A 50,523-nucleotide genomic window follows, 5' to 3' on the forward strand; every position below is an offset into this window, starting at 1 on the left:
CACTAACTCAAGACTATTCTGTGTCTCCACAACCGTCTCAGCTAGCGCCCACAACAAATTGCTTGATTAACTTGTTAAAGATCTTCTCGCCCGGGCATTCATCCCGATGAGGCGCGCCATTCTACAGCCTTGATTCTCAATGTCAATCTGTTTTTTTAACTCCCTGTTTGGCGCTGACAATCTGATGGAAAAATTCGCTCTCATATTGTCGTCTCATCCTTGAGTTCTGCTTACCCGAAGCCCTTGTTTCTCACCCCTTTCGGGTGGGCTCCGCTGCAGAAGTGGGGCGCATTATACGTCCCTCCTGATCCTTTGCAACACCTTTTTGGAAAAAAGTTTAAATTGGATGAAATCACCTGATTCAAACCATCAGGAAGAACTCATTTCAGAATCTGCGGGTAACTTATAAGTGAAGCAAATCCCGGCTGGATTTCAACCCAAATCCACTTCAATTAATGATACTTTCTCCTCTGCCAGTCCTCGAGCAGACTCGGTGCTTTCTGAACGAACCAAAACCACCCCCATTCTTCTTTTACCCGAGACTTCAGGTTTACCGAATAACCTGAGCTCAACTCCCGGACTACTAACCACCTTATCTAAAGCAGAAAAGGAAATGCTTCTAGACTCACCTTCTACTAATAACGCAGCAGAAGCAGATGGGCCATAGAGTTGAATATTGGGCACGGGCAACCCAAGAAGCGCTTTTACGTGCAGGCAAAACTCAGACTGATCCTGAGAAATGAGAGTTACCAACCCAGTATCATGTGGCCGGGGAGATACTTCGCTAAAATAAACATCATCGCCTTTAACAAATAACTCAACCCCAAACAGACCGAAACCACCCAACGCACCGGTCACGGCTTCTGCGATTTCTCTGGCTCGTGTCATTGCCAGCGTAGACATCGCCTGAGGCTGCCAGCTTGTACGATAGTCTCCATCAATTTGCTGATGCCCTATAGGCTCACAAAACGAAACCCCACCACTATGCCTGACCGTCAACAGAGTGATTTCATAATCAAAATCGACAAATCCTTCGATAATGACTTTACCTTGGCCCGCTCTGCCGCCTTCCTGTGCATATGTCCATGCGATTCCAATATCGTCGTCAGATTTAACGACACTCTGCCCTTTACCTGAAGAGCTCATAATTGGCTTTACCACACAAGGAAAACCAATCTCTGCAACAGCGCTGGAGTATTCCGCCTCAGTCAGGGCAAAACGGTATGGCGATGTTTTTAGACCAAGCTCTTCAGCAGCCAGTCGCCGAATTCCCTCCCGATTCATCGTCAGGTTTGCAGCTTTTGCCGATGGGACAACATTAAACCCTTCCTCTTCCAAAGAAATCAGCTCGCTTGTCGCAATAGCCTCGATCTCAGGAATGATAAAATGAGGACGCTCTTCTTCCACCACGCGCCTTAACTGCTTTGGATCCAGCATATTAATGACATGTGACCGGTGAGCTATCTGCATGGCGGGAGCATTCGGGTATCGGTCTACAGCAATCACCTCAACTCCCAGGCGTTGCAATTCGATTGCTACTTCTTTACCCAACTCTCCGCTACCCAATAACATCGCCCTGGTAGCAGATTCAGTCAACGGCGTACCAATTGAAACCATACTTTTGATTCCTATTCTTGATTCCTAAACCAGATACTTTTCTTCTCGTTGAGCAACCAGGATCAACACCCGGCGTTTATCCTCATCACTTAAACCTGACCAGGCTGCGATTTCCGCTGCACTTCTATGACAGCCGACACATATATCCTCTTCATCCAACGCGCAGATGTTGACGCATGGAGATTTAACCGCTTCACTCATCTGATTGCTCCTTTAAAGAGGCAGAATATCGACGAGCATTTTCCACATAGTGGAGAGCACCAGACTCCAGCGCCTTCCTTTCCTGTTCATTCAACGACCTTTTTACCTTTCCGGGAGAGCCTACAACCAGGGAACCATCAGGAATCACTGCATTTTCGGGAATCAGTGCATTGGCACCGATAATGCAATACCTGCCAATTCGGGCATTGTTGAGTATCACAGCATTGATTCCAATCAGGCTATAGTCCCCGACTTCACATCCATGCAAGATCGCATGATGGCCGACGGTTACACCTTTACCGATCTTCAGTTTTATACCTGGATCTGTATGCAAAACTGCCTGATCCTGAATATTGGATTGAGGACCGATCAATATGACGTCATTATCTGCCCGGACAACAGCACCAAACCAAACACTAGCCTGATCCTCAAGAACGACTTCACCAATGAGAGTGGCGGTGTCAGCAATAAAGTGCCCGGCGCCATTGAGGCTAATTTTTTTATTCCCTAACGAATAAAGCACGCTTCATTCTCCAGAATGTCTAAAGTTATCCAGAACGGAAAAACAAGGATTATTCAGTCAGATCTTTACTAAAGACGACTCGATAGAAGTCCACGAGGATAATGGCTGACATCCCCCAAATCTCATAGCCTTCATAAAACCAGCAAGGAACTGTGCGAGAGTGGCCTCTATATGTCAGATGGTCGAGCCTGTCAGGTCGACTATTCAGAAAGTAGCTGACAGGAACCTTAAAGACACTATCCAGCTCAGCTGGATCAGGCACCAGTCTGACCTCAGGATCCACCAGCCCCACGTATGGTGTCACCCTGATCTCATAACGGGAAATCACCTGACTTAGAGAGCCCAATACTTCCACTTGAGATGAACGGATTCCTACTTCTTCTTCGGTTTCCCTTAATGCGGTCATCAACAGGTCCGAATCATGGTCTTCTCTCATTCCACCGGGGAATGCCACCTGCCCACTATGAGTCTTGAGTTGATCCGATCTGCGGGTCAGGATGATCTGAGGCTCATCTTCTCTGGTCACGGGAACAAGCACTGCAGCGTCTTTGAAGTCAACACTCAGGGTTGTTGGTTCATGCCGCTCAATTCGAGAAATAATCCGCTCTAGCACTGAAATGAATTACAACCATCGATAAGTTAAAAGTTGACGCACAATAACACACCTGCCATTTTTTAGGCACCCGTCGCTGTGCAACCATTTATACAGCGTTATACTGTCCAATCACCTACTCAATCAGTCGAATTTATATGAAGTTTTGCAGCCAGTGCGGCAACCCCGTAGAACAGCGCGTCCCTGATGGTGATAACAGACATCGCCATGTCTGCCCCACTTGCGACACCATTCACTACATCAACCCTAAAATTGTCGCAGGAACCATCCCCGTTTACGAAGACAAAATCCTCCTCTGCCGCAGAGCGATTGAACCAAGACTTGGCTACTGGACATTGCCGGCCGGATTCATGGAAATGAACGAAACCACTTCTCAAGCTGCTATTCGGGAAACCTGGGAGGAAGCCGAGGCCAGGGTCAACCTGGAAGGTTTATACACGATGATCGATGTACCTCACATCGGACAAGTTCACATTTTTTATCGAGCCACAGTCATAAATGGAGAATTCGGCATCGGACCTGAGAGCCTTGAGACAAAATTATTCAGGGAAGAAGACATTCCATGGGAGGAAATCGCTTTTCCGACAGTCAAATACACACTCGAGCATTACCTTGAAGATCGGCAATCAAGGTCCTTCCCTGTGCATGTGAAAGACATTACTTACGAGAGAATTAAATCCTGACCCGGTATAAACCGACACAGGACTTTCAGACCACACCAGCCCGCACATTACGCCTAATTAAAAGTCTTCCACTTTTAACACATGATATGCGGGCTCTTCATATGGGTGCGACGCCTTAAGAGCAGCAATCACCGCTTCTATATAAGGTCTGTCCACAACCAACTCCACCCTAAATTCATCCACCTTCTCGATATTACCAAGACTCCCGATGAACGGCGTGCTATTCGTCCCCGGCCTGAATTGCCCCAAACCTTTCACTTGCCATGCACAGCAGTCATAGTCACCTATACGACCTCCTCCCGCCTCAAATATTGCTGTTTTTACTTGTTCAACATGGCTCTCAGGTACATAAAAGCAAAGGTGATACATGTATAAGTCTCCTTTTCGGTGTTTTTTTATCCACAATTTTCCGCATTTGTCACACAAACACAACAAAACTGAAACTTCTCCACAGAATCTGTGGATATCTCTGGGGATAAAGTTTGGGAAAGTGCTGGAATGCCTTGTTTTTACTAGGTTGCGCTCAGATTGGCGAGTAATTAGGCAAAATTTAAAGTCTTTATTTTTCAATAAGTTAAATAAGTCAACAGGTAAAACGGTAGATTCAATACTGAAAATTGACACAGTATTGACACACTAAAAACTAATGTGAATAACCATCATTCGGCGTCCAAAGAATGACGGATTTTAGAGCCATTTTTCACCCCAAATATGTACAAACCGTCATAATGTCGTCTATTTATTAGACAAACCATCATGCTGGGCACGGCATCGTTAACATTTCGTTACATTAATTTACATTATATTAAGCTGGAATGGTGATGTTTTATCCCAATACCAAAAGACAGACAGGGGCAGAACCAAAAACAGATAAGAAGAGAAAAGAGGAGAAAGGCCCTGCTTGAACAAGCAGGGCACGAAGAGTTATGGAGTCAAATCAATCCAGCCAGACACGGGCATTACGGAATATCCGCATCCAGGCTCCATCTTCAGCCCAGTCATCAGGCCGCCAGGAGTTCGAAACTGCCCGGAATACGCGTTCCGGATGTGGCATCATAGCCGTTACGCGGCCATCATCATTACAAATCCCGGCAATCCCCATAGGTGATCCGTTTGGATTGAATGGATAGCCACTGGCAAGATTTCCATAGTTATCGACAAATCTCAGCGCCACTCGGGCATTCTTCGCCAATTCTTCCCCATCATTGCCGGTAAACTCAGCACGACCTTCGCCATGTGCCACAGCAATTGGCATTCTTGACCCTGCCATTCCCTGCAGAATGACTGACGGTGAATCCATGACCTCAACCATTACTTGGCGTGCTTCGTATTGTTCTGACAGGTTACGGACAAAGCGCGGCCAATGAGCTGTTCCTGGAATCAGATCTTTCAGTGTGGACAACATCTGGCAACCATTACAGACACCCAGCGCCAAGGTATCCTTGCGATGGAAAAATGCCTCAAACTGATCTCTGGCACGAGCATTGAACAAAATAGACTTTGCCCAGCCTTCGCCTGCACCAAGTACATCCCCAAAGGAGAATCCACCACAGGCGGCCAAAGCTTTAAATTGATCAAGTGCAATTCGACCAGACAGGACATCACTCATATGGACATCCACCGAGGTGAATCCGGCACGATTGAAGGCTGCAGCCATTTCAGTCTGACTGTTGACGCCCTGTTCGCGCAGAATCGCAACTTTCGGCTTGGCTCCAACATTCAGGAATGGCGCAGTAATATCTTCGGAGACATCATAGGTCAGTGCCGCCGACAATCCGGGATCTGAGTCATCCTTAATCGCTGCATATTCTTCAGCAGCACAGTCACTATTGTCCCTTAGGCTCTGAATGCGATAGCTGGTTTCAGTCCATTTCTGCTGCAGGTCTGCTCTGGAATATCCCAGTACCTGTTGTCCCTGGTAACTCAACTCAATACGCTGCTCAGTCGTCGGACTTCCCACGATAACCAGGTCTTCAGCCAGTCCTGCATCAATGATAGCTTTCTGGACATAGTCCAAATCCTTTTCAGCCACCTGGATGACCGCACCCAGTTCCTCATTAAACAGCTCCCGGGCGAAATGGCTTGGATCCTTAATCCACTGATCAAGAGCGATCTGCAAACCGCAACGCCCGGCAAAAGCCATTTCCACCAGAGTGGCGAATAACCCGCCATCAGAGCGATCATGGTAAGCCTTGATCTTGCCTTCACGGTTGAGCTTCTGGATACAATCAAAGAAAGCGGCCAGCTCTTTCGGGTTATCCAGGTCTGGAGCAACTGCGCCGATCTGGCGATACACCTGAGCCAATGCTGAGCCACCCAGACGATTTTTACCGGCTCCCAGATCAATCAGGATCAACTTGGATGGTTCATCCAATCTTAATTGTGGCGTCAAAGTCCGGCGAACATCTTCAACCGGTGCAACCCCTGTGATAATCAGAGACAAAGGCGCAGTGACAGATTTCTGCTGCTCGCCTTCTTCCCAGACTGTCTTCATGGACATGGAATCTTTTCCGACAGGAATCGTAATTCCCAACTCGGGACACAGCTCCATACCAATTGCCTTTACGGTGTCGAACAGCGCCTCATCCTCACCCGGATGCCCGGCAGCGGCCATCCAGTTAGCGGAAAGGCTGATCTGTCCCAATCTGGAAATTGGAGCTGCAGCGATATTGGTAATCACCTCACCAACAGCCATTCGACCGGACGCCGGTGCGTCAATCAGGGCAATCGGAGTACGCTCTCCCATTGCCATGGCTTCGCCGGCATAAGTGTCATAGCTGGCAGTAGTGACGGCGACATCAGACACCGGCACCTGCCAGGGACCTACCATCTGGTCCCTTGATACCATACCGGTTACTGAACGGTCACCAATCGTTATCAGGAAGCCTTTACTGGCCACACTTGGCAACCGCATAACGCGTTCTACAGCGTCTTCCAGATCAATGTTGGAAGATTCAAATATCGGTTTGGCAAAACTCTGACGCTCAATCGCCCTGTGCATCTTGGGTGGTTTGCCAAACAGGACTGACATAGGAAGATCTACGGGATTGTTCGCAAAATATTCGTCTGCCAGCACCAGTTTTTCTTCCTCTGTTGCGCTACCAACCACTGCATAAGGGCAGCGTTCACGACGACAGATCTGATCAAAAAGCTCGAGGTCTTCTACTGCAACCGAGAGGACATAACGCTCCTGGGACTCGTTACACCAGATTTCCAGCGGGGACATCCCAGGCTCATCGTTGGGAATGTCACGCAGCTCAAACTGACCGCCACGACCACCGTCCTTGACCAATTCAGGCAGTGCGTTGGACAAGCCACCGGCACCAACATCGTGGATAAAAAGAATGGGGTTGTTGGAACCCATCTGCCAGCAGACATCGATGACCTCCTGACAGCGGCGCTCCATCTCCGGGTTGTCCCGCTGCACAGAAGCAAAATCCAGATCTTCATGGCTGGAACCGCTATCCATTGAGGAAGCAGCACCGCCACCCAATCCGATCAGCATCGCCGGGCCACCCAGTACGATGAGTTTCGAACCAACAGCGATTTCGCCCTTTTCTACGTGATCCGCCCGGATATTCCCAAGGCCGCCCGCAATCATGATCGGCTTGTGGTAGCCCCGCATTTCTCGGCCGTTGACACCAGGGACTTCTTCTTCAAATGTCCGGAAATAACCACACAGGTTTGGACGACCGAATTCGTTATTGAAAGCAGCGCCTCCAATGGGAGCTTCAAGCATGATCTGCAGAGGGGAAACGATTCTCTCGGGCTTGCCATAGTCCCCTTCCCATGGTTGACGATAGTCAGGGATATTCAGGTTGGAAACGGTAAACCCGACCAATCCGGCCTTTGGCTTGCCTCCTATCCCTGTCGCACCTTCATCTCGGATCTCTCCACCGGAACCGGTTGAAGCGCCTGCAAACGGGGAAATAGCCGTGGGGTGATTGTGGGTTTCAACTTTCATCAGGATATGAATATCCTCGACGTTGTACCCATAGACCTTGCTGTCAGGGTCTGGGAAGAAGCGCCCGCTCTGACTTCCCTGAATGACGGCAGCGTTGTCTCTGTATGCGGACAGTACAGTCTCTCCGCCAACGTCGTAGGTGTTCTTAATCATGCCAAACAATGATTTCGGCTGAAGCTCACCGTCAATTTCCCAGCTGGCATTGAAGATCTTGTGACGACAATGCTCAGAGTTAGCCTGCGCGAACATCATCAATTCCACATCATTAGGATCACGCCCTAATTGTGTGAATGCTTCCGTCAGGTAATCGATCTCGTCTTCCGCCAGCGCAAGTCCCATGTTGCGGTTAGCATCAACCAGGGCCTTGCGCCCTTTTTCCAACACCGGAACACTGTTGATCGGCTTTGGCTCAGCATGTCCAAATAACAACTCAGCTCCAGCAATTTCATGGAATATTGCCTGGGTCATGCGATCATGCAGCATCTCCGCCAGCTTTGCCCTTTGTTCAGATGACAATTGTTGGCTTCCACGCACATAGTAGGCGATTCCCCGCTCTATACGGCGAACTGCATGAAGCCCACAATTATGTGCGATGTCCGTCGCCTTGCTGGACCAGGGCGAGATAGTACCGGGTCTGGGAACAACCAGGAATAATGTTCCTTCTGGAGATTCGGTCTGTTCTGTTGGTCCGTAGGTCAGCAGCTTGTCCAACACTGTGCGTTGATTGGCAGACAAATTACCGTCCAACTCGACAAAATGCATGTACTCCGCATAAAGCGATTGGGTTTCAGGCACAACATCCTGCAAAGTGGCCAATAACTTCTTACGACGAAAAGGAGAAAGAGCGGGAGCACCACGAAGTTCAAACATAACGTTGACTATCTGCCTCTGAACTGGGGGAGAAAAAAAGAGGCGTAATGATAATAGAAAACCGCCTTCCGGGCCACTTCACCTGCCAAATTCATTGATTCGACCCGGTATCATTTTGTCGATTGATTTAAAAAGGGTTTTTACGTCTTTTGGACTAAATTTCCCGCATCCGCACATATAAATTTCCAGCATCCGCACATATAAAAAGCTACACCCCGGCAACGAACAGCCACCGACAGCCTATTAATTGAACCAATATTAAGGGTGTTACTTTCCAGGGCAAACCTGAGTAAAATGCGCCGCAAAAATGAACAACATGTCCGCTAATTTGACATTCTTTTGCAGCTAGGGACATTTCACAACTTGATTCCTGACTGAAAACCCAAGAGGATGAGCGCCATGGAATCGGTATTGCATAAAACCAGGGACATCCTCACAGACAAGGAAACATCTGCTTGCGAAATCTCATGATGCTGGTTGATTGGTCAAATCCCAAAAGGATATTGGTTCTTTTGGCGGCGGTGCTTATTGTCGCGCTGACCGGCTGCAGCCGTCCAACCGTGTTGGAACGCATCGAGCAGGAAGGTGTACTTCACGTCATCACTCGCAATGCTCCCACCACCTATTATGAAGACCGAGATGGAGCTGCGGGGTTCGAGTATGAACTCTCCCGGTTATTTGCTGAGCAAATTGGCGTGGAACTTCGACTTAGAGTTGCCACAGACCTCGACGAAGCCTATTCAGTTCTGGAACAGAATTATACCCACTTTGCCGCCCTTGGATTGAGTCAGCAAGCGGCACATGATCGGGCCAGCAATCTTAATTTCAGCTCAGACTATCTGACGTTTCAGCCGGTGGTATTGTTCGCCAACGGTAAGCCTAAGCCAAAAACCGTTGATGACCTTATTGGCCGGAGTATTGTTGTCCCCGCCTCCACGGCACAAGCGGCTTTTCTTGACCAATTGAAAGATGCAAGGCTGCCGAACCTGGTATGGGAAGAGGCTGATGGTATTGAAACACCTGACATGATGCGGATGGTCGACGAAGGTCAAGTCGATATTGCAATCGTAAACTCCGCGGAATATGCCATTCACAAGGCGATGTTCCCCAAAGTCCGCAACAGTTTTGCCCTTATGGAACCGCTTAAAGTGAGCTGGATATTCCCTCCTGGCAAAGACAACAGCCTGCTGGAACAGGCCAACCTGTTTCTGGAAAAAATTTCACAGGACGGCACTCTGACTTATCTCCAGGAAAAGTACTTCGGGCATGTCGACCAGTTGAATTATGTTGGCGCCAGAACGTTTATCAAACATATCCGCGACCGGCTTCCTAAGTTTGAGGATACATTCAAGGCCGCAGCAAACGACTTCGAACTGGATTGGCACCTTCTGGCCGCCATTGGCTATCAGGAGTCTCATTGGCGTCCTTACGCCACGTCACCGACAGGCGTTCGCGGATTGATGATGCTGACTCGAACAACTGCCAAGGAAATGGATATTCGCAATAGACTGGATCCGGAACAGAGCATTCTTGGTGGTGCAAAGTACTTCAGCCAGATTCACAAGCGCATGCCTGAGAGAATTCCCGAGCCCGATCGCACCTGGATGGCATTGGCTGCCTACAATGTGGGTATGGGACACCTGGAAGATGCCCGGATTATCACTGAAAACCAGGGCAAGGATCCGGATAAGTGGATTGATGTGAAAGACGCCTTACCGCTTCTACAGCAAAAGAAATGGTATAAAAAAACCCGCTTTGGATACGCCAGAGGCTGGGAACCAGTACATTATGTACAGAACATCCGCCGCTACTACGATGTTCTGGCCTGGATGAAACAACCTGGAATCAATGACGGCACTGTTGCCCAATCGGCAACATCAACGACAACCAGCGACGATTTCAGTGACACCACGCCGGATATGCCTCAGCCTTTCAGAGTGGCTCCTCCCATGCTTTGATCGCTACCTGATCACCTCCATGGCAGCTTTTATCGCATCAAAATCAAACCCTTTCTGTTGAAGAAACTTTTGGTATTTTTGAATCTCCAACGGACTCTCCGGTGGACTTCTGAACTTTTTCTGTAATGTCGTGACTGCCACATCAATCCAATCTATATTCAGCTCCTCAAGGGATGTTTGAATATCATGACGGCTCACCCCCTTCCCGGACAACTCGTAGGAAACCTTGCGAAGTCCATATCCCTGAGAAGCTCGCCTGCGAATGATCATTTCAGCATAGCGAACATCACACAGATACTTCCCCTCGATTAAATAAGCGATTACCTGATCCAGATGTTCTGCCGTGGCGCCACGCTGAGCCAGCTTTTCCCTGAGCTCCTGCTCGGAGTGCTCTCTTCGGGCCAATAATCGGAGAGCGGAGTTTCTAACGTCCTGAAGACTGATCTGTGCATCGGTCATGATGGTCTAACATTTTTCCTGCAAGCGTTCTTAGGTCGACCAGTATCCTACTGACTCAAATAATATTTATGAGTTTTCATATTCTGATCGGAGTAGCGGCAATCCCCTATACGGAGTAGACTATGCCGTCGTCAACAAAATGTAATCAAGATTTCCCGCCTGAAAACCGTTCCCAAGGTCATCTCGGGCAAGAAGGGATAGTATATTACAGCCTAGGATCTGTTGGCGTTAAGACGTAAAACGAGCTTCCAGGATCATTCACTTCATGCTTTTAAAAAAAATTTTTAAGCCCAAATGGCAGAGCAATAACCCGGACGTCAGAAAAGAAGCCATCACCCAACTGGATTGGGGAAAATCAGAAGATAAGGCGATTCTGGAACAACTAATCAAGCATGAAACAGACGATACTGTTCTCAAGGCAGCGCTGAAACGAGTACTTTCAGTGACGGACCTGATCGATCTGGCTCAATCCACAGATAAAGCCAGACAAGCCGCACATAATCGGGTTCTTGAAATTCTGGCGGAGACCTCCACTAATTTCGATAGCTTCCTGGGACAACATCTACAACGCATATCCCAGGATCTGGCTTTTGATCTCGCCACAGGCCTTAAGAGTTCAGACAATCTGCACCTCTTCCTGCAAAGCCTTCACCTGCACGCACCGGACACTGTTCTGGAGCTGGCAATCAACCATCCACTCAGCCTTATTCGACAAAAGGCGGCGGAACTGATCGTCGATCCAGAGAAATTATCGATACTGGTCAGCCGAACCAAGGGTAAAGACAAAGGGGTGTTTCAGAAGGCTAAGTCTCGACTGCAGGCATACAAGGACCAGGAGCAGGCAAAACTGGCCCATGAAAGAGAACTCCAATCCCTGTGTGACAGCCTGGAACAACACGCTGCGACCGAAGCGACCAAGTACTACACAGAAAAGCTGGAAGCGCTGATCCGTTCACTCGCTAAATTTGATCTCGGCCAGCATCAGGAACATCAGGACCGAATCGAGCGCGCACTGCAAACCTGTAAAAGTCGGGCTAATCAAATTGCAGAGCAGGAAGCTCGAGAACACCAAATTGTTGAAGAAGCCAGACTTCAAAGCGGCGAACGAGAGGAAACCTGTCAGGAACTGGAGAAAACCAGGGAAAAACTTAAGTCCACTCCCCTGACCCAGCAGTCAGAGCTTTCGGCTCTCGACGCCCTCATTAAGACTCAGGAGAACCGTTGGCTGGAGGCCACCCGTCATCAGAGAGTCGATAAAACAGAACAAAAGCGCTATCAGCATGTGATGACGGAAATCCGCCACTATCATATAGCCCTTCAGCGCCTGTTTTCTCATCAGAGTGAACTGTCAGATAAACTGGAGCAGGCAAGATCTGCGGCGGACGCGGATCCTGTAGAGAGGAAAACGCTGGTCAAGTCCCTGCGCCAGATGGTTACTGATATTGAGTGGCCCTCAGATTACAACCTTCATCCCCTATTGCAGGCAGTATCCGAAGCCGTCGGCGAAATCCAAACACTGCAAACCCGGCATATTGAGGATATTGGTAAGTTCAAAGATAAGGTCCGTAAAGACCTGGATGAACTTGAAAAAGCCATATCTCAGGGTGAAGTTAAAAAAGCACAGCGCCTGACCAAAGACGCCAACCGAGACCTGGAGCACCTCCCTGGAAAACAAAAACAGGACTTGCAGGCCAGGCTCAAAATGTTGCTGAGCCAACTGGATGAACTCAGGGACTGGCAGGGCTTTGCCACCAGACCAAAGCAGGAAGAGCTGTGCGAGCATATGGAACATCTCGCGGAGCAACATCTGGAACCGCATATCAAAGCCAACAAGATCAAGGAACTGCAGAAAGAGTGGCGTGATCTCGGGGGATCTTCGGATCAGCACCTCTGGCAGAGATTCAAACATGCATCGGACAATGCCTACGCCCCCTGTAAAGCCTATTTTTCAGAAGAGGAAAAGCTTAAGCAGGTGAACCTGGATAAGCGGGAGTCCATCTGCACCGAACTTGCCACCTTTATTGAAGCCATCGATTGGGACCAACCAGACTGGAAGCTGGTGGATAAAATCAATCGTAAGGCCCGTGAGGAATGGCGTCAGTACTACCCTGTGGATCATAAGAAAGGCAAACCGGTCCAAACCAGATTCAATGAGCTTCTCACAGAGCTGGATACCAAGCTGAATAAGGAAAAAGAGCGCAATCATAAGCTCAAGCAGGAAATCGTTTCACGCGCAGAAGCTTTGGTGTCTGAAGAAGACTTGAAACAGGCGACCCATCAAGCCAAGGATTTACAGAAAGAGTGGCAGCAGGTCGGCATTACTGACCACAAGACAGATCGCCAGCTGTGGGGGCAATTCAGAAAAGCCTGCGACGAGATTTTTGGCCGCATTGGTGAACAACGCAAGCAGCATCAGGAAGAAATCTCCCATAACCAGGATAAGGCCAATGAGTTGATCACTGCTGTTGAAGCTTTGGCTGCTTCGCCAGACAGCGGAACAGATACCGCCTTGTCCACGCTTATTGATCAATACCGCAGCTTGGGCTCTTTGGGAGATCAGACCAAATCTCTCGGACAACGTTTCCACAAAGCCATCGATACGGTAGAGAAAGGCCTACAGCAGTTGAGAATCAGCGGTTTTGTCGACTACTACAGCCAATTGCTTGAGTGCGCCAAATCCTTCGGCGCTGGCGGTACAATCGAATGGCCGGCCTCGATTGACGAGCTGGATCAGCATCACCACGAATTACTTGCCTCCCGGCAGAATGCGGAAAGCGGGAAGGAGAAAGCTTCTGCTGACACGCTGAAAGACATCGTTATCCTGGCAGAGATTTTGGCTGAAATCGATAGCCCGCAGGAAGACAAAGAACGCCGCATGGCGCTACAGGTTGAACGACTGACCGCAGGCTTACAGCAAAGCGCCAGTGACGCCTCTTCGCCAAGCAGCCGATTTGATGGTCTGATTCAACAATGGCTGACGGCAATACCGGATGAGCAGGCGGCATCTGATCTTAATGAGTTGACAGAACGCTTCAAGCGAACCTTGAACAACATTGCTCAGACAGTCGCCCGTTCCTGACCCCTCACCTATTCCATCATCCTCCCATCTTCAGGGAAGCCCCGGAACTCGGGGTTTCTCAATAGCGGGAAGCATCGCATATTACTGAGGTAATTTACTTGTCTCTGGAAGGATCCTTCATATAAGCGAGTGCGTCTTTTACGGCCTTAGTGACCTGCTTTTTCATATCCACATACTCATCAGAGGTCAGATAAAACGCCATATCCACTCCGTGCCTGAAATAACGTCCAGGCAAATGGTTCAGCGCCACACATACTGTATCCGTCAGGAAGTCATCATCCTTCTGATCTTCCCCTAGCTGAGTGGCCAACTCTTCCAAAACCAGCTTTTCATAATAATTGTAAACATTATCCAGTATGGACATAGAGACTCCTTAGCACGTGCCATAGCCATAAAAACCTATAAAGTATGCTTAAGAATAGTCCACCTCCCGGACAGCGCCATAACCTGATACCAGAACCGTTCCTCACATCATATGATCGTTTTCGCCAACCTGATTGGGGCTTCCTGTCATTTCTCCCTCCAATCCATTGAATTATCGTGAGCGTACTCTCATCGCTTAATACGAGCTGGAATCCCCCAAATATCGATGATTCACCCATATATCTATAACGACACATACAAATAACAATCAACCCGGTAGACCGACATGAGTAATGAAGCCTACATTTTTGACGCCGTCCGCACCCCCAGGGGAAAAGGTAAGAAGGACGGCTCCCTGCACGAAATCAAACCCGTCAACTTGCTGGCATCCACGCTGAAGGCGCTGCAACAGAGGAATGGCCTGGATACGGCAGAAGTGGACGATATTGTCATGGGTTGTGTCACCCCCATTGGTGATCAGGGCGCAGATATTGCGAAAACGGCCGCACTGGTAGCTGACTGGGACACCCGTGTCGCCGGGGTCACACTCAACAGGTTCTGTGCCTCAGGTCTTGAAGCCGTCAACCTGGCAGCCATGAAAATTCGTTCCGGCTGGGAAGATCTTGTCGTGGCCGGTGGTGTGGAGTCCATGTCCAGGGTTCCCATGGGCAGTGACGGCGGTGCCTGGGCCCTTGATCCCGCCACGAACCTACATACCGGGTTTATCCCACAAGGCATCAGCGCTGACCTGATCGCTACCATTGAGGGCTTTTCCCGTGAACAGCTGGACACATTTGCCCTTCACTCACAGCAAAAGGCAGCCGCCGCCAGACAGGAAGGCTTATTCTCCCGCTCAATCATCCCCGTCAGGGATCAGAACGGACTGACCATCCTGGATCATGACGAATTTATTCGCCCTGACACCTCTCTGGAAGGTCTTGGACAGCTGAAGCCTTCCTTCCAGATGATGGGTGACATGGGCTTTGACGTGGTCCCCCGGGAAAAATATCCCTTTGTAGAAACTATTCATCACATGCATACCCCAGGAAACTCTTCGGGCATTGTCGATGGTGCTGCGGCCCTTCTCATTGGCAGCGCCGAGAAGGGGAAAGCCCTTGGCTTGAAACCCCGGGCACGATTTGTGGCTACGGCGGTGACCAGCACAGACCCCACCATCATGCTCACAGGACCAGCACCCGCCACCCGCAAGGCACTACAGAAAGCCGGCTTGTCGGCAGAAGATATTGACTTGTATGAAGTCAATGAAGCCTTCGCAGCTGTCGTACTCAAGTTTCAGCGTGAACTGGGAATTCCCGATGAAAAAATCAACGTCAATGGCGGCGCGATAGCCCTGGGCCATCCTCTGGGAGCTACTGGGGCAATGATCCTTAACACTGTGCTGGATGAGCTTGAACGCAGGAATCTGCGCTATGGGCTGGCAACACTATGCGTAGGTGGAGGCATGGGAATAGCAACCATTATCGAGCGTCTCCCGGCCTGACCACTCAGGCGCCCCTATAGAACCGTTGACGCTGCGGATGGACTATCCGCAGCGTCATAACAAGAACAGTTTCAGTGAGAATGAACATGAGCGCGATTCATTACACAAAAGACCAGGACAACATTGTCACTCTGACCCTCGACATGCCGAATCAATCAGCCAATACCATGAACGCTGATTTTCGTGCTGCCTTTGCATCAGTTATATCCCGCCTGACAGAAGAAAAAGAGCAGATTACAGGGGTCATCATAACGTCCGCCAAAAAGACGTTTTTCGCCGGCGGAGATCTTCGGGAATTGATACAGGTCGGACCCGAAAACGCCGAAGCTTTCTTCAATATGCTAACCAGAGACATTACCCTTCCCCTGAGAAAGCTGGAGACGCTTGGGCGTCCTGTCGTCGCCGCGATCAATGGCACAGCGCTTGGCGGTGGATGGGAGTTGGTCCTGGCCTGCCACGCCCGGATGGCAATCTCTGACGACAAGATCCGCCTCGGCCTACCGGAAGTGACGCTGGGACTGCTGCCCGGAGGCGGAGGTACCACCAGACTGCCCAGATACCTGGGCATCGAAAAGGCATTGCCTTTCCTGCTGGAGGGAAAACAGATATCGCCCTCCAAAGCCAAGTCTCTGGGGCTCGTGAATGAGCTGGCCGGCACCAGCGACGAAATGCTGAGCGCGGCCAAAGCATGGATTAAGGAACATCCTGATGCGGCGCAGCCCTGGGACCAGAAGGGTTACAAGATTCCAGGAGGAACGCCGACCACGCCTAAAGTTGCTCAAATGCTGGCAATTGCCCCCGCCATGCTGAAAGCCAAGACCAAAGGATGCTACCCCGCTCCCGAGGCCATTATATCGGCTGTCGTCGAAGGTACCCAGGTCGACTTTGACACCGCGCAAAGAATAGAGAGTCGATATTTTACTCAACTGGTGACCAGCCAGATTGCCAAAAATATGATCGGAACCTTCTGGTTTCAACTAAATGACATTAAGGCAGGCCATTCACGCCCGGACATTCAATCAACAAAAGCTGTCACCAAGGTCGGAATTCTCGGTGCCGGCATGATGGGGTCGGGCATTGCTTACTCATGTGCCAACAGCGGCATAGATGTTGTGCTGAAAGACATCAGCCAGGAAGCGGCAGAAAAAGGAAAATCCTACAGCGAGGGCCTACTGAAGAAAAAGGTCAGCCGGGGACAAATCTCAGAGCAGCACAAAGAAGCGGTATTGGAGCGAATTCTTGCTACAGATAACCACCAGGATCTTGAAGGATGCGATCTAATTATTGAGGCCGTGTTTGAGGACAGTGAGCTGAAAGCAACCGTCACCCGTGAGTCAGAGCCCTTCCTGACGCCGGACGGAGTATTTGCATCAAACACGTCCACCATTCCCATCACACAGCTGGCGGCAGCATCGACAGCCCCTGATAAGTTCATCGGCCTGCACTTTTTCTCTCCAGTGGACAAAATGCAATTGGTCGAAATTATCGTTGGCCAGGAAACCTCAGAGGAAACGCTTGCACTGGCCTTCGATTTTGTACTTCAGATCAAGAAAACGCCAATCGTGGTGAACGACAGCCGTGGTTTCTTCACTTCCAGAGTGTTTGGTAAGTTTGTGAACGAAGGTATCGCCATGCTGGCGGAGGGCATTCATCCGGCCGCTATCGAAAACGCAGCAGAACTGGCAGGCATGCCCGTTGGGCCTTTAGCCGTCTCTGATGAAGTCAGTCTGAGCCTGATGAGCCACATCCGGGACCAGAGTAAAAAGGATCTAGAGGAATCTGGATTCCCCTGGGTACCGCATCCGGCAGAAGCTGTCATCGACCAGATGCTGGCAGAGTTCAAGCGACCCGGTAAAGCCAAGGGTGCCGGCTTCTATGACTATCCGGCCAATGGGAAAAAGAGTCTGTGGCCGGGGTTAATCGAACATTTCACCGATATCACCAAAACCAAAGCCGCATCATTACAGGAATTGAAAGATCGCCTATTGTTCGTACAGGCAATAGACACCGTCAAATGCCTGGAGGAAGGTGTACTGACATCCGTGAAAGACGCCAATATAGGCAGTATTTTTGGTATCGGGTTTGCTCCCTGGACAGGGGGCGCCATTCAGTTCATTAATCAGTATGGACTTAAATCCTTTGTCCAACGTGCCGAAGAACTGGCAGAACGATACGGAGACCGCTTTGCTCCTCCAAAATTGCTGATAGAGCACGCTGAGAGTAACCGAAAGTTTGAATGATTGAGTTTTTTTAACCTATATTCAAAGCGTTTTTTAAACTAAGTCCAAAGCGTTTTTAAGCTATCTCGAAAGCATAGGGCAAGTTGCTGAAAGGGGGCACTCTCTCCCTTTCAGCCTATTACGTCCTTGCCCCCTGCCTGAGTAAAATGCTTACTCACATTTAATTTCAATGTTTCTGCCCCCATATATTTTTTGGAAACCACGACTACATAGGGAAATCCCCTTGCAATTCAGGTATAAAAACTGTGTTCCAATCCCATTTCCTGCAAATCTTTACAAAGTTGTCAGAATCTAACTCTGGTTGGAACCCTTTGCTTGGCCTAGAATCAATAGGTATAACGTATAGGTGATGGATGTAGTCAGCAGTCGTCTAAATCTGATGAGAGTAAATCCCGGTTGAATGGCCGGCGAAAGAGCGTGATGTCAATGAGCCAAATCAGTACCGCAATATCCCCCCCTCAGAACGGATCCCTGAAGTTTCAATTAGTATTCCTGTTTTTGATAGGAGTCGCCCTGAGCACCGTCTCTGCGGCCAACCTCCCCTCCAAAACAGCCGATGGGACCCTCCAGCAGATCGCACTCACGGAGTTGCAGCCGACCCCCGAACAGGCAAAGGCCAGCCGTGATATTGCAAGACAGCTTCAATATGCCCATTACCGCAGTCTCAAGATTGATGGGTCACTGTCCTCTGTTGTGCTGGATAACTTTATCAAGTATCTGGACCCTCAAAGGGTTTACTTTACACAGGGCGATATCGACGGCTTCGAGCAATACCGCTATCGGTTGGACGGTGCCATTAAATCCGGCCAGCTGGAACCTGCCTTTGATATTTACAACCAGTTCCAAGAGCGTATTGCCGGTCGCCTGACCTACGTCATCGAGACACTGGACAAAGGCCTCGACAAACTGGATTTCAGCAAAGACGAAACCCTGCAGATCGATCGAGAAAAGGCCAAATGGCCTGCTGATGAAAAAGAGCTGGATGTGCTTTGGCACAAACGGATCAAAAATGCGGTGCTCAATCAAAGGCTTTCCGGTAAGACTGACGAAGACATCGCCAAAAGCCTGAGAAAGCGCTATGAAAGCCAGCTGAACCGAATCAGCCAGGCACGCTCAGAAGATGCCTTCCAGGCTTATATGAATGTGGTCACCAACGTCTATGACCCGCATACCCAGTATTTTTCGCCCCGCAATTCTGAGAATTTCAATATCAACATGTCCTTGTCTCTGGAGGGCATTGGTGCCGTATTGCAGTCGGATAACGAATTCACCAAAGTGGTACGTCTGGTTCCGGCAGGTCCGGCAGACAAACATGGCATTTTGCAGCCCGCTGACCGTATTGTCGGTGTCGGCCAGGGAGCTGACGGAGACATCGTGGATGTCATCGGCTGGAGACTGGAAGAAGTCGTCGACCTCATTCGGGGCCCCAAGAAGACCGTCGTACGTCTTGAAGTGATTCCCGCTCAAGCTTCCAACGACAACGAAACCCGTGTGATCAATATTGTCCGTGACCGTGTGGATCTGGAAGATCAGTCTGCCCAAAAGAAAATTCTGAAGGTGAATAGAGGCGGCCAGGACTACACCATCGGAATCATTGATATCCCAACCTTTTACGCCAACTTCCAGGCCATGCAGGCCGGCGACCCTAACTACCGCAGCACTACCCGTGATGTATATCGGTTACTGAGTGAACTGAAGAAAGAGAACATCGACGGTCTCGTCATCGATCTGCGCAACAATGGTGGCGGTGCCCTGCAGGAAGCCATCCAGCTGACGGGTCTGTTTATTCAGGAAGGTCCTACCGTACAGGTCAGGACAGCGGACAACCGTGTCAGGGTCTATGACGACCCCGATGACAGCACCGCCTACTCCGGACCATTGGCGGTTCTGGTAAACCGTATGAGCGCATCGGCCTCTGAGATTTTTGCTGCGGCGATCCAGGATTACGGTCGCGGTGTCATCATCGGTGACCAGACATTTGGCAAGGGTACCGTCCAATCCGTCAGAGGACTGAGCCACGGCCAGCTAAAAATCACCGAAGCGAAGTTTTACCGGGTATCCGGTGGAAGCACTCAGCACAAAGGCGTTATTCCCGATATTCTGCTGCCATCAGCGATCGATAAGAAGGAAGTCGGCGAAGATGCTCTTCCTGAAGCACTTCCCTGGGACCAGATCGATCCTGTGGCTCACCGTAATTACGGCGAGGTGGCTCCGCTGGTGGAAGCCCTGAACCAACATCATCAGGAACGCATGGACAAAAATGTCGAATATCAGGCTCTGCTGAAAGAAATCGAGTTCCTGAAAACGTCCAAAATGCAGACAGAAATTTCGCTGAATATTGAGACCCGTAAAAAAGAACTCGATGCGATCCGTAAGGAAGAGCTCGATTACGTAAATCTCAGGAGGAAGGCACGTAGTGAAAAAACTTTTGCCTCCTACGACGAATATGAAAAGTTCCAGGAAGAACAGGCAGCCTTGCCGGAGACAAATAAGGAATTGGATTTCGTTGTCAAAGAGTCAGGAGAAATTCTTGTTGATGTACTGACAAATGAACCAAAAGTTGCAACAACCGAGGGCTAAACTTCTCACAAGTCAGTAGATCAGCAGTCGAGCACTGGAACTCGCAATTATGGCATCAGATCACCGGACATCAGGTTCAACGCCGGCAGAAACAGGAAAAAGCAGTAAAAAGCCGAACACTCAGAAGGGTGTTAAAAGCAAGGCAGGCGGTTCCAGGCAGCCAAAAAGTTCAGCCAAATCCCAAAACCAACCGTCATCCAAGGATGACGGTTGGTTCCAACGTATTTCAGAGATTACCAACTCAGCTTTCAGAATAGCTCGCAAGACCACAGATGGGTCTTTACGCGTGGGGAAAACCATCCTACGCAATCAGGACCAGCTGAAAGTGATGGTGGCAGCAGGACAGTCACTCAAAGACCTTCGAGAGGTTGCCGGGTTGACCATCCATGAACTGAGCGATGCCATTAATCTGAAAGACAAAAGCTTTTGGGAAGCCGTGGAAAACGGCACCGCCACCATTTCCTTCGAGTTGATTCTGAGGCTGGCCGCCTTGCTCGCCCGCAACGATCCGGTTCCATTCATTCTCAAGTATACCAGAACCTATAATCCGGAATTGTGGCGTCTGCTTAACGACTGGGGCTTGGGCAGGCTCCCGCTACAGTACGAGCGTGAGCGCGAGTTTATTAATATCTACCGACGCCACGATGCCGCCAGACAGCTATCTGACGAGGGCTTTGCCAAAGTATTGGGGTTTACCCAGAACGCCTTTGAAATGGCGATGCATTTTATTGCTGAAAATGAGGATATCCCGGTTTCCTCAAAGGAATCCTCAAGTCGAAGGCAGGCAAAGGAAATGGAGGGAAATGCCCCTGATGGGCAGCAAAGGGAAAGCAGGGATAGCGATGCCCGACAGGAAAACAGTGACGGGGGCGAACCAGTCAAAGCGTCAGCTCAGTCCCTCAAATCCTGACGGGAAACCACCAAGGGTAACCCGCTTCTTTTACTTCCACGAATTCAATTAATGTAGTTTGCTTCCGGAGCATAGAAACTGCTTCCCAGAGTCTGGAACTCCAGCAGATACGGAGGCTCTACGCCGTCAGGTACGGCAAAGTCCAGCTGCGCTTCGGGATCGGTGATCTCAGAGTGCAACAATTTGCCTTTGAAATCCGCATTACTGGGATCCACCGCATAGACATTCACCATCACCCCGTCACCTGGCTCTGCTTTCGCCTGGTCATTGGATTCCAGAGATGCACCGCTTCGATGGCTAAGCATCAGGCTGGACGAAATGATCAAACCGATACCGCCCAAAATTACAATAAATAAAGATGCCATAACTCTTATATTTTCCTTTACCCATTTCTTCTGGTCGTTCATGGTGTTTCTTCTCGCCAACCGGCATTCTTATATGGGAAGACTTTGTCGCAATTTCAGCCCTGATAATGTATTCCTGTTGTTGAAGAAATGGGATCCGGCGTTTAACCTAAACGAAAGTTTAGTTGAGGGATAAAACGCCTCATCCATTGAGCCGGTCTTTGACCTCAGTTATCCTTGGTTTTTCAATAAAATCAATATGTAATAGAACCCAGCAGCAGAGTGTGGCAGAGAGATGACATAGGCTCTCTTCATTATCTGTACGGCAAGCCATTTTTTTGCAATCGCTGACGGAAAGCAGCGGATAGACAAACAGCGACGGTAAATTGTGAAAGACAGCAACCTGAAAGCCCTGCTAGTAGACGATCACCCAATCGTAACGGAAGCCATAACCACGGCCCTTCTGGCCCTCAATATTTTTTCTGAAGCGACTGCAGTACGCAGCCTCGCGGAAGCGACGGAGTTTCTGGAGAGTAGTCCCTCTGTCGATCTGGTGATGCTCGATCTTCACCTTGAAGACACTCAGGGTGTCGAAGGCATGAGCACTTTGCGTGAAAAGTATCCGGATCTTCCCATTGTCATATTCTCAGGCGAAGAAGATCCTGCCATCATCGCCCAGTCCTTTGAATATGGTGTGAGGGGGTTTATACCCAAAAGCTCGAATGTGGACATTATTGTCAACGCGATTCGAATGGTAATGGCCGGAAGCAGCTATATTCCGCCAAACGCCATCCGGTTACTTGGTTTTGACCTTCCCCCGACAACGGTCAAACCCACTCCCCCACCTATGGAGAAACCGACATTCACACCCAGGCAGGAAGAAGTGTTGCATTGCCTGCTGAAAGGCATGCCCAACAAGGTTATTGCGGATCGGTTGGATATGGCGGAAGGTACGGTAAAAACTCATCTTGCCACGGTATTCAGAGTTCTCGGTGCCAAAAGCCGGGCTCAGGTTATTCTGAAAGCCCGGCAACTGGGAATGATCTAGCCTCACTCTGATTCACGGCCGGACATGGGTTCCAGCAGTGAATCAGTCCTGATCTGAGGGTTCAGGCTGTGCTATACGCGCAGAACGACCCGCCGTCATCATCCAGTAGATCAACCAGTCAAGGGATATTGGTTTACGAGCGTAGATAAACGGGCTGCTGTCCAATGTCTGCAGCCGTTCAGGATCAGAGTTCCCAGTCATCAACAATATTCGTTTGGCTCCGATGAGAGGCATCAATTCTTCGGCCAGGTCCAGGCCACTTTCGTCATGACTTAACATATCATCCAGAATGACCAAATCAGGCAGGTTCTCAAATCGACCTTTTTTCTCCATGAAATCCTGCCGGGATTCAAACATTTCAGCAGGACAATTCCATGCCTGGAACTGATGCCTAAGTGCATCACGCACCAAAGGTTCGTCTTCAAATATCCAAACTGACAATCCCGATACCATTTCCGTTGATATTTGCGGTTGTTTTTCTTCCTTCACCGGCTTGATTAGCAGTGAGGCCGGACATTCAAAACTGAACTTTGTTCCCTGGTTCACTTTTGACGACATGTTCAGTTTCAATCCGAGCAGCTGGTTGATATGTTTGGTGATCGCCAGACCCAGACCCACACCCTTGGTTCTCAACCGATTGCTGTTATTCAGTTGAACAAAGTCATCGAATACCCTTTTCTGATCAGCTTCAGCAATTCCACATCCGGTATCCGCCACTTCAAAGTAAGCCTTGTCGTCACGAAATATGATATTCAGGCTCACTCCACCTTCATCGGTGAAATTGGTGGCATTGGTCAGCAGGTTTCTAACCACCCTCTGTAACAGATCCCGATCCGTCTGAACCGCCACTGATGGATACTTCAGGGTCCAGGATATACCACGATTCGCACATATCACCGCAAACTCTTCATCGATGGGTGACAGAATCGATTCCAGCGAATAGCTTTCGATCTTGGGATCGATCTGACCGGAATCAAACTTGGAAAGATCCAGCAGATTATCAAACAGGCTCCTCAGTGCAGCGATGGAGGATTTCTGTTTTTCAAATATCAGCTTTGCAGAATCGGGTAATGGCTGCAGCCCGAGAGTGTCGGTCAATATGGATAGCGCAAACAAGGGCTGTCTGAGGTCGTGGCTGGCTGCCGCCATGAAGAAAGAGCGGGTCTGGTTAGCCTTCTGGGCAACGGTCAGGGCTTCTTCGGTTTTGGCTCTTTCGGCTTCGACCTGTTGCAGTAATCGTACATTCTCAAAACGCATCTTGAATGTGTCTTTCAGGCTGGCTTCTGAGCGCTTTACCAGATTCAGCATCATGAAAGACAGAAGAACGATTGAGGCAGAAATAATACTGCCCTGCCCCTCTTTCACCACCCAGAATATGAACGGTGGAATCATCAGCATGGGGAGTGAGTATTTGAACGATTTATAGTCATAGGAGAGATTGATCATACACCCCATGCCGTGAAGCAACTGGGCCGCAGTGATAATATAGGCAGCATCTGTTGGAATCTCCCCCCAGCAAAGGGCTACCCCCAGCCCAACGCCCAATTGGGTCATCACACTACAAATCCTCAGATTTCTGTCTGCCGCCTTGATTTCTCCATTGCCTCGACGCTCAAAGTTCTTCATTATTCGAGCGCTTATCAGGTAACGCCATCCTACCGTCAGCAGGATACCGCTTACCCAGAACAGCACGATGTGCACCGGGATATATTGCTCAAGCGCAAACAACATAATAAGAGCAATGAGGAACATGCTGAACAACGACGACCTGGTCTGCAGCGCTCTGATCTTGACAGACTCCCGCAACCAGGCGTTTTCAATCGAATGTGAGAAATGATTTTGCATAATGTGGTTGTTCAACTTAATGTTAGTCCCTATTGCCGACAGGCAGTCATTATCCCAGATCAGGCCTTCAATTTTGGTATCGGCATATTCGCCCGATGAATAACTCGTCCAAATGGACAAGGCCTTATAAAAACTAAAACGTAATACCTTGCCGGAAACTCATAAATCGATAAACGGACTGTCGCCAGTGAACAACCGGTCGACAGGCGGTTTTGTCGTTACCCTGTGGTTTCGACAAATCCATTAGGCATGGCAGAAAATCAACCGGGTACTGGCCTTTAAGAAGAACCATTCACATGGCAGCCAGTGAAAACAAGGAAACCACCATGGAGTTATCTGACACTCAGATAAGTACTCCCGTAGAGTCATTAATTACCGGTCATAAATCCGGAGACATCATACACCAAGTCGACGTCCTCATCATCGGTTCAGGATATGGCGGATCCGTCGCCGCTTTCAGGCTTGCCCATCCGAATCGATCCGTGCTGGTACTGGAACGCGGGCAAGAATATCACCCTGGAGATTTTCCAAATGACCTGGGAAATATTCCTTCCCACATCAGACTACAATCCAATAACCGCAACGAACTGATTGGATATCCTGACGCACTCTTTGACATTAGACAGGGAGAAGGTCTGGACATTCTGGTGGGAAACGGCCTGGGAGGAACCTCCCTGATCAATGCCAACGTTGCGAAAAAGCCTGACTCTGCCTTATTCAAGCAGCCTCGATGGCCGGAAACGTTCAGGAAGGATCCTGAGATACTCGACGAAGCATTTGAACAAGTCAGTCATTGGTTAAGCGTTAAACCTGCACCAACAAATGTCTTCTATCAGCAAAAACAGGAAGACATTCAGAAATACCAGGCACTCAAGACTCTGGGCAAGGCACTGGAAAACAACTGCCAGGTCAATCTGTCGCCGGCGGATCTATGTGTAACCTTCTCTGATGAAGCCCAACACCACTCCAACTCACCTAACGCCACAGCTGATGGATTGATTCGCAATAACGCCGGTCTTCATCAGCCTCCTTGTACCCACTGCGGCAATTGTGTGACCGGCTGCAATGTGGGCGCCAAAAACACTTTGATGACCAACCTGATTCCCCTGGCCAGGACTCGCGGAGCTCAATTCTGTACCGGCGCAACCTGTCTCAGTATTCAACCCAGTGGGGACGACTCACATCGCTGGAAAGTTGAAATCGGCCGAACTTCCACGGCAAAACATCACTATCATCAGGAAACCTTTTACATTGCGGCAAATCGGGTCATTCTATCCGCTGGTACACTGGGTAGTACGGAAATCCTTCAGCGGTCCCAAAAGGCCGGCTATCTCGCGCTATCGGATCAATTGGGCAAACACTTCTCCACCAATGGCGATGGCATTGCCTTTAGCTTTGGTCGTGCACATGAAGTCAATGGAATAGGTTCCCCTGACTATGCCGAAAATCAGCGGATAGGGCCAACGATTAATGGCGTCCTGCAGGTATGGTCCAATCCGGACACTCTTCCTATTACTATTGAAGATGGCGCGATTCCGTACAGCATGAGCAAAGTCTTCGGTGAAATTTTGACAACCTCTGCGCAGCTGCATCGGATCGGAAGCCGGGAAGTTCCCGAATTCTACCGCCGACATCGCGAGCAGGATATCCTGTCTTCGTCCTCTCTGGTGAAAGACCACTCTCAACTGCTACTGATCATGGGCGATGATGGTGCCAAGGGTGAGCTAAAGTTTTCACCAATGGAAAACTCCGCGGACGATCGCCAAGAGCCAGAGCTAAGCCAGTGGCATATCTACCCTTCCTGGCCTGAGGCTGCACTGAACCCCGCCTCGGTCAACGCGGACCATTATCTGAGAGAACTGAGCTTTCAGGCCGGATTTGACGGTGGACAGTATGTCCCGAATCCTTTCTGGCAGATCATGCCCCTCTCAGCGAGCTCAGTGATGAGTGGAAAAATTCCGTCAGGACGGGCTATATCCGTTCATCCTCTGGGAGGATGCGGCATGGCGGATAATATATCAGATGGCGTTGTTAACGCTGACGGACAGGTTTACCGGGCAGACGGGAAACCCACCGAGATATATGAAGGACTCTACGTCATGGATGGTGCAATGCTGCCAACAGCAATTGGCGTCAATCCATTCCTCACCATATCTGCGCTGAGTTGGCGGGCTGCCACCGGGATTCTGCAAGAGGCAGGCTGGGAAGAGTCCTCCACCAGTCAGGCGAACAAAGCTTTTGATACTCTGAAGTTTCCCGTCCCAGTTAAGGCTGAAGAACAATCACCCACCATACTGCAATTCCGGGAACAGCTTGTCGGTCATTTTGATTCGGATTCAGACATCCCGGCGTGGCTGATTCAACAATTTGGGCCGGAAATAAATATTCTGCCCGACCGGATTACCCAGTATCAGGGTCTCATCTTGAACCTTCGTTTTGATGTCAATGTTAACCAGTGGCTGGAAAATCCCGGGGATTTTGAACTGCCCGTCGAAGCCGAATTACATGCCAACCGTATTCCAGCGGATGACATCAGCTTGATGCAAAGAGTCCTTGTTGATCAACAGCTGTGTGACTCAACCACACTGCTGACTCGACTTTCCGGAAAAGTAAAATTGCTGGAGCGACATGATATCAATCCGGTTAAAAAGACGTTCAGGGCGCTTAATGCCCTGGCGGCCTATCATGTCCGGCGCAAAAGCTTTTTTGACTATTTTGGCGACTATAGAGAAAGATCCGGCAGCCTAGGAAAGACATCCGGCAACGAGCGCCTTTCCCTGAAAGAATTGAATCAGCAGGCAAAAGGGTTCATCAACGTTGCGCTAATGCACACCGATTACCGGTACATGTCCTATGTGATGGAAAACAAGGACAGAAGTCTCATCCTTTCCGGTCAGAAAGAACTAGCCTGGAGGTTGATGGGGAAATCCCTTTGGAACACCCTGCTTGAGCTTCCCATCAGTCTCAGTTCCCCCGGCAAACGAGGTAGGTTATCCGGTCAGCTCAGAGTGAACAGTGTCTCGATGCTTGAAGATATGTTGCCTCAGGTAAAGAGCATGCAGAATGGTCCGGAAATGTTCATGGACCTGGTTTCCCTTGGCGGTCTTGTTACCCGATCGATTCTTCAAACACATTTCTGGAGTTTCGGATCGCCGACATATCCCTTATCAAAGTTGCCCGTCGACACTATGCCCCAGGCACTTAGACTCGAAAATGGCGAAGAAATAGCGCCAACAGTCACTACCGTCGACGTTCAGATCAGCCGCACAAACCCTTCGTGTTTTCCCATGCGCCTCTGCTGCTATCGTCAAAACGCAGACAGCATGAGACCGGCCCCTGCAATACTTTTGGTCCACGGGCTCGCCCAAGGCAGCAGAATTTTTACGACCAATACCCTGTCCAATAATATGGCCGCCTATTTCTACCAGCACGGATACCACGTCTGGACGGTAGACTATCGCCTGAGTAATGCACTGCCTTCGAAGGTTCCCCAAGGAGACTGGGCCATCGATGAAATTGCTGCATTGGATATGACGGCGGCAGTGAATCACATTTATCAGCAAACAGAACAACCCATACACATTTTTGCCCACTGCGTCGGCGCGACGGCTGTTGCCATGAGTATGCTAAAAGGGAATCTCGATAAAGAACGGGTGAAAAGCGTGACATTTAACGCCATACATCCGTGGGTGATTCCGTCCGCAGCAAACAGAACCAAAGCGAAAATAGGCACAGCCGTCAAATATTGGTTCGATGACCAGTTTCTTGATCCCCTTCCCTGCCAGGAAGACAGTGTCGCCAGACAGCTCCTGGACCGTCTGGCGTTCACCGTTGCCAGACTCGACGAAGAAGCGAGCGATATCCACTCCCCTCAGGGAGGAGATGATCAGGACCAGGCCATCTGTGATCGTATGACCTTCTTCTACGGCCGCATGTGGCGACATTCCAACCTGGCCTGCCACACCCACGATGACTTCAGCAATATTGTGGGGGCAGCTCCCGGAGACGTATATCGCCACCTGTTCTATTTCGCCAGCCGCTATCAAATCACAGACAAACGTGGCGCTAATGTTTACCTGAAAGGCGATAACCTCAAGAAGTTTTCCGGCATTAAAACCCTGTTTATCCATGGTGAAGACAGTCAGGTATTCAACCCTTACTCGGCAACCATTTCTGCCGTACGGTTCAGTGAGGCGAATCCGGAGACAGATATTCGCCTAAAACGAATTCCAGGCTATGGGCATATGGACATTGTTTTCGCCAATAAAGCGGATAGAGATGTCTTCCCGGTAATTCGCAGTTTTATGGAACGAAATTCCAGTACGGAAAGCCTGCAATCAGATCAGGTTGAGTTTGACCCGCTGTTGCTGAGCCCTTTTCATCGTTGGCTGAGTCCACCAACCGTCACTGTCGGACCTATTCTGCGTGGTGCCCGAAAATCAGGCCAGGCCATCAGCATTCGCTTATGGGCGGAAACCAATGATATTGATCAGGCAACGCTTCCAGGTCTTTCGGTAGTCTGTGAACACGGAGAGCGGGAATTCCCTCACTTCCAGGAAAGAAGTACGGCCCATCTGGCCTACATATTTGATATCGAAAACTACAACGACATGGATTTTCAGCTAACAACCATGGGCAACCAGGATAAAGGTCCCGAAACCGTTGCCCGCCTGAACCTCCATACTGACTGGCGCTGGCTTGAGCGCATGAGACAACCAGATGCCACCCGGAATTCCTTTAATTTTCTGGTAGGTTCCTGCCGATATCCGGGTACACCATTTGAACGCGAGATCTCTGACCGGATTTTTGACGTGATGTACCGCCAGCTTTCAGCGGCGGATGGACCCGACAAGATATTCTTCATTGGTGATCAGATTTACGCCGATGCCACAGCCAATCTGCTACCGGCAGAGCCCGCGTCTGAATATTACACCGGCCGCTATCGTAGTGCGCTGTCGAGTCCCAATATCAGAAAACTGCTTGGCGCAATTCCGACACACTTTGCGATTGATGACCACGAGTTCAGCGACAATTGGTCGGGACATTGGCCAGACAGCATGCCTGATCAGAAACTGGCCTTTGAGGATGCCCGCTCTGCCGCCCTTTATTTCCTTGGGGATTACCGGCAGGTAGACAGCAGTTCATCAGAGGATAATCTCCAACAGTCGCTGGTTAATCATCGACCAACACTCTGGTATCCGCTGCAGACAGGCGATGAATCCGTTTGCCCCGTGTTTATTACCGATACCCGCAGCGAGCGCCAGTTTCGCCAGATCGGCAGCGAAAGAACCGCACACATGATCAGTGAAGACAGACAACTTCCTGAGCTGATTAACTGGCTGATAGAAAGTCAGGCGAGCTATCCGGCCCATCCCAAATTTATCTTCTCCGGGAGTGTGATGGCTCCTCTTAGTAAAAAGCTGTGCACCTTCCCCGAATTGTGGCTCGACCAGGATGACTGGCTGGGATATCCCGCCACTCTCGCCAGAGTGATCGAGACCATTGTAGAAAACCAAATACAGAATGTGATCTTTGTGGGCGGAGATCTGCACATATCCTCCATCTCCCGCCTATCTTTCCATCATACCGGCCATAAGTCCGTAACAGCCTGGCAGCTGGTTTCCTCAGGGCTCTATGCTCCACTCCCCTTCACTGCGACAAAACCTGCTGAAGTAGACTGGGACGGTTGCAGTCGCATCGAGCTCCCGGGGTATCCTGATATCCGCCTGGACTGTGAGTCAACACTTCTGACCACGCATTTCTCCCACTTCGTCAGCGTCAATGCCTGGCTGGGCGATTCCTGTCGTTGGAATCTGCGGCTTAAGACCGTTAACCATGAAGATCATTTGCTGTCCCCTGAGAGTTCACTGCATGAGTGGCTAATCCCGGGTAGTGACGGGAGCTATGAAATTCACCTGAGCGCACCTTAAGTCCGGGCCACGGTGTATTTCTTTATAACGATGTAAATCCTGGTCACGATGAATTTCATGGCCACGGCATAAAGCAAGAGAGGCTCTGAGCTGCCTGGATCAGGGCCTCTTTTTCTTATCCTCCGTTAATTCCGAATATTTCGGCCTCATTTCTTCACAAGGGCTATTTTTGCCCGAGCTATCCTCCCCCTCATGCAGTTCCGTTCCTCATTGCTTTATTGGTTCGGGTTCCAGATCAATTACGGTCTTTCATACCATGCGTCAAAGCACTCCAAACCCACTACCGAAGAGGCTAATAACTTTCAGGCATATCCCTTCAATAATAAGGACAACATAATTAGTTGACACTTATGTCAGCTTCATTGTACTTTAACCACATCTTGACACTTGTGTCAGGTTTTAAGGAGCAGATATCTGTTCCATCCAACCTGCAACAACCAGTGGACTGAGCACAATGACACAAACAACAATAAAATTTTTACTGAATAATGAGCTACATAGCGTCGAAAACTTCGACCCGAACACCACTGTACTCAACTACCTGCGTAACGATTTAAACCGCTGTGGAACCAAAGAAGGCTGCGCCTCCGGTGACTGCGGCGCCTGTACTGTCGTGGTGGGGGAATTGGAGAACGGCAAAGTCAGATACAAGTCGATCAATTCCTGCATTACTTTCCTGCCAGCCTTACACGGCAAACAGCTTCTCACGGTAGAAGATCTGAAACAGGGTGACCAGCTACACCCGGCACAGCAAGCCATAGTGGACTGTCACGGTTCACAGTGCGGATTCTGCACTCCCGGCTTTGTCATGTCCCTGTATGCACTGAACAAAAACCACCCTTCCCCGTCAAAAGATGAAGCCATGGAAGCCTTGTCAGGGAACTTGTGTCGTTGTACCGGATATCGCCCCATTGTCGATGCTGCCCTCAATATGGGTAGTTATCCCAGTTGCCAGACCACCGAGCCCTCAACCACTGAACAGCTGCAAGCCATCAATGACGGTTGCACCGCAACACTCTCCAATAGTGTTTCACATTACTTTTCGCCAACCTCCATTGATGAACTGGCTCAACTACTGATCGATTATCCAAAAGCCCGACTGCTTGCCGGGGGAACCGATCTGGCGTTGGAGGTCACCCAGTTTCATCGGGATTTGAGTACCATTGTTTATGTCGGCAATGTGGCTGAACTTAAGACGGTCACTGAAACCGAAAGCTCCCTGGTTATCGGTAGCGCGGTAACTTACAACCAGTGTGTTGAAAGATTAGAGCAGGAATACCCTGAACTGGGCGAGATGATAGAGCGCTTGGGCTCACTGCAAATCCGTAACCAGGGAACCATCGGCGGCAACATTGGCAACGCCTCCCCGATAGGCGATATGCCACCGGTCTTAATTGCCCTGGACGCCACAATGACTCTTCGCCGGGGCCATAACACCCGCACCATAAAAGTGGCTGACTATTTCCACGACTACAAAGTCACTGACCTGAAACCAAACGAATTCATCCAGTCCATAGAAGTTCCCAAAGCCAAGCCCGGACATGTGTTGAAAATCTATAAGATTTCCAAGCGAATCGATGACGATATCTCCGCCATACTGGGAGCACTCTATTTCCACATCGAAAATCAAAAAGTACAAACATTCACCGCCGCATTTGGTGGCATGGCCGCCATCCCAAAACGGGCTCTTCACTGTGAGGCCGCTTTACAAGGGCAACCCTGGAATGAGCTCAATGTCGAATCCGCTATGCAAGCCCTGGAGCTGGATTTCAAACCACTGAGCGATGTTCGTGCCTCCGCCGAATATCGTATGGACGTGGCAAAAAACCTTCTGATGAAGAGTTTCCTTGAAATCAATCAATCCGTAGGACAACAAAAAACAGCAACAAGGGTGACCGGCTATGCGTAATCTGACTGACCTCAACCGCATCACGAAAATGTCAAAGGAACAGCACAAGGGCGGTGTCGGCGCTTCGAGCAAACATGAAAGCGCCACCAAACATGTGACTGGTGAAGCTATCTATGTGGACGACCGCACCGATCACGTCAATCAGCTCCATGCTGCGATCGGGAAAAGCCAAATCGCCCATGGGCGGATCAAAAATCTTGATCTGTCTGCAGTGTTGGCCGCACCTGGTGTTGTCAAAGTCATTACAGCCGAAGATGTGCCTGGCCACCTGGATATTGGCCCGGTATTCCCCGGTGATCCGGTTTTGGCGAAGGACCTGGTTGAATATTACGGTCAGCCGATATTTGCCGTGGCTGCCAAGACCCATGAACAAGCCTGGCGCGCAGCTCAACTGGCAAAGATTGAATATGAAGAATTGCCGCCGGTCTTGGATGTAGAAACGGCTCTGGCACAACAAAATTTCGTCCGTCCTCCCCATTCTATGCAGCGCGGCGATGCGGACCAAGCCATCGAAGATGCGCCTCATGTATTGGAAAGTCATTTGTCGGTTGGTGGTCAGGAGCACTTTTACCTGGAGGGTCAGGTTTCCTCAGCCATTCCCACAGAAGACGGCGGAATGATGATCTATACCTCCAGCCAGCACCCATCTGAAGTTCAGAAGCTGGTCGCTGAAGTTCTGGGCATTCCGTTCAATCTGGTAACCATCGATATGCGTCGTATGGGAGGTGGTTTCGGCGGCAAGGAAACCCAGGCAGCTCCCTGGGCCTGTATTTCCGCCCTGTTGGCACACATCACCAGACGACCGGTCAAGCTGCGCCTCAACCGAGGGGATGACATGGTCATGACAGGCAAACGTCACCCCTTCGAAAATGGCTACCGTATCGGGTTTGATGACGACGGTAGAATTCTGGGGGCAGATATTATCGTCAATGGTTTCTGTGGTTACTCGCCGGATTTATCTGATGCGATTGTTGACCGCGCTATGTTCCACTCTGATAACGCTTATTATCTGGATCAAGTCAAAATCGTCGGCAACCGCTGTAAGACCAATACGGTTTCCCACACAGCATTTCGCGGCTTTGGCGGACCTCAGGGCATGATGACCATTGAATATGCCATGGACGATATTGCCCGCTATCTGGGCAAAGATCCTTTGGAAATCCGCAAGCTCAACCTTTACGGCCAGGACTCTCGCAATGTCACGCCTTATCACCAGGTGGTGGAACACAATGTACTGCCGGAGATGATCGAACGGCTGGAGCAGACTTCCAACTATCAGCAACGCCGCCAGCAAATTCGCGAATTCAATCAGAATAACCGCATTCTGAAACGAGGCATTGCTTTGACGCCGGTGAAATTCGGTATTTCATTTACCGTGCAGCACCTGAATCAGGCCGGCGCGCTCATCCATATTTACACCGACGGCAGCATCCACCTGAACCATGGCGGCACCGAAATGGGCCAAGGCCTGTTTACCAAAGTGGCTCAGGTCGTGGCAGAAGAGTTCCAGGTGGACCTGGACACCATCAATGTGTCTGCTACACGGACAGACAAGGTTCCCAATACTTCACCAACAGCGGCCTCCTCCGGCACTGACCTGAACGGTAAAGCCGCCCAGAATGCCGCCAGAAACATCAAACAACGGTTAATAGATTTCATCGTCCAACATCATGGTGTAGAAGCCTCAGAAATTGTTTTTGCGGACAACCGGGTTCACTTCGGTGATCAATCCATAAGCTTCGCGGAGCTGGCACAGCTAGCCTACGTTAATCGGATATCCCTCTCCTCCACCGGTTACTACCGGACCCCAAAGATCCATTACGACCGCAACAAAGCTTCCGGACGTCCGTTTTTTTATTTTGCCAACGGTGCGGCAGTGTCCGAAGTCATCGTCGATACGCTGACCGGAGAATACAAATTGCTGCGCACCGACATCCTTCACGATGTGGGCCACTCATTGAATCCGGCGATCGATATCGGCCAGATTGAAGGAGGCTTCATCCAGGGCATGGGCTGGCTGACGTCTGAAGAACTGTCCTGGGCCGACAACGGCCGCTTACAGACCACAGGACCTGCCACCTACAAAATCCCGGCCGTCAGCGATATGCCGGCAGATTTCCGGGTACAGCTGTTCGATCAACGTAACCGTGAAGCCACCATCTACAACTCCAAAGCCGTGGGAGAGCCGCCTTTTATGCTCGCTATGTCGGTATGGTCTGCCTTGAGAGATGCGGCTTCCAGTGTGGCGGACTACCGCTTCAGCCCTCCTCTGGACACTCCTGCAACACCTGAACGGGTATTAAAAGCGGTCAAGGCCACCAAGCAATTCCAGACGAATGCAACCACCAGGATTCAGGCTGAGGAAGAGGTAACGGCATGATCTCAGTGACAGACAGAATCGCCTTGCGCAGCCAGAGAGTCCTGACACCTCAGGGTATCAGGCCCGCTATTGTGGAGATCAACAATGGGCGCATTGTGGCATTACATGATGTTGATAGCACCATGGAATGTCCGGTGAAGGATCTCGGCAACCTGGTCATCATGCCCGGTCTGGTGGATACCCATGTTCATATCAATGAACCAGGACGTACCGAATGGGAAGGCTTTAACACTGCAACTCAAGCCGCTGCTGCCGGAGGCATCACCACCCTGGTGGACATGCCCCTGAACTGCATCCCGGTCACAACAACCAAAGCAGCGTTTGAGGAAAAGCTGGCATCTGTTGAAGACAAGCTCTGGGTAGACTGTGGCTTTTGGGGCGGTGTGACTCCCGACAACCTGGATGATCTGGACGAACTATTGGCAGCCGGCGTTCTCGGGGTTAAATCATTCCTGATAGATTCCGGTATTGAGGAATTTCCGCCGGTCACAGAAGGCGATATCAATCGTGCCATTCCAATTCTGGCAAAGTACCAGGCGCCTTATCTGATTCACGCGGAACTGGACCAGGATCACTCTCCTGCTCCTGAAATCGGTAATGCCTATCAAAGCTTTCTACAATCCCGCCCTAAACACTGGGAGAACGAGGCCATCAACTTGATGATCCGTCTGGGTCAGGAAGCCAGAAAGCAAGGATATGACGGCCATATCCACATTGTGCATCTGTCTTCTGCCGAAGCATTAAAGGCCATCTCTGAGGCAAGAAACTCGGGCCTCAAATTCACGATTGAAACCTGTCCACACTACCTGACGTTATTCGCCGAAAGTATTCCAGACGGTAAAACCCTGTTCAAATGCTGTCCGCCAATCCGGGAAGACAGCAACCGTGAACAACTGTGGCAAGGCCTGAAAGACGGTTTGATTGATTTTATCGTCTCGGATCATTCGCCATGCACACCACAGCTTAAACACATCGACAGCGGCGATATCGAAAAAGCGTGGGGCGGAATTTCCGCGCTGCAATTTGGCTTACCCCTGATCTGGACAGAAGCACGCCAGCGTGGAATGAGCCTGGAAACGGTTTCCCACCTGATGGCCACTGCTACGGCGGACTTTATCGGCCTGGGACACAAGAAAGGGCGAATCGCTCCAGGATATCAGGCAGATCTTCTGATTTTCGATCCGGAAGCGGAATACGAAATTACAACGGACATGATCAAACATCGACACAAGATCACGCCTTATGAAGGGAAAAAAGTCTTTGGAGAAATCCAGCAGACCTACCTTCGCGGGGAGATAGTGTATGACCAGGGGCAGTTTTCGCAGGGACCCATGGGGAAACCGATCCTGAGAGATCAGCGATAGACAATATGCGAGAAAGAAAATTTCTTGAGTTTAGCTAATACGAATATCGGAAAAATTATGACAAACCACACCACTCCAACTAATGAATACTCCAGCCAATATATCGACCTGGTATCCGAAAGAGTCGGCGGCGAAACCATCGCCTGTAGCGATGACTTTTTCGCCGAGATGGAAAACCTGATCAAACCCGGTCGCGGTGTGTTCATCGATGACAAATATACCGAACGCGGTAAATGGATGGATGGCTGGGAATCTGCCCGCAGCTACGGTCGTGATAATGGCCGTGACCATGACTGGTGTATCCTGCGCCTGGGAATTCCTGGTGTCATCCGCGGTATCGATGTGGACACCAACCATTTCCGCGGAAACGCTCCCCTGTCCGTCTCCATGGAAGCCTGTGCTTGTGATGGTGAGCTGACAGACAACGCCGAGTGGGTAGAAATCCTAACTCAATCTGATGTCGAGCCCCACAGCCAGAACCTGTTCAAAATTAAGAGCGATTCTGCCTGGACACATGTTCGTCTGCGTATTTATCCCGACGGTGGCGTTGCCCGCCTGCGCATTTACGGCGACCCACAAATTTCCTGGAACAATTTCCTTCCCGGTGAGCTGATCGACCTGGCCTCAATCAAAAACGGCGGCCGCGCAATTCTATGCAGCGATATGTTCTTCAGCGACAAAAACAACCTGCTGATGCCGAACCGTGGCGTCAACATGGGAGACGGCTGGGAAACCAAACGCCGTCGCGACGGCAAGAATGACTGGGTGATTGTGAAACTTGCTGCCGCCGGATCAGTCAACAAAGTGCTCATCGACACCAATCACTTTAAGGGTAACTTCCCGGATACTTTTTCCCTGGAAGGTATCGTCAGTAGCGATGACAACTTCGGTGACGGCGCGGAAGGAAAAAATGCGGAGTGGCAGACCATTATTCCCAAGACCAAACTGCATGCTCACCGGGAGCATCTATTCATCAACGAAATTCAATCCTCCTCTGAACAACAGTTTACGCACGTACGCTTGAATATCTTCCCTGACGGCGGTGTCAGCCGTATGCGTGTTTACGGATACCGTAAGGAGGACTAATCGTGGGACTCGAAACAGTTAATCAACAATCCATGGAAGAAGCACGTCACACCTTTATGCAGTGCTGCACGTCTTCCGCCTGGGTTGAACGCATGGCTGCCAGCCGGCCATACATGGGCGCGGAGAGCCTTTTCAAGATCGCCGATCGACACTGGGCTGAACTGGGAGAATCCGATTTTCTAGAAGCCTTTGAAGGCCACCCCAAGATTGGTGACGTCAACAGTCTTCGCGCCAAATATGCCAATACCAAAGCGCTGGCTGGAGCCGAACAGTCAGGCGTGAACGTCGCAACGGATGAAACTCTGAAAGCACTCGCGGACGGAAACACAGCCTATGAAGAAAAGTTCGGCTTTATCTTCATCGTTTGCGCCACTGGTAAAAGTGCCGAAGAGATGCTGGAACTGCTGAACCAGCGTCTGCCAAATGACCGTGACACCGAGCTGCGTAACGCCGCAGAAGAACAACGTAAAATCACTCGAATTCGTTTGGAAAAATTAGTATGAGCCAGATCACGACCCATATCCTGGATACTACACGCGGCTGTCCCGCCTCCGAAGTGCCGATTGTTTTAAGTCAGATGACGGATGACGGTTGGAAGCAAATTGCCGAAGGACATACCAATCACGATGGTCGAATTGGTAAGTTATTGGAAGTGGGGCGAGTGCTGGATTCAGGCTGCTACCGTATGCACTTCGATACCCAAGCCTATTTCAAAAGCAACGGTGATCCGGTGTTTTATCCCTTCGTGGATATCGTCTTCCAGATAACCGGTAATGGGCAGCATTACCATATTCCGCTCCTGCTAGCCGCTTACGGCTACTCCACCTATCGGGGGAGCTGAAATGACCGGTCGCGTTGTTACTCCACAACCCCTCACCCGCGAGGCATTTGCACCTTATGGTGATGTGATCGAAATTCACGATCAGGCCAAAGTCCTGGAGATCAACCAGGGCTATACCCAACGCTTTCACGATCTTGCCAATGTTGACGTGGCGGCTCAGGGTGGCAGGCCCTTGATCAACATTTTCCGTTCCACTCCACTTCCAAGTCCCCTTTTATTGGAAGTGATGGAACGGCACCCTCTATCCAGCCAGGCGTTTATTCCGCTGAACCAGCGCCCTTATCTGGTGGCAGTGGCTGCGCCGGGTGAGCTGGATCCCCGGGAAATCCAGGTCTTCCTGGCAGGCCCGAATCAAGGGGTCAATTATCACAAAGGAACCTGGCACCACTTCTGCCTGGCATTGGATGAAGTCAGCGATTTTCTGGTGGTCGACCGGGGTGGTGAAGGTGACAACTGTGACGAAGTCATACTCAGTCTCGATCAAGTCATAACGATAAATCTGGAGGACTAAACGTGAGCCAATCATTGAAAGCCATTCGCGGCGCTATTCTTCATTTTCTGGATGACCCGACCAAAGTGGGCAATACCGGAGGCCAGGTTTCAGATTGTTATGAATACTTCGAAGATGGCTTGTTGATCATCAAGGACGGCCATGTGGAACAAGTCGGCCATGCCGGGGATCTTCTTCCGACGCTCCCTGCCCTGTTTCCGATTGAAGAATACTCCGACAGTCTGATCGTTCCAGGCTTTATCGATACTCATATCCACTATCCACAGACTGAAATGATCGCTTCTTACGGAGAGCAGTTGCTGGAATGGCTGGAAACTTACACTTTTCCTACCGAAAAGCAGTTCCACAATAGCCAGTATGCGGGCGAAATCGCCGACTTTTTCCTGGATCAATTACTCAACAACGGCACCACCACAGCTCTGGTCTTCGGTAGCGTGCATCCTGAATCCGTTGATGCGTTCTTTACCAAAGCCGAGGCCAAAAATCTTCGGATGATTTGCGGTAAGGTGCTGATGGATCGCCATGCTCCGGAAGATCTGACCGATACACCTGACACCGGATATGAAGACAGTAAAGCACTGATCGAGAAATGGCATAACCGGGGCCGCCTGCAATACGCGGTCACTCCCAGATTCGCTCCCACCTGCACACCGGCTCAACTGGATAAAGCTGGCGAATTATTGCGTCTGCAGCCGGATCTGTACATGCACACCCACCTTTCCGAAAACACCAACGAAGTGGCGTGGGTGAAAGATCTGTTTCCGGAAAGTGAAAACTATCTGGATGCCTACGATCAGTTTGGTCTGCTGACAAAACGCAGTGTCTTTGCTCATGGCATTCATTTGTGTGACCAGGAATACCAGCGTCTGCATGACACGGAATCCGCTATCGCCTTCTGCCCTACTTCCAATCTGTTCCTGGGTAGTGGTCTGTTCAATCTGAAGAAAGCAGAAGAGTTCGATGTCAAAGTCGGCCTGGGCACCGATGTTGGTGCGGGCACCAGCTTCTCCATTTTGGAAACCCTGAATGAAGCCTATAAAACCCAGCAGCTTCGTGGGGAAAAACTGACTCCTCTCAAATCTTTCTATCTGGCCACACTGGGAAGCGCCAGAGCGTTGGACCTGGAAGACAAAATCGGCAATTTCGAATCCGGCAAAGAAGCTGATTTTGTGGTGCTGGATCTGAAATCCACGCCACTGATTTCCATGCGCCTGAAGCACAGCAAAGACCTGGAAGAAACGCTTTTCGTATTGGCCATGTTAGGTGACGACCGCTCCGTCAAAGCCACCTACATCATGGGCGAAAAAGCCCACGAGAAAACCAATTAACCTGTAGGGGCGAACCTATGTGTTCGCCCTAAAAAACGAACAAGAATAAGTCTAACAAGAAACCCGGAGGTAGCCGCTATGGACCCCTTTATCAATGAAGTGCTGAACCTGTTACTTCGCTTCTTCCACGTCATCACCGGCATCGCCTGGATCGGTGCTTCCTTCTACTTCATCTGGCTGGATAATTCCCTGGAAAATCCACCTAAGTGGAAAGCAGATAAAGGTATACGCGGTGATCTATGGGCTATCCATGGCGGAGGCTTCTATGAAGTCGCCAAATACCGTCTGGCGCCCCCGGAAATGCCGAAACATTTGCACTGGTTCAAGTGGGAAGCCTACACGACTTGGATCACCGGCTTCTTCCTGCTGTCTTTGATGTATTACGTCGGTGCTGAGGCTTACCTGATCGATAAAAGAGTCGCCGATCTCAGTCAAGGTCAAGCCATTGCTATCGGGCTGAGCGTGATCATTGGTGGCTGGTTCTTCTACGACTTACTGTGCAAATCTCCTCTTGCCAAAAACGGAACACTGCTGGGAATCGTGCTCTTTGCCGGTGGGACTGGTCTGGCCTATTTCCTCACCCAGGTTTTCAGCGCCAGAGGGGCCTACATCCATATGGGGGCCGTCATCGGCACCATCATGGCCGGAAACGTTTTCCGGGTCATCATGCCAGGACAGCGAGCACTTGTTGATGCCGTAAAAGCCGGCGGCGCTCCGGATCCTAGCTGGGCTGAAAAAGCCAAGCTGCGCTCCACTCATAACACTTACACCACGCTGCCTCTGATCTTCATCATGATCAGCAACCACTATCCTATTACTTACAACCATGCCTACAACTGGGCTGTGTTGATGGCCATCGTCGTGATTACCGCCGCTATCAGACGTTACTTTGTCCTTCGTCACACCAACAAGGAAACCCCATGGATTCTGGCGGGTGCAGGCGTTGCTACCCTGGCTCTGGTGGTCATGATCGCACCTAAATCCATCTCCGTCCCAGCCCAGGCAGAAGCTGCTGATGTCGTCGCATCCGTGAACGTCAACAAAGTAGAAAGCGTCCTGCAGTCCCGCTGTGCCGTATGCCATTCGTCCTCCCCGACAGACGACATGTTCGGAACAGCACCGGGCGGTGTGATGCTGGATGATATCGCTCAAATGAAACAATGGGCTCCGAGAATTCAGGCCCGTGCAGTTGATTCCACAGATATGCCGTTTATGAATAAAACCGGTATGACAGATGATGAACGTGTGCTGGTAGGTGAGTGGATCGCCGCCGGCGCGCCTGAGAGTTGAATCTCGCCTTGGCAGGGATGCCTTCTTTATTGGATAACCTAAACGGGTCAGTGAACCCGTTTAGGTTTTGCGACTAACTATTAATACGGAAAGATTCGTCTTTCCACACATCACCGTATCCCAAGGATGTCAGATATCCGATAGTGATGTTCATCAGCTTTTCCATCCAAAATTCGAGATCATACTGATTTGATATTTCACGATCCTCAGCATGGTCTTCCGCAGCATCGTCGCTCATAGACCAAAAGAATTCAGTTAAAGTCTTTGCCTCTTCAGCATTTCGAACGTCCATCTGGCCACCATAAACCATGCTCGCCAAAGAATTCTCTGCCCTAGATGCATAATGAAGAGCGATGGTTTTAGCTGGTTGCTGGTATTCTGAAAACTCCATCATGATTTAAAGGCCTCCAACTGAAGATCGCTCATCACAGCCATTCTCTGTGCAAGACGAGTTAATTTACCAACAAGACTTTCGACTGTCATCACTGAACAGGGGACCGTCTGAAGCAATTACCTTCATATCAATTACCCAAAAAGCTTTCATCAAATTCCCTTCAACTCCTGTTAGACAAGTGGCCATGGACGCCCATAGTTATGTATCAAAATGTAGACAACCAATCCCCTTATAGGTCTTTCAAGGCCTTTTCTTGCAAATAGGATTTCTTTAATCCAATGAAATGCTATATTACCTGCTCCCAAAAAACGGTTAGGAGAATATTTGATGATTGTAATGACGCCTGACCGGGCAAACGCTCACTAAGGATTCTTTCGGCAGCCGCCTAATTCCCTGAGACGTCACTTCGCCCGGTGTTTAACCGGGGCTTAAAGCTAGCCCCAGAGGTTTTACAAATTTACGCATTTGCGTAGGGGTTTGTCGTGACTCATCATTTATCTTTAGCCGACTTAGGTTGGCAGCCATTTTTTCAACAACAACTCAGTCTTGAAGACTGGGAACATCTCATTCCCGCTCGTATTGTGGAGCGTCATCGCTCAGAAATTGAGGTTTTGACGGAGTCAAACCTGTTCTCCCTTGCCATCACCCATTCAATGCCAGACTTAACGGTTGGGGATTGGCTGTTATTGTCACAAGATGGAAGCTTTGTCCGTGCACTGGAACGTAAAAGTTGCTTTAGACGTAGAGCCGCAGGAAACAAAGCCGACGAACAGTTAATTGCCGCCAATGTGGACACTGCATTTATTGTCTGCTCTCTTAACGATGATTTTAACCTGAATCGTATTGAGCGATATCTGGCTGTGGTCAATGAAGCAGGCGCAGAGCCGGTCATCGTCCTGAGCAAAATGGATTTGTGTGCTGACCCCGACTCTTTCAAACAGCAAATACATCGAATTGACCCGATGTTAAGCGTTGAACTGGTCAATGGGCTGGATATACATAGCGTTGATTCACTCAAGAGCTGGTGTGGGAAAGGCAAGTCAGTTGTCCTGTTGGGTTCTTCCGGCACCGGTAAGTCCACCATTACCAATTCCCTGCTGGAAGAAGAGCGACAACAAACGGGGGGCATCAGAATGTCAGATGACAAAGGCAGGCACACAACAACCCGTCGCTCATTATTGCCAATAGCAAATGGAGGTTTGCTGATCGATACCCCCGGAATGCGTGAGATCCAGTTAACCAATTGTCAGGAAGGTATTGCATCAACCTTCGCTGAGATTGAAGCCTTGGCTCAAAATTGCCGATTTAGTGACTGTTCACACTCCGGTGAACCCGGCTGTTATGTCACTCACTCAATTCAGCTCGGTGAGCTGAGCCAGAGAAGGCTGGATAACTATCAAAAGCTTTCCCGGGAACAGGCATATAACTCTGCCAGCCTGGCAGAAAGACGTGCCAAAGATCGTGAACTAGGCAGGTTCTATAAGCGCATACAGCGAAAATCAAAAATTAACAAAAGAGGAGAATAACCAAACCACCAGAACAAGCGAACGGACCTCGCACCTGACCGCTTGTTCTGGTGTTCTCTAATGATTTCAAGGTATCAGATTATCCATTCGTTGAATGAGCACCTATCGCAAGTGATGACATGCGGGATGAACTCTGACGTGTCAGATAGCTAAATTCAGCCTTGGGAAGATACATAGTCATTACAACTGTTCCCGCTCTCGTGCATACCGCGCGGGAGGAATCCCAACATGACGGGCGAAGGCAACACTGAACGTGCTTGCAGAACTGTAGCCAACACGCTCCGCCACCTCGGCGACAGCAGCATCTTTTTCCCTCAAGAGTTTCTTTGCCAAAGCCATGCGCCAGGATAGCAGGTAGTCCATAGGAGTCATTCCCACAGCACGGCTGAAACGCTCGAAAAACGCGGATCTGGATAACGCTGCCTCTCTTGCAAGTTCAGCCATGGTCCAGGATTTGGACGGACTCTCATGCATTCGTCTCAGGGCAACGGCAAGGCGTTCATCCGCAAGCCCATTGAGAAGCCCTGGTGACGAAGCGGTCTTTGGTGTAAACCTGAACACTTCGATCAATAGAACCTCTAAAAGACGAGGTAAGATAAGATCACGAGCCGGTCGCATGGCGCGCGATTCATCCGCAACCAGCTGAACCAGTGTAGTAAGTCGCTTCTCGCCGCGAACATGAACCAGTTGAGGCAGTAGAGAAACCAGCAGCGAGGCATCCGATGAACCAAAAGCACAATAACCTACCAGCATCCTGACATCAGGGGGTCCGCTTTGGAGGCCACACCTGACTTCACCACTGGGCAAGGGAACAATCAAAGGATCGATATGTTCGGGAGGTACCTGCTCCAACCCGGACATGGTGAATCCTTCGGCCGAAGGTATCAGGACAAAATCACTCTCCTTGAGAATAAGTGGCTCATGTCCGTCGACAGCAAGCTGGCAGGAGCCCTCAACCACCACACAGAAAAAAGGTCGGCCGTATTCAGAACGACGAACCTGCCAATGACCTGCGCATGTAACATTTTTTGAAAACGGGGCGGCGGGTTGTAGCAGCGTGACGACCTCTGCCAGTGGATCTATCATTCCCGGACTCTTACCAAAGTTTTATGGACTAGTGATTGTAGAAAGTCCGACTATGAAAATCTATCGTTTCCATTCTGCAAACCAACTGAAGGTATTCATATGAAAACGATTCTTATTACTGGATGCTCATCCGGATTCGGCCTGGAAACCGCACGTCTCTTTCTTGATCGCGGATGGCAGGTGATTGCCACGATGCGCACACCACGAAATGATGTTCTACCGGAATCTGAACATCTGCGTATTCTGGCGCTTGATGTCACAGACCCGGAAAGCATTCGCAAGGCAGTCAATGCCGCAGGACCAATTGATGTCCTGGTCAACAATGCCGGTATCGGCATGCTGGGAGCTTTGGAAGGCACTTCACAGGAAATCACCCGAGAGGTTTTTAAAACCAATACGATTGGTACGATCGCAATGACCCAGGCGGTGGTGCCTCATTTCAGGCAACAAAAGTCTGGCGTCATCGTGAATGTCACATCGAGCGTCACGTTGAAGCCGCTTCCACTGCTTTCCGTATACACGGCAAGTAAAGCAGCAATTAACGCATTCACTGAGTCTCTGGCTTTCGAACTTCAGCCATTTAACATTCGAGTGAATCTGGTGTTGCCGGGACGATCCCCGGAGACCCGCTTCGGCGAAAACGCTAGGCCTCGAATGCAGGATGCGTTTCCGGAGGCGTACGCGGATTTGACGCAGAAAGTATTTGCAGGTTGGGAAGACTCAACTGAAATTACTCAGGCGCAGGAAGTGGCCGAAGCTGTGTGGAGGGCCGTAAACGAACCGGCCAGCCCAGTTCGCATAGCTGCCGGAGCTGATGCTGTTGCGTTAGCCGAATCGCTTTAAACGGCGTTCATCGACTTAATATAGTCAACTATGTCAATCGCCCTTTATCCCAAGGGCGATTCATACTCAGGTACACTTAATTTCTACGATTTAAAGGTTGATCTATTTCTGGCGGAACAGGCGGGCATATACAATCGTACTGATTAAAATCAATATACCAATCAAAGCGATAACCCTTACGGTACCTTCGCCCTCATCGCATTCAATTTGGCAGCCTACAATTCTAAGCAACAACCTGAGTACTGCAGAAAATATGGGATCTAAAAAATCTCCCAGGAGACTCGCAACTTCCAATTGAGACACTCTACAGGGTCCTTTTATCTACCTACGATCATTTTCGGGCAAACTTGATGCACTACTTTTAAATATCAGATACATCTTGCCACACAATAGAACAACCCCTAGCAGCGCTGCAGCCCAGTTTTCGCCTTGTTCTTTAAACCATATCAATATGAGCACACCAGATACGCCAACTACTGTCTCTAGTGCATCCCTTCTTGAGATACGAACTTCTTGTTCCGCTCTAATTTGGCGGATAAAGAGAATTCTTACTAGAAAAAACAATACACCGACTGTAACGACGGCAATAAATGCTAAGAATATGATCGAGGATATGTTCATTGCTGCCCAGAATAATATGAAGCACAAACTTTTAATAGATATCAGAAGCATCAATACTCAGGAAAGCGAATATTGGCATGAAGAAGCACACTGATTATATCGACCGTTTATTCATCCCAAACATACTGATGGATAATCTTATCAAAAGTACCATCCTGCTTTATTTTTTTTAGGCCCTGGTTAAAGTCTTCTGTTAATTTCACATAGTTGGGCTTCTTTTTGGAAAAAGCCACATACAGTTCATAGGTTTTGTAGGGCGGTTCAAGAATCTTTATTTGGGGGCGCTTGAAAATATTCGGATCAAGCTGGGTAACGTAATAGGAATAAACGATTCTTGGAAGTAAAACGGCATCAATTCTTTCCCTGGATAACATTCTCACGCCGTCAATCAGCCGATATACCTGCACCGTATTCAGTCCCGCAGCATTTAGCTCATCCGCTTCGAGAGAACCACGCAATACACCTATCGACAGTTTGCCCAGGTCACGTAGTTTTCCGGTATATGTAACAGCCCGATCTTTGAGAACAATAAACTCTTCCTTGACGTGTAATACAACATCAGGATAGGCCAGATACTTCTCCCGCTCTGCCTGCCGGTAAGCTACCATCACTCCATGAACCTTCCCTTCCCGGGCATCTCTTAATGCCCGGGTCCAAGGGCGAAAACTATATTGGACTTTGTAGTTTTCTCTCTTGAAAGCTTCGGTAACGATTTCTGAAAAGAACCCATAGTTGGCCAACTGTTCCCCTGCATAAGGTTCCCAGTCGGTCGAGGAAAGCTCGACAAGTTCCTCTGCCATTCCCTTTTGCAATGGGAAGAGGGAGAGAAAAAGAAGAAGAAAGTAGGAAACACCTTTCTGTAACCAACAGCCCATTCAACGCCTCCCGATGAAAGCTCACATCACTCCGGGGCAATAAAATGGATATATCCCTTTATCAACATCAGGTTAGCCCATTCTCGAATCACCGTTATTCAACTACCGAAAAAAGAGGCTTTCCATGAATATTAGTACTATAAAAGAAGTTTTGGCAAAGTCTGTTCTTATTGAGTACTTGTGGAGTCAAACCCGGACAACTCATATCGCTTTCTTCATTTTCTCCACTAACTTTATACAGGACTTGCAAAGCAATATTTGAATATCCTCTTTATCAAATACGGGCCGAAACCGAAAGAACGCCCGCAAAGACATCATCTTGCGCCAATACTCCCCCCACTTCATTTTCTCCTTTGAAGTGAATACCGCTAATGTTTTCCCGCTAGTTAATTTATAGAGTCTGGCCCTAACCTCGACTTTAGGCCTCCAAAACCAAAATAGTGGAATTTCGTGTAGACCAATATCCACAATGTCGCCGGACTGATATTTAACAACAGCAACGTCAACCACCAAGTCAGTTTTCTTCGGGTCATCAACATTATTGGCCAACGGTAACTGAAAGATATCCGTGATCACTTCATTCAAGGCTTCGCCAAGATTCTCCTGATGGAAAAAGCCCCATTCGTCGATATCTTTGAAACTATTCCTTGGCACAACAAGTATGTTGCCAAGAAAGACCCGGGGTTTTTCTTTTTTAAACCATTCTTTAAACACCATCACAACCACTACAGACTTCGGGCTTTCACAAAAATAGGTCCGCCTGCTTGATCAAATATTTCCAGCTTCAAGCACTCTTCAACTATCTAGCAACGCTTCCATTTCCTGCCATAATTTTTCACATAGACCGGATCTGTATGCCGCCTTTCTAAATATGGAGTGCTCACTTTCATACATGGTCAGCAGTTCATTATTTTCGTGATCGGTGCAAGCCCTAATATTCGCTAATCGGTCTGCCGCTTTAACAATCAGTGCCAGCTCAAGCTCACCCGAAACCTTTGACATTTTTTCGTAAGTCTTTCGCTTCCTTTCCTGGCGATTTTGCCCAGGCTCATCTGTCAGGATACCCACGCATTTAGATACTAAAGAACCAAACTCCATTTCTATCTCGTCCAGCGTTGTGTCGGTGTCTTCGACGACATCATGCAGGTAAGCAACGACCGTTGCCGTGTCTCCGTATTGAGAGGCGTACTTAGCCACCTGATCCAGATGAACAGAATACGGAAACGCCCCATATTGCTGCTCCCCATGACAACGAATGGCAAACTCTCTAGCCTTATCAATCATATGACCTCCTTCCACTACTGACATATGAAAAGATTCATTACCGCAATTATGATCTTCTTTTACGCTTAGGATCACGATCGCCTGACGAGACAACCCACGTCCACACACCGACAGCAATCACCCCACTCCAGAAGAACAGGTTCAGAACCAATATACCGACAAAGAGAAACGGACTGTTTTCATAGGCGATGCCAAAGTTTGAATATGATCGGGGCCCGTCAATTGTCAGATCCCAGGCATCCCAGATAACCGATGCTAATGCGATTACTCCGACGAGAATAATAAACAAGGAAAATCTTACTGCATTTTTCATCACTGCTTGCCGAATTATTGACCGATGGGTAACTCTTTAGTCCCTGGGGTAAATCTAGATCTCTGGGGTAAATCCAAGCCTCGGGGGGTAAATCTATAGTCTCGGAGACAACGCCTATCAGAATTTTTGCGGCTTCCTTTGGGGTCTCACTCGCAATAGACGGGTTGATCTTCACAGATAAATTCAATTCCATATTTGGCATCAGAAATCCCTTGATCGCTGGCCAGTCGATACCACTTCACTGCCTCTTTCAGATCTTTGGTAGCAAAGTCACCATTTTCATATATCCGTCCAAGCGCCAGCTGTGCATAAGCATGCCCATTCTCCGCAGACTTTTTATATAGTTGAACTGCCCTGACAGGGTCTTTCTGAACACCATCTCCACGTTCGTATATCCGTGCCAGTTCATAGAGTCCTGTCGGATTATCCTTCTCTGCCGAAGCCTGATACCACTCGAGGGCTTTCGCGCGATTTCTCTCTACCCCATAACCATAGGTATACAACCTTGCCAACCTACTCATTGCCTCAGCATGTCCCAGGTCAGCTGATTTCCTGTACCACTTTGCCGCCTCTGCCCAGTTCAGCTTTACCCCGGAACCACTCTCATACAATGCACCAATTAGAAATTGCAACCTGGCATCGCCTTTTTCCGCCTGGGCTAACAACACCCTGAATGACTTCTCGTAATCTCCCGCATCATAAGCAAACCGCGCCCGATTGTAGGCTTTCAACAATTCATAATCTGGAGATTTGGTTGCGCAGGCGGCAAGAGTGGCACTCAGTATTACAACAGCAAATAGTTTCAAATCCGGCTCCATCCGTTTAGACGTTTTTTAGACCGCTAATATTGTTTGGTTCAAATGACCGAATTTAGCCAGACATAAAAAAGCACCTGACAAGATTATGACAGGCGCTCATTGACTATAATGGCCAGCCCATTCAGGCGGCCAATTCTAAAGCTTTCTAGGACGGATAAGGAAGACAAAAAGTGATAGCAAGTTCCGCATGTATTTCCACATGGCGGGTGAACATGGGTAACGCGGGATTGCCTGCGGCTTGGTAAGCATCAATGATTTGCTGCTTTGTCCAAACCATAGTGGGGTTATCCCCCATATTCTTGTTGGACGGACGAACCCGGCCATCAGGGAAAATCCATAACCAGGCAAGACGGCGACCGTCAACCGTACGACGACCTTTATCAACGCAAAAATGCTCGTTCTGGTTTCGACGCCCCATAAGTCCAGTCTTGGGCAAAGGGCAATAGGTACCAAATCGCGCCCTGTTGTCGACGAAATTGACTAAATCGTCCAGATTAATCAGGTCCATATTTGCTTCATACCCCAGCGTCTGATTCACCTCACTCATCGGTACCGCCAATCCACCGCGAGTGCAGCTTCTTGGACTTGACGCCTGAATATTATTCGATGGCGCGTGCCTCACATAGGGATAGTTCACCTGGCACAGACCACTGTGCCTGGCATTGGGCTTTGTGCTGCTACATGTCATGTCGTTTACCTTTTTGTTGTTTGATGTTCCATTCGATCTTTCACCGCTAAACCAGCGGCTATATGGTTACGCGACAGCAAAAACGAAAACTCTTTACTAAAGAAATGGACATAACAGGAAGGCAAACCGCCAGACTGATAGTCCGTTATCAGGTCATGGCACAGATACAGATTATATCCTTGGATGTGGTTGTTTATTTCTACTAACTATCCGAGCGAAACACACAGCTCTTGGTGTAGTCTGCCATTTCGTTAGCTGTCCAATCTCCTTTTGGTTTTTCCTCCATGTCCTCACACCAGGCTTTGCTACCTACTTCGGGAGAGCAGCCATTGAGAAATATCAATGTAGCCAGCAGGCTAAGGCATAGGGTCTTTTTCATTCTTGAATCCTGAGAGTATCATTTGGGTTAGAAAATAACTTTGCTGAATCCCCTCGAACCTTAACCAGGGAACCTAGCGATTTTTATCTTCTCATAGATTTCCATTGGAAACGAATAACCCCAACACTCTTTATATGTAGAAGTTCAGATCTGATCTGACAGTGACCGGTTTTTAGGAGGTGTCTGTCAGGTCAAGTTCAGCCTATGAACTTTTCCTTCCAGATTCGCTGCCCTTCCTCCAGGGTCGCCATGGGGGTTC

The 50,523-nt window shown here is 49.5% G+C and carries 38 protein-coding genes; 20 read left to right on the plus strand and 18 right to left on the minus strand.

From position 1 onward, the window contains the following. Positions 1 to 432: 432 nt before the first annotated feature. Genes purT through BTA51_RS27445 form a run of 4 tightly spaced genes read right to left on the minus strand, consistent with a single transcriptional unit; the run spans position 433 to position 2,954 of the window. Positions 433 to 1,617: a formate-dependent phosphoribosylglycinamide formyltransferase gene (purT, locus tag BTA51_RS27430; protein ID WP_094712283.1), complete on the minus strand. Its 1,185-nt coding sequence runs from the start codon at positions 1,615 to 1,617 to the stop codon at positions 433 to 435. 24 nt (positions 1,618 to 1,641) lie between these two features. Further along, positions 1,642 to 1,818, minus strand: coding sequence for a DUF1289 domain-containing protein (locus tag BTA51_RS27435; protein ID WP_094712284.1), 177 nt, complete (start codon positions 1,816 to 1,818; stop codon positions 1,642 to 1,644). Continuing rightward, positions 1,811 to 2,341 carry a gamma carbonic anhydrase family protein gene (locus BTA51_RS27440; RefSeq protein ID WP_094712285.1) on the minus strand — a complete coding sequence of 177 codons (531 nt, stop codon included), beginning with the start codon at positions 2,339 to 2,341 and terminating at the stop codon, positions 1,811 to 1,813. The genes BTA51_RS27435 and BTA51_RS27440 overlap by 8 nt, the downstream gene beginning before the upstream one ends. Before the next feature lie 49 nt (positions 2,342 to 2,390). Next, entirely contained in the window at positions 2,391 to 2,954 is a 564-nt protein-coding gene (locus tag BTA51_RS27445; RefSeq protein ID WP_094712286.1) for a CoA pyrophosphatase, read from the minus strand. Positions 2,955 to 3,091: 137 nt separating this feature from the next. Between BTA51_RS27445 and BTA51_RS27450 the strand changes: the two genes are divergently transcribed. Beyond that, the gene (locus tag BTA51_RS27450; protein ID WP_094712287.1) at positions 3,092 to 3,637 is read left to right on the plus strand and encodes an NUDIX hydrolase; all 546 of its coding nucleotides are present in this window, start codon (positions 3,092 to 3,094) and stop codon (positions 3,635 to 3,637) included. Positions 3,638 to 3,694: 57 nt separating this feature from the next. Here BTA51_RS27450 and BTA51_RS27455 read toward each other — a convergent pair whose 3' ends face one another. Next, complete coding sequence (locus BTA51_RS27455; RefSeq protein WP_094712288.1) at positions 3,695 to 4,006, minus strand: NGG1p interacting factor NIF3; 312 nt, start codon at positions 4,004 to 4,006, stop codon at positions 3,695 to 3,697. A 568-nt stretch (positions 4,007 to 4,574) separates the two neighbouring features. Beyond that, on the minus strand, positions 4,575 to 8,471 hold the full coding sequence (gene purL / locus BTA51_RS27460) for a phosphoribosylformylglycinamidine synthase (RefSeq protein ID WP_094712289.1): 3,897 nt from the start codon (positions 8,469 to 8,471) through the stop codon (positions 4,575 to 4,577). 455 nt (positions 8,472 to 8,926) lie between these two features. Here purL and mltF point away from each other — a divergent pair, with 455 nt between their 5' ends. Next, on the plus strand, positions 8,927 to 10,429 hold the full coding sequence (gene mltF, locus BTA51_RS27465) for a membrane-bound lytic murein transglycosylase MltF (RefSeq protein WP_246841217.1): 1,503 nt from the start codon (positions 8,927 to 8,929) through the stop codon (positions 10,427 to 10,429). A 3-nt stretch (positions 10,430 to 10,432) separates the two neighbouring features. Here the strand turns inward: mltF and BTA51_RS27470 are convergent, their stop codons facing one another. Continuing rightward, positions 10,433 to 10,888, minus strand: coding sequence for a regulatory protein RecX (locus tag BTA51_RS27470; protein ID WP_094712291.1), 456 nt, complete (start codon positions 10,886 to 10,888; stop codon positions 10,433 to 10,435). Between the two features lie 265 nt (positions 10,889 to 11,153). Here BTA51_RS27470 and BTA51_RS27475 point away from each other — a divergent pair, with 265 nt between their 5' ends. Further along, positions 11,154 to 13,967: a DUF349 domain-containing protein gene (locus BTA51_RS27475; protein ID WP_094712292.1), complete on the plus strand. Its 2,814-nt coding sequence runs from the start codon at positions 11,154 to 11,156 to the stop codon at positions 13,965 to 13,967. A 94-nt stretch (positions 13,968 to 14,061) separates the two neighbouring features. Here BTA51_RS27475 and BTA51_RS27480 read toward each other — a convergent pair whose 3' ends face one another. After that, positions 14,062 to 14,331: a late competence development ComFB family protein gene (locus BTA51_RS27480; RefSeq protein ID WP_094712293.1), complete on the minus strand. Its 270-nt coding sequence runs from the start codon at positions 14,329 to 14,331 to the stop codon at positions 14,062 to 14,064. A gap of 285 nt (positions 14,332 to 14,616) precedes the next feature. On the opposite strand from BTA51_RS27480, the gene BTA51_RS27485 reads away from it, so the two are divergent. From BTA51_RS27485 to BTA51_RS27500, 4 genes are all read left to right on the plus strand, one after another. After that, on the plus strand, positions 14,617 to 15,831 hold the full coding sequence (locus BTA51_RS27485; protein WP_094712294.1) for an acetyl-CoA C-acetyltransferase: 1,215 nt from the start codon (positions 14,617 to 14,619) through the stop codon (positions 15,829 to 15,831). Between the two features lie 86 nt (positions 15,832 to 15,917). Further along, positions 15,918 to 18,071, plus strand: coding sequence for a 3-hydroxyacyl-CoA dehydrogenase NAD-binding domain-containing protein (locus BTA51_RS27490; RefSeq protein ID WP_094712320.1), 2,154 nt, complete (start codon positions 15,918 to 15,920; stop codon positions 18,069 to 18,071). A 426-nt stretch (positions 18,072 to 18,497) separates the two neighbouring features. After that, positions 18,498 to 20,651, plus strand: a complete 2,154-nt coding sequence (locus BTA51_RS27495; protein WP_094712295.1) for a carboxy terminal-processing peptidase — start codon at positions 18,498 to 18,500, stop codon at positions 20,649 to 20,651. A gap of 49 nt (positions 20,652 to 20,700) precedes the next feature. Then, positions 20,701 to 21,561 (plus strand): RodZ family helix-turn-helix domain-containing protein, encoded by an 861-nt coding sequence (locus tag BTA51_RS27500; protein WP_246841218.1) that lies wholly within the window; start codon positions 20,701 to 20,703, stop codon positions 21,559 to 21,561. A 44-nt stretch (positions 21,562 to 21,605) separates the two neighbouring features. On the opposite strand, the gene BTA51_RS27505 is transcribed toward BTA51_RS27500, so the two are convergent. After that, positions 21,606 to 21,926, minus strand: coding sequence for a hypothetical protein (locus BTA51_RS27505; protein ID WP_094712296.1), 321 nt, complete (start codon positions 21,924 to 21,926; stop codon positions 21,606 to 21,608). Between the two features lie 367 nt (positions 21,927 to 22,293). Here BTA51_RS27505 and BTA51_RS27510 point away from each other — a divergent pair, with 367 nt between their 5' ends. Further along, positions 22,294 to 22,953, plus strand: a complete 660-nt coding sequence (locus BTA51_RS27510) for a response regulator transcription factor (protein ID WP_094712297.1) — start codon at positions 22,294 to 22,296, stop codon at positions 22,951 to 22,953. A gap of 42 nt (positions 22,954 to 22,995) precedes the next feature. Here BTA51_RS27510 and BTA51_RS27515 read toward each other — a convergent pair whose 3' ends face one another. Beyond that, positions 22,996 to 24,798: a hybrid sensor histidine kinase/response regulator gene (locus BTA51_RS27515; protein ID WP_141215691.1), complete on the minus strand. Its 1,803-nt coding sequence runs from the start codon at positions 24,796 to 24,798 to the stop codon at positions 22,996 to 22,998. A gap of 296 nt (positions 24,799 to 25,094) precedes the next feature. Here BTA51_RS27515 and BTA51_RS27520 point away from each other — a divergent pair, with 296 nt between their 5' ends. From BTA51_RS27520 to BTA51_RS27565, 10 genes are all read left to right on the plus strand, one after another. Continuing rightward, entirely contained in the window at positions 25,095 to 30,728 is a 5,634-nt protein-coding gene (locus tag BTA51_RS27520) for an alpha/beta fold hydrolase (RefSeq protein ID WP_094712299.1), read from the plus strand. Between the two features lie 454 nt (positions 30,729 to 31,182). Then, positions 31,183 to 32,637, plus strand: coding sequence for a xanthine dehydrogenase small subunit (gene xdhA, locus BTA51_RS27525; protein ID WP_094712300.1), 1,455 nt, complete (start codon positions 31,183 to 31,185; stop codon positions 32,635 to 32,637). Further along, positions 32,630 to 35,017: a xanthine dehydrogenase molybdopterin binding subunit gene (xdhB, locus tag BTA51_RS27530; protein ID WP_094712301.1), complete on the plus strand. Its 2,388-nt coding sequence runs from the start codon at positions 32,630 to 32,632 to the stop codon at positions 35,015 to 35,017. Before xdhA ends, xdhB begins: the two co-directional genes overlap by 8 nt. Next, positions 35,014 to 36,381 (plus strand): allantoinase AllB, encoded by a 1,368-nt coding sequence (gene allB, locus BTA51_RS27535; RefSeq protein ID WP_094712302.1) that lies wholly within the window; start codon positions 35,014 to 35,016, stop codon positions 36,379 to 36,381. Before xdhB ends, allB begins: the two co-directional genes overlap by 4 nt. A 57-nt stretch (positions 36,382 to 36,438) precedes the next feature. Further along, a complete protein-coding gene (gene alc, locus BTA51_RS27540; protein WP_094712303.1) occupies positions 36,439 to 37,467 on the plus strand; it encodes an allantoicase in 1,029 nt (342 codons plus the stop codon). Between the two features lie 2 nt (positions 37,468 to 37,469). Beyond that, the gene (uraD, locus tag BTA51_RS27545; protein WP_094712304.1) at positions 37,470 to 37,970 is read left to right on the plus strand and encodes a 2-oxo-4-hydroxy-4-carboxy-5-ureidoimidazoline decarboxylase; all 501 of its coding nucleotides are present in this window, start codon (positions 37,470 to 37,472) and stop codon (positions 37,968 to 37,970) included. Continuing rightward, positions 37,967 to 38,308: a hydroxyisourate hydrolase gene (uraH, locus tag BTA51_RS27550; protein WP_094712305.1), complete on the plus strand. Its 342-nt coding sequence runs from the start codon at positions 37,967 to 37,969 to the stop codon at positions 38,306 to 38,308. Before uraD ends, uraH begins: the two co-directional genes overlap by 4 nt. Before the next feature lies 1 nt (position 38,309). Further along, positions 38,310 to 38,819 (plus strand): ureidoglycolate lyase, encoded by a 510-nt coding sequence (locus BTA51_RS27555; RefSeq protein WP_094712306.1) that lies wholly within the window; start codon positions 38,310 to 38,312, stop codon positions 38,817 to 38,819. 2 nt (positions 38,820 to 38,821) lie between these two features. Next, complete coding sequence (guaD, locus tag BTA51_RS27560; protein ID WP_168188320.1) at positions 38,822 to 40,147, plus strand: guanine deaminase; 1,326 nt, start codon at positions 38,822 to 38,824, stop codon at positions 40,145 to 40,147. Positions 40,148 to 40,225: 78 nt separating this feature from the next. Next, the gene (locus BTA51_RS27565; protein ID WP_094712307.1) at positions 40,226 to 41,437 is read left to right on the plus strand and encodes a urate hydroxylase PuuD; all 1,212 of its coding nucleotides are present in this window, start codon (positions 40,226 to 40,228) and stop codon (positions 41,435 to 41,437) included. Between the two features lie 73 nt (positions 41,438 to 41,510). On the opposite strand, the gene BTA51_RS27570 is transcribed toward BTA51_RS27565, so the two are convergent. Beyond that, positions 41,511 to 41,831, minus strand: coding sequence for a hypothetical protein (locus tag BTA51_RS27570; RefSeq protein WP_094712308.1), 321 nt, complete (start codon positions 41,829 to 41,831; stop codon positions 41,511 to 41,513). A 482-nt stretch (positions 41,832 to 42,313) separates the two neighbouring features. Here BTA51_RS27570 and rsgA point away from each other — a divergent pair, with 482 nt between their 5' ends. Next, positions 42,314 to 43,357, plus strand: a complete 1,044-nt coding sequence (gene rsgA, locus BTA51_RS27575; protein WP_168188321.1) for a ribosome small subunit-dependent GTPase A — start codon at positions 42,314 to 42,316, stop codon at positions 43,355 to 43,357. A 180-nt stretch (positions 43,358 to 43,537) separates the two neighbouring features. Here rsgA and BTA51_RS27580 read toward each other — a convergent pair whose 3' ends face one another. Then, the gene (locus tag BTA51_RS27580) at positions 43,538 to 44,443 is read right to left on the minus strand and encodes an AraC family transcriptional regulator (protein ID WP_094712309.1); all 906 of its coding nucleotides are present in this window, start codon (positions 44,441 to 44,443) and stop codon (positions 43,538 to 43,540) included. Between the two features lie 99 nt (positions 44,444 to 44,542). Here BTA51_RS27580 and BTA51_RS27585 point away from each other — a divergent pair, with 99 nt between their 5' ends. Next, complete coding sequence (locus BTA51_RS27585) at positions 44,543 to 45,286, plus strand: SDR family oxidoreductase (RefSeq protein ID WP_094712310.1); 744 nt, start codon at positions 44,543 to 44,545, stop codon at positions 45,284 to 45,286. Between the two features lie 728 nt (positions 45,287 to 46,014). Here the strand turns inward: BTA51_RS27585 and BTA51_RS27600 are convergent. From BTA51_RS27600 to BTA51_RS27630, 6 genes are all read right to left on the minus strand, one after another. Then, complete coding sequence (locus BTA51_RS27600; RefSeq protein ID WP_094712313.1) at positions 46,015 to 46,782, minus strand: ABC transporter substrate-binding protein; 768 nt, start codon at positions 46,780 to 46,782, stop codon at positions 46,015 to 46,017. Positions 46,783 to 46,983: 201 nt separating this feature from the next. Further along, positions 46,984 to 47,508 (minus strand): hypothetical protein, encoded by a 525-nt coding sequence (locus tag BTA51_RS27605; RefSeq protein ID WP_094712314.1) that lies wholly within the window; start codon positions 47,506 to 47,508, stop codon positions 46,984 to 46,986. 69 nt (positions 47,509 to 47,577) lie between these two features. Beyond that, positions 47,578 to 48,066: an HD domain-containing protein gene (locus tag BTA51_RS27610; protein WP_094712315.1), complete on the minus strand. Its 489-nt coding sequence runs from the start codon at positions 48,064 to 48,066 to the stop codon at positions 47,578 to 47,580. A 459-nt stretch (positions 48,067 to 48,525) separates the two neighbouring features. Next, entirely contained in the window at positions 48,526 to 49,185 is a 660-nt protein-coding gene (locus BTA51_RS27620; RefSeq protein WP_168188322.1) for a tetratricopeptide repeat protein, read from the minus strand. A 157-nt stretch (positions 49,186 to 49,342) separates the two neighbouring features. Next, positions 49,343 to 49,885: a hypothetical protein gene (locus tag BTA51_RS27625; protein ID WP_141215692.1), complete on the minus strand. Its 543-nt coding sequence runs from the start codon at positions 49,883 to 49,885 to the stop codon at positions 49,343 to 49,345. Positions 49,886 to 50,087: 202 nt separating this feature from the next. Then, positions 50,088 to 50,264, minus strand: coding sequence for a DUF3012 domain-containing protein (locus BTA51_RS27630; RefSeq protein WP_094712319.1), 177 nt, complete (start codon positions 50,262 to 50,264; stop codon positions 50,088 to 50,090). Positions 50,265 to 50,523: the final 259 nt, after the last annotated feature.

Source organism: Hahella sp. CCB-MM4 (genome assembly GCF_002260525.1).
Classification (GTDB): Bacteria; Pseudomonadota; Gammaproteobacteria; order Pseudomonadales; family Oleiphilaceae; genus Hahella.

Excerpts from the sequence above, each read along its gene's own strand:
- BTA51_RS27520 (WP_094712299.1), top strand. The coding sequence starts at position 25,095 with ATGGCAGCCAGTGAAAACAAGGAAACCACCATGGAGTTATCTGACACT.
- BTA51_RS27455 (WP_094712288.1), bottom strand. The coding sequence starts at position 4,006 with ATGTATCACCTTTGCTTTTATGTACCTGAGAGCCATGTTGAACAAGTA.
- BTA51_RS27555 (WP_094712306.1), top strand. The coding sequence starts at position 38,310 with ATGACCGGTCGCGTTGTTACTCCACAACCCCTCACCCGCGAGGCATTT.
- BTA51_RS27500 (WP_246841218.1), top strand. The coding sequence starts at position 20,701 with ATGGCATCAGATCACCGGACATCAGGTTCAACGCCGGCAGAAACAGGA.
- BTA51_RS27565 (WP_094712307.1), top strand. The coding sequence starts at position 40,226 with ATGGACCCCTTTATCAATGAAGTGCTGAACCTGTTACTTCGCTTCTTC.
- xdhA (WP_094712300.1), top strand. The coding sequence starts at position 31,183 with ATGACACAAACAACAATAAAATTTTTACTGAATAATGAGCTACATAGC.
- alc (WP_094712303.1), top strand. The coding sequence starts at position 36,439 with ATGACAAACCACACCACTCCAACTAATGAATACTCCAGCCAATATATC.
- uraH (WP_094712305.1), top strand. The coding sequence starts at position 37,967 with ATGAGCCAGATCACGACCCATATCCTGGATACTACACGCGGCTGTCCC.
- BTA51_RS27450 (WP_094712287.1), top strand. The coding sequence starts at position 3,092 with ATGAAGTTTTGCAGCCAGTGCGGCAACCCCGTAGAACAGCGCGTCCCT.
- BTA51_RS27630 (WP_094712319.1), bottom strand. The coding sequence starts at position 50,264 with ATGAAAAAGACCCTATGCCTTAGCCTGCTGGCTACATTGATATTTCTC.
- BTA51_RS27585 (WP_094712310.1), top strand. The coding sequence starts at position 44,543 with ATGAAAACGATTCTTATTACTGGATGCTCATCCGGATTCGGCCTGGAA.
- purT (WP_094712283.1), bottom strand. The coding sequence starts at position 1,617 with ATGGTTTCAATTGGTACGCCGTTGACTGAATCTGCTACCAGGGCGATG.
- BTA51_RS27475 (WP_094712292.1), top strand. The coding sequence starts at position 11,154 with ATGCTTTTAAAAAAAATTTTTAAGCCCAAATGGCAGAGCAATAACCCG.
- BTA51_RS27625 (WP_141215692.1), bottom strand. The coding sequence starts at position 49,885 with ATGACATGTAGCAGCACAAAGCCCAATGCCAGGCACAGTGGTCTGTGC.
- BTA51_RS27470 (WP_094712291.1), bottom strand. The coding sequence starts at position 10,888 with ATGACCGATGCACAGATCAGTCTTCAGGACGTTAGAAACTCCGCTCTC.
- BTA51_RS27570 (WP_094712308.1), bottom strand. The coding sequence starts at position 41,831 with ATGATGGAGTTTTCAGAATACCAGCAACCAGCTAAAACCATCGCTCTT.
- xdhB (WP_094712301.1), top strand. The coding sequence starts at position 32,630 with ATGCGTAATCTGACTGACCTCAACCGCATCACGAAAATGTCAAAGGAA.
- BTA51_RS27485 (WP_094712294.1), top strand. The coding sequence starts at position 14,617 with ATGAGTAATGAAGCCTACATTTTTGACGCCGTCCGCACCCCCAGGGGA.
- BTA51_RS27495 (WP_094712295.1), top strand. The coding sequence starts at position 18,498 with ATGAGCCAAATCAGTACCGCAATATCCCCCCCTCAGAACGGATCCCTG.
- BTA51_RS27610 (WP_094712315.1), bottom strand. The coding sequence starts at position 48,066 with ATGATTGATAAGGCTAGAGAGTTTGCCATTCGTTGTCATGGGGAGCAG.
- BTA51_RS27515 (WP_141215691.1), bottom strand. The coding sequence starts at position 24,798 with ATGCAAAATCATTTCTCACATTCGATTGAAAACGCCTGGTTGCGGGAG.
- BTA51_RS27490 (WP_094712320.1), top strand. The coding sequence starts at position 15,918 with ATGAGCGCGATTCATTACACAAAAGACCAGGACAACATTGTCACTCTG.
- BTA51_RS27480 (WP_094712293.1), bottom strand. The coding sequence starts at position 14,331 with ATGTCCATACTGGATAATGTTTACAATTATTATGAAAAGCTGGTTTTG.
- BTA51_RS27580 (WP_094712309.1), bottom strand. The coding sequence starts at position 44,443 with ATGATAGATCCACTGGCAGAGGTCGTCACGCTGCTACAACCCGCCGCC.
- allB (WP_094712302.1), top strand. The coding sequence starts at position 35,014 with ATGATCTCAGTGACAGACAGAATCGCCTTGCGCAGCCAGAGAGTCCTG.
- BTA51_RS27600 (WP_094712313.1), bottom strand. The coding sequence starts at position 46,782 with ATGGGCTGTTGGTTACAGAAAGGTGTTTCCTACTTTCTTCTTCTTTTT.
- BTA51_RS27435 (WP_094712284.1), bottom strand. The coding sequence starts at position 1,818 with ATGAGTGAAGCGGTTAAATCTCCATGCGTCAACATCTGCGCGTTGGAT.
- BTA51_RS27505 (WP_094712296.1), bottom strand. The coding sequence starts at position 21,926 with ATGGCATCTTTATTTATTGTAATTTTGGGCGGTATCGGTTTGATCATT.
- purL (WP_094712289.1), bottom strand. The coding sequence starts at position 8,471 with ATGTTTGAACTTCGTGGTGCTCCCGCTCTTTCTCCTTTTCGTCGTAAG.